Genomic DNA, 57,671 nt, shown 5'->3' with positions numbered 1-57,671 from the left:
TCAATCAGATAGACGTCTTCTTCGTTCCGATAATAAGGGACCATGCTATCATTTTTTAGCTTCTCCCAAAGAAACGCGCAGATTTCCTCAAGTGAATTGTTATCGCTAGAAATACGATCGCTCCATCTCAGCTTAGCATGATTCGTGATCACGATATCCGCCACTTTCTTATCACCTAGCTGTACGAAGAATGGTTCGTAAGTACTCCATCTCCCCATAACCTTATCTTTCATGATCACATCCCCTTTCCTATTTAAATGGGACTTAATACCTACTCCCAGAAGTTCTGTAAGTTATATTTTACTGTATTATAACTTTTTTTCCCATGGAAGAATATATAAAATTATTAATAAGTATTTATGAAGACAACAAACTATGCCTAATTTTCGGAAAATTGAGAAAACTTCTAACAAAGTCATTCAAACAAGAACGACCAAGGTCCATATAATGAGAAAAAAAAGAAAAAAGCTTCTCACGAAGCTTTCATTTTGCACTACAGCCTCAAAGCGTGTAAAATCTAGTTTTGTCAGGAACGTCACTACTATACTCTGTTTTAATTTCATTACGATATGATTTCTCTACCTTCTTGACGTAAGGTAACTTGAGTAGGCTGCGTGTGGTCTCTTCCAATTTGCTGGCATGTATATAAAGAACTGCATAATTCATTTTCTTGGATATGTAATGAAGGGAACCGAACCGCTCCAAATTCCTGGCGGCTTTAATATCGTTTACCCAAATGATTAATCCGCTTCGCTCAATCATCATGATTGCAACCTCTTTTCAATAATCCTAGTATGGAGTGATCTCACAACATGAAGCCATCAGACACTATTGTCCGCGTGTCTCGCGGACATATAACAGAAAGCTTACATCGCATCCACCTTGCTGTTGTCGATAACCAAGGAACGCTCCTGCACGGTGCAGGCGATCCGCACCTGCTCACCTTCGCCCGTTCGACGGCGAAGCTGATTCAAGCCTTGCCGGTCATTGAATCCGGCGCGGCTGATCATTTCGGCCTGACAGAGGCCGAAATTGCCTTATGCTGCGCTTCCCACAATGGGGAAGCCGAGCATGTGAGCACGGCCCGCGGCATCCTAGGCAAGCTAGGGTATCATGCCAAGCATCTGCAATGCGGTGCGCACGAGCCGTACCATGCGCCAACTGCACAGGCGATGCGTGAACGGGGAGAGTCCCCGTCAACTTTGCACAACAATTGCTCGGGCAAACATTCGGGTATGCTATCCTTAAGCAGCCATCTTGGCGCTTCACCAGATACCTACATGAGCCCTGAGCATCCTGTTCAGGTGTTAATGTTAGATGCTGTGAGCGCTATGTCAGATGTGCCTAAAGAGCAGATGGAGCTCGGAATTGATGGCTGTGGCGTCCCTGTGTTTGGGATGCCGATCAACCATCTCGCGCTCGCTTTTGCCCGATTGGGCAGCCCCCAAGGACTATCTGCAGAGCGTGCAAACGCTTGCCAGAGAATTGTCAATGCTGTGCGAAAATATCCTCAATTCCTCGCAGGAAGCGACCGCTTCGATACGCGATTAATCGAGGTTACAAAAGGTCGAGTCATAGGCAAAATGGGCGCTGAAGGAATCTTCGCCCTCTCCATACCTGAGCAAGCCATCGGCTTCGTCTTAAAGGTAGAAGATGGTAACATTCGTGCCTTGTATCCCGCAGTCACTGAGGCGTTAAAGCAGCTAGGGTATCTCTCGGAAACCGAGGTCAGTGAGCTCAAGGAATTCCATACACCTGCCGTTCACAACTGGCAAGGAACCGAGGTCGGACGCATCCGCCCCGATTTCTGCCTGTGAGGCCGCCGCTTTTGAAGTAGTCCTTACATTAACCGCAATTCCCACTGCAGCTTCCACCGGAGCTGCAGCCTTTGCCGGTTGGCAAGGGGTTATTGCTTGGCACTTTAATCGAATCTGATACCGCGTGAGCAATCGTCGTTGAAACGGTGAACAACAAGTCATCCAAGCGATCCTCAGCTTCTTTGTACTTACGAACAGCTTCAACAGCTAACAGCTTCTCTTGCACTTCATTCACAGCTGCTAAGGCATCGTGATAGCTCGGGTGATAATGGCCAAAACGCTCGCACTCCTCAAAAGCATCTTTCTTCCTAGCAAACACCGCTTGCAAATCTTTCACTTCTCTGCTGTTCGCGACCTCGGTCTTCCAATATAAATAATCTGCAACTTCCGCAGAAGAATTAATCATATCACCCATATCGTAGGCTTGCATAAGGATAGCCGACATATCCAGTGTTTCTGTTTCCATTGTTTGTAACATTACGACAACCTCATCCTTCCTCGCGAAAAAGTCTATAACACTTCTATCATATCACAGTTCGCCAAGAGTTTCTTCCTTTTCTCTCACAGATCCATCGTTGATTCCTGGTAATATGAGCTTCATCTCTTTCCAATCCTCGCTGGTCCAAGCGATCTCCTCATATTCTTCCCACCCCTCCAGAATCCAACCTGTTCGATCTTCGCGCAGCATGCGGGGGATAATGAAGCAGTCGCGTCCTTCTTTTCTCAACTGCAGTACACTTTTCCATTCGATAGCTTTACGAATCATATCCTTTCGAGTAGAGGCATGATAGTCGCGTAACTCTTTAATCCAACTCATAGGAATTTGCTGCATATCTGGATATAAGTCCTCCCGCCGCGGCAAATACGGATCAATTTCATATAATTGAATGGTATCTTTAGAGTAACAGAGACCTAATTGAAGCTCATTCCATGATGGAATCTCCAGCTCTTCATCACTCCATAAATTCGGAATTGTACTTTGATTGGGATGGAACCCCATCGCTTCCAAGCATTTCGTCAAATGTTTAATATGCGCGTGTGAAATAATAAAATTAGTTTCTCCCAGGCGCTCACCGAGCAGATTGCGGCACTTCTCATTCCGAAGCAAAGCTTCTGCTACTTCATTTGTTTGACATCGAAGCAGTGTTACATCCGTTAGGTAGAGCTTGTCCTTCTGCTCCTCCCACTGCTGTAAGGTGATGATTACTTGTTCTGGAACATCGTAATAAGCATGATCTCGCAGAACTTGAATCACGTTTGAGGCCCTCAGACCGTGATCTAACGCTCGCCCGAAGCTTTCTTTGGTCAAACGATAGGTACGTACGAGATCAGCGTTCTGCAGGTCAGCAAATGCAGCTACTTCCCACTCTAAGCGCAGAGAAGCATTGGGTGGTAAAAGCACTTCGAAATCGGGCTGAACATAGAGTGAGGGTTCAGTTTGGAGAGTCCGTTCGATATGAAAGTCTGAACCCTCACCTGTAATCAACCGCGGTTTGATCAGCCATCTGAACCAAAGTTCCCCCTCTTGATCTTCTGCCAATTCGACAAAACGAAATGTAAACAATGGCCTGATCCAAACTGCCATCAACTCCTGACGAAGAGCTACCTCGTCTATCGGTTTAAGTCCAATCGAGCAGCAAGAGAGCACGGCTTGCATGAGCTCCGAAAAACTGTACCAGTGTAAGTCAGTCGCCTTATCCATGAATGAGATCCCATGCTCGAGCCAAACCGGCGCTGGAATTAATGCCTGCCGCCAAATACGATACAATTGAGTTTGTTGGTGTTCATAGGAGCTTTGAAGCCAACGCTCGAAATTACGATGATGGAATAGGAACCGATTGCCCACTTCATTTTTATAGAGAAAGCCCATCCGCATGCCCAATTCAAGCATCAATGCAGCCGGCTCATCATACATGTCCATGAATGCGTAAGTAAGTCCTGACTGCGTGAGGATTCTTGGGGGTAAACTCACATGTTCTATAATCTTCTGCAACTGCTTCTTATGTAAAGTTCCTTTATTCGTAAGAGAAAGTTCGGACTGCCGCGAACAGCTGACCATACAATGAAACAATTGCTGCGCGAGTCCCCGTGGATTCGAAGGGACGCCTTCATCCATATCTGCCATACGGTCGCTGAGATCGAGATCACTTAACTCGTCTAACTCATTTTGCCCGGCGGGCCATGCGGTAGGAAATATTAGGCTCTGCCACCCTGAGAATGCATCCTCAGGCAACGTATACAACTGTTCTCCCCATGATTTACGGAAAGCAACAATGACACCATAACGACGAAGTCCCCATAGCCCTAAACTGACTTGAGCACCAGCCATTTGAAGCACCGCTTCTTTTTCCAACCTCTCGCTAGTAAAAGGCAGACAGCCGAACGTCGACATCACTAGGTGCAGCGTACGCTGCTCATCGGATGAAAGCTGACGATAGAGTTCAGCTAGGTGAGTAGGCTGCGTGAGAATCTCTCCTAAAGAGTCCCCTGACGTACGGAGTGCAGAGCACCACGGTTGTCTTAAAATAGACTCCTTTAACGAAACCGGCATTTTCCTTTCCACTTGCTCGTACTTCATTTTCCAAGCCTACCTCCTCATCTTATCGCTTCATTCCAGCTTGTAATTTCATATTGATAGCCTTGCTCTACAAGAAAAAGCTGCCTCTTCATTGCGAAATCCTGTTCTTTCGTGTCTGCGCTAACGAGCGAATAGAAGACGGCTGTGTTCTCACCATTTCGCTTCGGCCGAAGAATACGACCCAATCGTTGTGCTTCTTCTTGCCTCGAGCCATAACTTCCCGAAACCTGAATGGCGATTGCTGCATCTGGGAGGTCGACAGCGAAATTCGCCACTTTGGAAACGATGAGCAGTGGGAGCTGACCCTTTTTGAATTGCTCATATAGCTCTTCTCGACGTTCGTGAGGAATACTGCCGCAGATCATGGGAGCACCTGTATGAACGGCAATTTCTTCAAGCTGATCAATATATTGACCGATAATTAACGTCGGTTCATCCGGATGGAGCTTCAACAAATAATCAATGACCGCAAGCTTCGCTGCATTCTCCCCAGCAATCCGGAACTGGTGTCGAGATTCTGAGGCATGGTAACGATCGCGGTCCATAATTGACAGAGGTACGCGCACTTCTTGGCAGGTCACCTTGGCCAGCCATCCCATCGTTTCAAGCTGCTTCCACGCCATGTCATACTTCTTGGGCCCGACCAGTGAGAAAACGTCACCCTCCAAGCCATCTTCTCTAATCAGCGTAGCCGTTAAACCGAGCCTGCGCGTGGCTTGTATCTCGGCAGTCGCACGAAAAACGGGGGCAGGCAGAAGGTGAACCTCATCATAAATAATGAGGCCCCACTCCCTCTCGCTAAATAACCGTAAGTGCGAGAATTCAGCCTCTTTGCTCCCGCGGTGCGTTAGAATTTGATAAGTGGCAATGGTGATAGGCCTAATCTCCTTCGTGGTGCCATTGTACTCACCTACTTGATCGCTCGTTAGACCTGTCTTACTTAATATTTCGCGCTTCCATTGCTTCACCGACGTTACATTCGAGGTAAGGATCAGTGTTGCACAGCTTGCTTTCGCCATTGCGGCGATCCCCACTACCGTCTTACCTGCTCCACAAGGGAGCACCAGAACACCGCTTCCACCATGGCCAACCTGCTGAAAAGCGTCTACGGCTTGCTTTTGATAATCACGCAGTTGGAACGGCTCATCCATCTGATCTTCCTCACGCCAAGGAATTTCCAGAAATTCGCCGCTGCGGTAGGAAGCTAGATCCTCCACTGGATAACCGAGCTTCATTAATTCTTGCTTCAAAATCCCCCGATAGCTCGGTGATATGGCAATAGCCCGTTCACCACGGGCATCCTTGAGATATTTTTGCAAGGATTCATAGGCACAAATTTCTTTGAATACGACAGTATCGTCGCTTACTAAGAAAAGTTCCTTCCCCACATGCAGCATGCGTAGAATCCCATAGCGCTTCGTATATTTGCGAATCATGCTAAGAACAGCAGAAGGGACACCGAATTTGGCATGCTGCTGCAAGCAAGCTGTCATCTCCTCCAACCCCATGCCTGCTGCAGCTGCATTCCATAAAGACAGCGGAGTAACCCGATAGGTGTGAAGATGTTCTGGACTTTTCACTAGATCTGCAAAGCGAGCCAGCTTACCTTGAAGCTTGTCAAATTCAGGATGATTCGTTTCGAGGAGGATAGATAAATCGCTCTGAACAATCAGAGGCTTTGAAGGATCCATAGTCAATCGCATATTCCCTCCTTTTTCCTTTAGTATGAAGGGAAAGTACTTGATTTAAACATGGACTCCATGCTAACGTATCTCAAAAGAGTTCATATATGGCAATAATCCCGACAATCATGATGGCGAATAAAGACACCCAACTTGCAACTACGCCAGGGCGAACACCAACTTTTTCCTCTTTCGTGTACCAATGCGCTTTCCTCGCGCGGTCTTCAACATCTTTCACATGAGCCTCAAATTTTTTCTCTATATCGTATAAGTTCCACATGGTAATTCCCCCCATCCTTTGGTTGGAATTGATTTTAACATGGCAAGAAGTACCAGAGTTATCTATAATAAATGATCGTTTCGATCGAAAATAGTGATGGTTGAGGAGTGCATACAGATGGATCTTACCTTATATAAAACACTGCTCGAAGTAGCGAAATGGCAAAACTTTACGAAGGCTTCCGAAAAATTGGGATACGCTCAGTCTAGTGTGACCTCCCAAATTCAAAAGCTAGAGATCGAATACGGGGTTGAAATTTTCGAGCGCATCGATAAAAAGATGAGACCGACGCCTGCGGGGGACATTTTACTGCGATATGCAGCGAAAATTTTGAAGTTATATGAGGAATCCAAAATCAATGTAGCTGGTCAGACGACAGGAAGCTTTATGATTGGCACACACGAAACAACGCTCTTCTCCTACATGCTGCCGCCATTCCTCGGCGCTTTCAAAAAGTGCTTTCCAAACATTACAATCACCATCAATGAATTATTGGAAAATGATACGTCCCGTGCGCTGAAGGCAGGCGAATGCGATTTAGGATTCATCGTCGACAAGGAACTCAGCGATCCTGATTTAATCTATAGGACGATACAGGAAGAGGAATTTGTCATTGTGGCAGCACCTGATCACCCTTTAGCCGCGAAATCGGCTATTGTACCGGAGGATCTCAATGGCGCTGAAATTCTGATGTCCATCTCAGGAGGACGCTGCCGGAAATTATTTGAAACGATGCTGCGTAAGCATAATGTGCAGTATACACTCACCTATGAGATCAACAACTATGAAACGATCAAGAAATGCGCCATGCATGGGCTCGGCCTTTGCTTACTGCCAAAAACGACCGTAACGACGGAAACACAAAACGGGCAGTTAGCGATATTACCGCTGAACTACCCGAATTTTAAATTGAATGTGCAATTATGTTATCATGCCAAAAGACAATTATCTGTACCTTTGACAAACTTCATCCAGCTCATGTGTGAAACTACTCCACACGAACGGCTTTCTCTTGGGCAATCAAGCACAATTCAGCCGCTTTGAACGTATGTGCTTGTGTCATCGCATTTTCTGTACCATGAATGCAATCCAAAATCAACTGGCCGAAGAAAGGAAAGCCTACTTGTCCATGCAGACTGTAGTGCTTTTCTCCTTGTTGGTTGACTAGATACAATTGATCCCCTTGCGGATCGCGAGCAATATCAATATATTTACGCAGCTCGATATAACCCTCAGTTCCAAGAATCAATGTGCGCCCGTCTCCCCATGTTCCTAAGCCATTAGGTGTCAGCCAGTCTACACGGAAATAATTCGTTGCTCCATTGTCTCCAATCAGTGTCGCATCGCCGAAATCTTCAAGCTCTGGATAATCCTTCGCATGATAATTCGCAACTTTACTGCTAACGACTGTCGCATCTTTACAGCCCGAATAGAAGAGGAACTGCTCGATTTGATGGCTGCCGATATCACATAGAATACCGCCATATTTATCCTTCTCGAAAAACCAATCCGGACGGCTTGAGGCATTTAAACGGTGAGGTCCTAAGCCAATAACTTGAACCACGCGACCAATCGCACCTTCTTCAATCAACTGACCTGCGAAAACCGCACTTTCCACATGAAGTCGCTCACTATAGTAAACAGCATACTTACGTCCTGTAGCTTCAACTACAGCCTTCGCAGCAGCCAGCTGGTCTAGGGAAGTAAATGGTGTTTTATCTGTGAAATAGTCCTTACCATGCTCCATCACACGAATCCCTAAAGGACCACGCTCTGAAGGTACAGCTGCGGAAGCCACAAGCTTCACTTCTGGATCATTAAGAATCTCCTCTTCAGAAGCAGCAACCTGAGCCTGTGGAAACTTCGCGACAAACGCCGCTACTTTCGCTGGGTCTTGATCGTACACCCATTTAAGCTCAGCCCCAGCTTCAAGAAGTCCGTTACTCATGCCATAAATATGACCATGATCCAACGCAATTACTGCAAAGGTAAACTCCCCTTTTTGAACAACAAGGTTCGGTTTCCCTTTTGGCGCATAATTCATGCCATCATTTTTTTGCATATTGAATTTCCCCCATGATCTTAGACATCAAGTGTTTTAAAGGAACCTGCTTCTTTACTTGATTTGGAATTTTTGATTTTCTCTTGCAAATGCTGTTCAAAAAGATCTTCATCGATCGGCAAATCAACCCAGTTGTCTGTGAATGTTGAGAGCATGATCGCATTGGAAATCATTAAGCCTTTAATACCTTCTGCTCCTGGAGCAATCAAAGGTGTGCCATGTAGAATGGCATCAACAAAGTTCTGTGTGATCCCCATGTGGCCTGTTTCTGTACCTTCAACTGGGATTTCACATTTCCAACATTCCGGTTGACCAAAGCCACCCTTGTACGTTTCATTAAATTCTCTTTCGGAAACGCGCAAACGCCAGAACGTCAATTTGCCATCTTCAACGACAATTTTACCGCGGTCGCCGGACAACTCGAAGCGATTCGTCCCTGGTGCTTCACCAGTTGTCGTCACGAACAATCCTGTTGCGCCATTTTCATACTCAACGAATGCCGTTACATCATCTTCAACTTCGATATTGCGGTGCTTCCCGAAATAACAGAATGCACGAACACGCTTCGGCATCATATCAATCGTCCACTGCCATAGGTCCAGTTGATGCGGATCTTGGTTAATAAGTACACCGCCGCCTTCTCCAGCCCAAGTTGCACGCCAGCCGCCTGAATCGTAATAGCTTTGTGATCTATACCAATTGGTAATAATCCAGTTCGTTCTGCGAATCTCACCTAATTCACCAGAAGAAACCAGATCCTTTAATTTTTTATATAGAGGATTTGTACGTTGATTGTACATCATGCTAAATACTTTACCTGAAGCTTCTGCTGCTTCATTCATTTGACGCACTTGTTTGGTATACACGCCAGCCGGCTTTTCACAAATAACATGCAGGCCTGCTTGGAAAGCGCGTACAGCTGTTTCAGGGTGATCATAGTGAGGCGTTGCGATCAAAACCCCATCAATTAAGCCAGAAGCCAGAAAATCATCAAGATTGTCAAATAGCTTGACACCTTCACCAAGATTTTCCTTTGCCCACTCTAGACGATCTGCTCGCGGTTCACAAATAGCGGTAAGAACGCCGCCCTTGACTTCATTTTTCACTAAATATTTGGCATGTCCAGTTCCCATGTTACCTAGACCAACGATACCAATCCTTACTTTCTCCACTGTACGTCACCTTTTTCTTGTCAGATTCACAATTATTAAGCACGTTTTCACTTTAGCATATTTAAGAGGAGGCATCTTGTCGCAGATTGACTACCTTATTGCGAACTTTGACAGTTACACACGATTGGGACCAAATTTACTGTACAGATGCCGGTAATTGAATACTGACTGTCGTTCCAACACCTAGCTTACTTTGATATCGGATCACACCGTGGTGCTCTTCAATAATTGTGAAACTCACCATCATACCGAGCCCTGTCCCTTTTTCCTTTGTCGTATAAAAGGGTTCACCTATCCGCGGTAGTCTGTCCTCTGAAATGCCTTGGCCTTGATCCACAAACTGCAGGTTGACCCCGTTAGCTTGATTGTGTGCTGTGATGGTCAAAATACCGCCAGATGGCATCGCTTCAATCGCATTTTTGATCACGTTGACAAAAACTTGCTTGATTTGATTCCGCTCACAATTGACAGATGAAAGAATCGTATTGGCAATCAGCATAATTTCAACATTATTCATGATGGCTTCTGTATTTAAGAGCTGTATCACTTCTTCAAGTATCGTTATAGGATCATGCGGCATGTAAGCCACCGCTTGCGGCTTGGCAAGTATGAGCAGCTCACCAAGAATTAATTCAATCCGGTTAAACTCTTCTTGCATAATATTATAATAGCGCAATTTACTTTCTTCATTGGCGTGACACATCAGCTTAACGAAGCCCTTAAGCGCCGTCAACGGGTTGCGAATCTCATGAGCAATACCAGCAGCCAATTGGCCAGCAACATGTAATTTCTCCGTTTTACGAAGCAGCTCCTCTGTTTGTTTCTGAACCGTAATATCCTGGACTGTACCGAATAAACACAACGCTCTTCCCCACTCATCATACGTAGTTTTGGCTAAGGTATGCAGAATGCGCACCTCGTCTCTAACTACGACTCTAAAAATGAGATCCATTGTCCCTTCATGTAAGGCTTTTTTAATGGCCATCTTCATTCTTAAATTATCCTCAGGGTGTATACTTTCATGAAGTACCTCAATAGGCAACGTTTGGACCGCATCTTTGCAACCAAATAACGCGTTCAATTCATCTGATACATAAACCATGTTATTAATTGTATCCCACTCATAATGGCCCAAGCCTGCTATTTCTTGAGCAATTTCCAACTTAGCTTTGCTTTGAGTCAACTCCTGCTCAATTCGTTTGTGAATGGTAATATCATGAACCAATCCACGTACGGCCATTCGGCCCCCATCTAGAACCACTCGCTCAATTTGGGAACGCAAATGACGAATATCGCCATCTTGTCGAATAATTTTGTATTCTATATCTGACATTCCAACCAATATTGCTTGCTTAATCGCGAGCGCTACTTTCTCACGGTCATCTACGACAATAGGCTCAATTGCTTTACATAAATCAATTCTTAAAGCAGGTTCTAGCCCATGTATTCGGAACATTTCGACCGACCATACAATCGAATCTTCATCCAAATCTCGTTCAAAACTGCCGAATTGACCTAAACGTTGTGCCTGTATGAACCGATCTTCAACAATCTTACGTTCTGATATATCACGCCAAATCCCTAAATTCTGAGTACGTTTACCTTGCTCGTCCAATAACCACTTGAAATTATTTTCCAACCAAACATACCAACCCTTTTTGTGAAGGAAACGACAGGTTACAATTCCTTGATCATTCGTAGCACACTCTTTTTCATTGATAAAAATGCTCTTCAGCCCATCCATATCTTCCGGGTGACAAAAAGCTAATACGCTTGCACCGTACATATCCTCCAGCTCAAATCCAAGAAGGTTTTTTACCGAGGGTGAAACATACAGCAGAATGCCATCTTCTGAAGTCAATGTAATAAGATCTTGAATATAGTTTGTGTACTTTTGATAGAGATCGTTTTCCATAGCAAAATGATTGGCAAGCATCTCTGTTTTACGAATAACAATATGTAAATTCTCACCAACGGGAAAGGCACTAACATGTATCCATTGATTGGATGGCTTTACATATTCATTGAATGAAATTTCTTTACCACTTTTGCGGGCTTGATGAAAATAACTGTAAGAAGCATGCCGAATAGCAGCAGGGAACTCAGCCCACGCCATTTTGCCAAGAAGTTCTTCAGGAGATCGGTTTAAAATACTTGCACCATAGTCGTTTGCGTATATAAAATGCCAGTTTGAATCTAGAATGATAAATCCAATGGAAGCGTTCTCTTCAAACGTGCTCATCTATTCTATACGGACCCCCTTCACCATTTCGTTATTATTATCGCTTACTTGGATGCACCTCGTAAAGAGAATATGCAAAAAAAGCAGCCCTCCCTCAATTTCGGGAAAGCTGCTTTCACATGAAAATTGACTTCGTTAATGACTTCCAACCAGCGTTCGTTCTTTCGAAATTTGACTTAAGGCTTCGCCAGCCTCATCTTCATAATTCCCTCTAATCGCCAAATCGCCAATCGCCACTATACCGACAAGCTTCCCATTATCAATGACGGGTAAGCGCCTAATTTGGTGCTGTGCCATGATCTTAGCTGCTTCATCAACAGTCGTATTAGGAGCCACGGTGGTCATCCCCTTCGTCATGACGGTTTCTACAGCCGTTGACCCTGAATGCTTCTCCGCATAACCACGAATAACAAGGTCTCGATCCGTAACGCCGCCTATGAAGGTATCCCCGTCGAGAACCCCAACAAATCCAATGTCGTGCTGTTTCATTTTCAAAGCAATCTCGAACACATTATCCAGTAAGGTAACCGTCACACAGTCTTTACTCATGATGTCCTTCACTAATTTATCTGACAATCTCATCATCCTCCTTGGTGTCCTGTTAGGCAACAAATAATTGCTACATTAGCATTCACCAAAGCACGGATAGCATTCATGCCATATAATCCAAGGCCATGGATAGGAGTAAATTCGCTGCGTTCAGCATAGATCTTTCATCTATATCGAACTTTGGGTGATGATGAGGATAAACGATGCCCGCATCCACATTACCAGCACCTACGAACATAAAGCAACCTGGCTTCTCTTGCAAATAATAGGAAAAGTCTTCTCCGGCCATAATAAGAGGAGATTCATGCACAGCCTCCTCACCAAACAAAGCGGAGCCAACTTGAAAGAAACGAGCCGCTTCGTTAACATCATTGATTACAGTCGGATAGCCTAGCTTATATTCCAACTCGTAGGTAGCTTGCGACATGTCACAAGTAGCTTGTACGATTCTCTCCATGCGCGTTCTCACTTCTTGTCTTAATTCTGGATTGAAGGTACGTACAGTTCCGTTAAGTACACTCGTTTCAGCAATGACATTGAAGCTAGTCCCTCCATGGAACGAACCTACGCTGACCACACAAGGCTCAACAGGGTCAACTTGACGGCTTACAATCGCTTGTAAGTTCACGACTAATTGTGAGGCGACGTACACGCTATCGATCGTTTGGTGAGGCAAGCCGCCATGTCCGCCTTTCCCTTGGACGCGAATCGTGAATTCATCTGGCGCGGCCATAAAAGCCCCAGATCGCGTGTACACATGACCTACGGGGAACGGTGTCCATAAGTGAACACCGAATACAGCATCTACACCATCCAGCGCGCCGTCTTTAATCATCGAGTCGGCTCCACCTGGTGAAATTTCTTCAGCATGCTGGAATAGAAACACCAAATTCCCTTTGAGCTCCGTCCGATGCATGCTTGCAACCTTAGCAATCCCAAGCAAAGTTGATGTATGTGCATCATGTCCACAGGCATGCATAATCCCGTTCTTTGTTGATGTATAGTCACAGTTCTTCTCATCCTGAATGGGGAGAGCATCCATGTCTGCACGCAGAGCTACCGTCGGTCCTTCGCCGTTGCCGCGAAGTAAACCAACAACACCATTCCCGCCTACGCCAGTACGCACTTCAATATCCCAGCTTAGCAAATGCTTCGCTACAAATTCTGCGGTCTGATATTCATGGTAGGAAAGCTCAGGATGCTGATGTAAATAACGTCTCCAGCCCACCATTTCTTCATAAATGGCTTGGAGATCTTCATGAAAATGATTCATAAGTTCATCCACCTCCTAAGGCGTGATCACCTAACTATATATCTAAAATGATCTCTTGAAACCTATTCTATCAAATATCAATCACGGTTTCATCTCTAAAGTGCCATCAAATATTAGAATTTACAGATGGCAATCGACTTGCAGAACCATTAGAAACATACTATCATGAGAAAAGAATGCATACGTACAATATGGAGGCGTTAAAATTGATTATTGAAGCAACTGGCTTAAAAGGCCTAAAAAGCGATTTGGCTCACTTGGACGAAGTAACAACTAAACTTGGTTTCGTGCGCTGGCAATGGGAATACACCCGTGCTACTTACGATTTTAAAATGGAAGATAAAGCAAGCAAAGCTGTTTACTTCTTACGTGTAAATGCACGAGTAGAAACAGGTAAGCTAGAATCTCCTTATGCGGTACTGTATCTAGAGGAAGCTTACATAGGCAAAGAAACGTTCCCACATGGCTTGGACTACAATTCTCCAATCCCAGAGAACGTACTTAAGATCTCCAAACAAAAATTAGACCAACTGCAACAATTATTAGCAGACTAGGCGAGGAATCAGCATGAATCCCCCTCGAAGAGGAACGCCGGATTTTCTGCTGCTCTTATTAACCTTTGTATTGGTCTGTTTTGGTTTAGTTATGGTGTTCAGTGCAAGCTCAATGACAAGTGCCTATCGATGGGACGACCCTTGGTTCTTTACGAGAAAGCAAATATTTGCTGTCGGGGTCGGCACCATTGGCATGTTATTTTGCATGAATATCCACTACACGAAGTTAAAGAAGCTTGTTATCCCTGCTTTCTTCTTCATTGTACTTGGCTTAATCTTCGTCGTCTTTACAAGTAAAGCGAATGGGGCGAGCAGTTGGTATTCACTTGGCAGATACGGGATACAACCGACCGAGTTTGCCAAATTAATTGTCATTCTCTACTTAGCTTCTCTGATCAGTAATAAAGAAGAGAAATTCAGAAGTTTTCGTAAGGGATTACTCCCTGCCATCTTGATCGTAGGCTTCGTGTGCAGTTTGATCCTCTTACAGCCCGATTTCGGTTCCTGTATGATTCTCTTGGCGTGCTCAGCTATTGTCATTATGGTCGGCGGGTCTAACCTCAAGCATATTTTTTATCTTGGAACTATTCTTACGATTTTTCTTGGTATTGCTATTCTCTTATACTTGTTATTAGGCGATACTGACTCTAACTTTAGGCTAAATCGGATAACTTCCTTTATGGATCCATTCGCTGACCCGCAAGGCTCAGGCTTACAAGTTGTGCAATCCTTGTACGCATTCGGTCATGGCGGACTAACTGGCGCCGGATTCGGACAAGGTATTCAGAAGCTTCACTACTTACCGGAAGCACATAACGATTTCATCTTTGCTATTATAGGCGAGGAGCTCGGATTTATTGGCAGCTCTCTCTTCCTTCTCATCTATTTAGTCTTCATTTGGCGAGGAATTCTCATTGCTGTGCGTTGTCCAGATATGTTCGGTATGTTATCCGGTGTAGGAATCATGGTCATGTTCGCTATACAAGCCTTTATTAATATCGGCGGCGTCACCAATACCATTCCACTTACAGGTGTAACGCTTCCCTTCATCTCAGCAGGCGGCTCCTCTATGATGGTCTCTCTCATCAGCATGGGGGTTATTCTCGGGATTTCTCGTGAACAATCCTACAAAGAATTACCAGCTTCACAAAAAACGCAAAAAAACCATAAAAAGAGACCCTTATCGACATAATATAACGTCGATAGGGTCTTTTTTTTGAGTCTTATTTAACTCGAAGTTGATCTTCAATTTCTTCTTCAGTAAATGCGACACCTTCTACTTTCACATTGACTTCCACAACATTTAATCCCGTCATATTTTCAACGGCTTCCCGAACGTTCTCTTGGAGATCTCTGCAAACATCTTGAATTCGGGAACCATATTTAACGATCACTCGTAAATCAATCGCTGCTTCAACTTGTCCTACCTCAACAGAAACGCCACGCTGCACATTTTTACCACTTAAACGCTTAGCTAAGCCTTCTGAAATACCACCTGACATGCCCGCGATGCCTGCTGTTTCCAAGGCGGCAAGCCCTGCAATTGTCGATACTACGTCATCAGAAATTCGAATTAAGCCGGTTTGATTGTCTTCGGACATACGGATCACTCCCTAAACTTGGTATAAATCTATTGTAATAAGAACAAAAGCTTAAAGCAAGAACTCCCTGCTTGTATCCATTTTAATTTACATTGGTACGCAAAGTAGGTATATTAAAAGAAGTGTAAAAATTTCCAATACATTAGAGTCGGAGGGTTCCCATTGAAAGGAAAATTGTTCTACATAGGCTTGTTAGTTTCGTTCATAGCAGCCGGAATCGCACATTATACGCACCAGAATACAACATTGCAATTCGTAATCGCATGTATCGCCATCGTTTTTGTGGCTGGATTCTTAGGAAAAGCAACAGAAAGCGTTGCACATTATGCAGGAGACCGCATGGGTGGGTTCCTCAATGCAACCTTCGGAAATGCAGCTGAGCTCATTATTGCTTTCTTCTTAGTCCGAGATGGGTTGTTCGAAGTCGTCAAAGCCAGTCTAACTGGTGCCATCATCGGGAACTTGTTGCTCGTACTTGGACTCAGCATATTCGCAGGCGGTTTAAAGTTCAAAGAACAATCCTTTAACGTTAAATTGGCTGCTCACAACTCGTCACTGATGATTCTAGGTGTTGTCGCACTCTTCATTCCCGCATTATTTGCCCGCGGTTTGACCACTGACGAAACATCCTCCATGAGTATGATTGTAGCTATTATCCTAATCATAGCTTATCTGCTCTGGCTGTACTTCTCCATGGTAACCCACAAAAGCGTGCTGTCGGATGAAGCCATTGAACATGGTGAGGCTCCATGGTCCAAAGGCACCTCGATTCTATTCCTCATCGTTGCGACTGCTATGGTTGCCTTTACGAGTGAATGGTTAGTAGGAACCATTGATGAAGTTAAAGATAAATTCGGTCTGTCCGACCTATTTGTCGGTGCATTCCTAATTGCTATTATCGGGAATGCTGCAGAACATAGTGCCGCGGTCATGATGGCTATGAAGAATAAAATGGGAGCAGCTGTGGAAATTGCGGTCGGAAGCTCCTTACAAATTGCTCTATTCGTTGCGCCAGTCCTAATCCTTCTCAGCTTCTTCATCAGTGGTACGCCAATGAACATTGTCTTTACCACCTATGAGATTGCAGCGATCGGCGTCGCCGTCTTCATTACCAAATCCATTACACAAGATGGATCTACGAACTGGTATGAAGGACTTCTTCTCTTGTTCGTCTATATCATCCTTGGTGTCGTATTCTTCTTAGTCTAAATACCTGCAAACAAAAAAAGTAACCCCTCGGGGTTACTTTTTATTGTTCAACGCTTCATACAGCTGCGCAAGATTACGTTCAAGCTTATTGAGAATTTGTTTGCCAGGTAATTCGGAGATCAGTCCCGCTCGAATGGCAAAATCAATTTCTCTCGATAGTCCGTACATTTGCGTATCTAATACCTCTTCGTAAAGTGGACATTGACGTGTCGTCAAGTTTTCCATCTGAACTTCGATCAGCTTTTCGATTTTATCTGCATCTTCTTGAAGAAGATTAAGCGCCTTTTGATTCATATCCAGCAATAAATCAGATGAAGACATTCCCAACTTCCCCCTATACGCAAAGTCATCCGTCCTTATATGATCTATATTAAGCGAAATTGCCGTAATATACAAGAGAAGGTACCCTCAGAGATTCTGAGAATACCTTCTCTTTATTCAAAACTACTCTTGAACGACGTTTACGCCTAGATTATGCTTTGCAAATACTTCTGCCATAGCTGTTTTCGCTTCTTCAGCATCCGGTCCGTGAACATGTAAATCATAGTTACTGGAGCTAAGTAGAGTCGTAAACAAGCCAAGGATACTTTTTACATCGATATACTTATTGTCGTATTGAAGAACGATAGATGATCTAAATTTATTAGCTGTTTGGGAAATCTCAACAATTGCTGCATTATTGGCACTTGGCATATTTCATTCCTCCATTATAGTCGCGTAATGAGTTGGTCGTCTTACTTCCTCTATGATAACTTGGAATAGGAAGGGAAAGCAACTACAAAATTTCCTGCATTCTCCATGTAAGCCCTTTATTTTGCCTTTGGAGCTAGAGCCCTCTTCACACTATTTCCTAGGAATACTAACAAGACCAATATCCCAAGCAATAAGAGCAATCTCCCCTTATACCGCTGAAAATGAAATAGATCATGCGCGATCATCGATTCCAGGAATACGATTGGAAGTTTTCCCAGTAGTGTACCCCATAAGAAATGCCGAAATTTCATTCGAGTTAGACCTGCGGAGAAATTAACAGCAGACGATGGCAATATCGGAATCAATCGTCCGATTAGTACATAGAAAAAGCCGTGCCTTTCCATCCGCTTGCTAAATTGCGTAACGATCGGAAAACGCTCCAGTTTCTTTTCCACCCAAGCATGTCCATAGTAACGTGCAAAATAAAAGGAAGCAACGGCTCCTAAGCACGACATCACATAGTTCACAAGAAATCCCATTTTTATTCCAAATATCGCAACGTTAGTACCCGCTACGAGAACAAAAGGAATAAACGGGAAGAAGGTTTGGAAGAAAATCAAACTCATTCCAATTATTTTACCGGGCCAGCCGATGTCCCTTAAATGTCCGGACAATTGCCGCATATTACTGTGTGCAAGTTTAATGCCTACAGGATTAAAGAAGAAGAAATATAGCAAGCCAACGAGCACAATAAAAATACAAATAAGCAGTCCTGTACGTTTACTTTTAAATGCCGACAAAATTCGACCATCCTCCCTTAGACCAAATCATTGTAACATGTTACAACAGGTTCAGGAAGAGCAAACAGGTGATCGTCATCCTGACTTCATGCTCACTGGACTTAGAAATACGTTCAACTGGATAGATACGATTGTATCTCGACATCACATACCTGCTTAACAAAAGAAAAAGTGCCTGTCAGAAGACAAGCACCACTATGCGTCAACCGATTTGAATTTGATTACGGCCATTATGTTTGGCCTGATAAAGAGCCATATCTGCTCGATAGAAGAGCGATTCTACACTTATCTTATCCTCTTCCCAGTTCCAGTCAGATACACCGCAAGACACCGTAACTTGAGGCTGCGTCTCTTCCATTACACGCCTCCGAATTCGCTCTGCAATCCGAACCGCCTGATCCTTAGACACTTGAGGCAGATAGACAGCAAGCTCTTCTCCACCCCATCTAGCCGCGATATCCATCTCTCTAATACTGGACTTGATGATCTGGCTGACATGAATAAGAATCTTATCACCAATTTGGTGACCATAAGTGTCATTCACTTTCTTGAAATTATCAATATCAACGACAATTAGAGACCCACAAAAGTCTTTCTTCTGCATCAAATTCGCTTGTTCATCCAAATAATGCCGAGCATAGAGCCCAGTTAAATTATCTGTAATCACCATTCGTTTCACTTCAGCATGCAAGGAGGCGTTCGTCATGGCTAGTCCAATATGGCTTGAGAGCACTTGCAAGAGCTTATAATTATCATAAGAGAAGAAGTTGGGCAAACGATGCACGATGAGGATTACCCCTTCTACGTTACCGTTTACAAGGATAGGCGAACCAATAAGTGAGCGAGAATTCGTTCGCTGCATCAAGCTTGAAGTCACTTTATCATTACTCCAATAATCGGAAATAATGATCGGTTCTTTAGATGAGTAAATCAGACCTGAGAACCCTTGATCAAGCGTAAATGTTTCATGAAACATGGCAGGTAAGTTCGTAGCTTGAACAATAAGTTGATCACTATCTTTGGAGTTTTGAAGGATACAGCTATAATCAGCACCAAAAATACTTAAAATTTCACTAGACGCTGAATTAAAAATTTCATTTAGACGTAAACTTTGATTAAGCTGTTTGGTAATTTCATTAATGAGTCGCAATTCGTTGATCATTAGATTCGATTGCTCGTACAGTTTCGCATTTTCAAATGCAGTACCTGCAGAGTCCGCTAAGAGTGAAATGAATTGTAAATCCGATGCATCAATTAGTTCATTCGTAAACTCCATGTACAGAACACCATACACGCCTTGTTTCCCTGATAAAGGTGCCGCGATATTGCCCGAGCTTGAAGCGCTCCCTCTTAGGGTTGGCTCAAAAATGACTTGACCTTCCATAAAAGCTCGCGTTCGAATATCGGACTCTGTCCGTTGGAAGTTTAAAGGCTTAACAGACAAATTTGTTGAATCATTATCTTGTGAAAGAAGTAAATCAACACGCGTGTTAGGGTAAACACGCCCCAGACAATCAATAACTTCTGTCAAAACAGAATGTACATCAATCTTCGCAAGTAGTTTCTTGGATGCTTCAAAAAGAATGACGTGCTTTTTGGATTCCATTTCCTTCATATGATGAAGGTTATTTAACCGATCGTACTTTCTACGTTCTTCAACATTTTGGATGGAACTTTGAAAGGAAAGTGCAAGACTATATAGCAACTGTGCTAGATTTTCCATATTTATACGAGATTGGGTAAAAAGACCTAAATAGAATTGAATTTTACCATGATTATCCATAACTGGCGTAACAGCAATCAAATACGATGTCAGTTCTCGCGCGTGCCAGTCATCGCCATTCATTAATTGCAAATAACCTGCACCTTCACAGCGGGCAAGCGGATTATCTCCTTGATCTGCAACTTTCCAAGAACTACCTGGTTGCAGGTAGTTGCCTATCGAAGGCGTGTCGTTCGAACAAGCGTCGATCACACATAGATGCTCGTTTGCGCACAACAGCGCAGTTTGCGAAGGCAGCATGTTCGGACCGAATTGTTGATTCCAGTTTTCAAATACTTGGTGTAAGTTTGGGTTTGCCTGCAAACCCTCGTAAGAAAAGTTGCCAGAAAGTATAAAGCCTTGCCGAAGAAACACGTCAAAGTGTTCTGTGCGACTATGCTTTTGTATACTGCGAAGTTCACTCATAGGCTCTCCTTCACTCACTAACAATAGTCCTGAAGTACCAATTTAAAAACTACTTATTCCTATCATACTATTTTTTCACATCTATTGCACGATATTTTCCTCTCATTCTGGCGATGAGAGACTTGACACTTGCTCTTGTTTTTAATAAAATTAGAAGTCGAGTAACACCATGATTTCGGTGAATGCCATTTGTGATCACCCTCACTGCTTTTGCTCCTGACAAGACAGCGGCTGAACTACTCTTGACAGGGAATCACTTTATGATTCGTAAGCAAAATCGGGCACTTGTCTTCACCCTGACATCTAGATGCTATTTACAAACTAATTGTCATGAGAAGGAGTTTTCCCTATATGTCACGTTATACAGGACCTAAATTCAAATTAAGCCGTCGTGTTGGTATTTCCTTGAGCGGTAACGGTAAAGACTTGAAACGCCCATTCCCTCCAGGTCAGCATGGCCCAGGACAACGCAAAAAAATGAGCGGTTACGGTGTACAATTGAACGAGAAGCAAAAACTTCGTCACATGTACGGTTTGAACGAAAAACAATTCCGCAACTTGTTCGACAAAGCATCCAAGCTTAAAGGTATTGCCGGTGAAAACTTCATGGTATTGCTTGAAAGCCGCCTAGACAACTTGGTTTACCGTCTTGGTCTTTCCAACTCCCGTGCAGGTGCTCGTCAACTAGTTGCTCATGGTCACGTAACTGTGAACGGCAAAAAAGTTGACATCGCTTCTTACATCGTATCCACTGGTGATGTGATTTCACTTCGTGAAAGAAGCAAAGGCCTTTCCACTGTGAAAGAAGCTCTTGCTAACCGTAACTACCTTCCAACTTACCTTGAGTTTAACGACGCAAGCGTAGAAGGTAAATACATCCGTTTACCAGAACGTTCCGAGCTTCCACAAGAAATTGACGAAAAACAAATCGTCGAGTTCTACAGCCGTTAATAAAAGCAACCCCCTTAGGGATTTCCCTAAGGGGGTTATTTTGTTACTTAAGTTTTATTCAAATTTGACGAGGAAGTAATTCTTCTTACCGCGGCGAATAATGAGATAGGAATCACCTAGTCGACCCAATTGTTTCGTCGTCGCTTCCAGGTCTGTCACCTTCACGCCGTTCACTGTTACGGCTCCGCTTTCAATGTCTTGACGCGACTGGCGTTTGGATGGTGCTGCTCCCACAGAAATAAGAAGTTCAATCAACGCGACATCATCTTGCTCTAATGTTGTTGAAGGTACATCCTTGAACGCTTCCTCAATTTCAACACGTGATAGTGACTGGATATCTCCACTGAATAAAGCAGATGTGATATTAAGCGCACTCTCTAGCGCCTCCCCCCCATGAACAAGCTTCGTTACTTCGCGAGCCAGCACTTTCTGAGCTTCTCTCTTCCCTGGCTGTGCGACTACTTCAGCTTCAAGTCGTTCAATTTCTTCCTGAGATTCAAATGTGAAATATTTCAGGAATCGGATAACATCATTGTCCGCAGTCCCTAACCAGAATTGGTAGAACTGATACGGTGAAGTTTTGTTTGCATCCAGCCAAATAGCTCCGCCTTCCGTTTTACCAAACTTCTGCCCATCGCTCTTCGTAACAAGTGGCAATGTCACACCGAAAGCGCGGCGATCTGTTGATTTGCCAATAAGCTCAAGTCCAGCCGTAATATTCCCCCATTGGTCACTTCCACCAATTTGAACGGAACAGTTCTTCATTTCATTTAGCTTCAGGAAATCATAGGATTGAAGAATCATGTAACTGAACTCTGTAAACGAAATCCCTTTCGTAATACGAGAATCCACTGAATCCTTAGCCAGCATGTAGTTCACTGTAAAGTTTTTGCCTACATCGCGTAGGAATTCAATCACGTTCAGGGAGCCTAACCAATCGTAATTGTTCACTAACTCAGCACTGTTTTCAATTTCAGTTGAGAAATCAAGGAAACGTGAGAGCTGATTTTTAATACTTTGAGACCATGCTTCAACGACTTCAGGTCCGTTCAATGTTCGTTCATTCGCCTTACCACTCGGATCACCAATAAGCCCCGTCCCACCGCCTACCAAAGCTAAAGGAACATGTCCAGCAAGCTGGAATCTTCTCAATGTTAAAATGGGAAGCAAACTGCCTATATGCAAGCTATCAGCTGTCGGATCAAAGCCGCAGTACAGGACAACGCGCTCTTCACTCAGCTTCTTGTCTAAACCTTCTCTATCCGTAATTTGATGCAGCAAACCGCGAAACTCTAAATCCTTCAGAATACTCATGTACAACCATCCTTTATTATGAAATGAAAAAACAAAAAAGCCTTCTTATCCCAAAGGGACGAGAAGACTTGACTCGCGGTACCACCCTAATTAAAACAGCAGTTACGTACATCTAGGCACGGCGTGCTATTTTCACTCAAGAACCGATAACGAGGTTTAATCGGTAAATACTACTTGTGCAGGCACATTCCTGCAGGTTCCCATTTACTGCTCAAGACCGTAATTCACTAACCTGCAGGTACCGGTTCGCACCCTCCACCGGCTCTCTGAAAGCATCCACAAGCTACCTACTGCTGATCCATCAACGCATTTGTACTTGTTATAACATAGGAATCTGATGGTTGTCAAACCTAGAACTGAACCTTTCTCCCATCAGCATTACCGCAAAAGGTGCAATTATGGTATACTATTAGGGGTCATGTAAGGAGGATATTGGAACTTATGCGTAATTTTTTCGCGAAATGGAATCGTCCCTGGGTTAGAACGACATTTAAAGTAATTGGAATTTCATTAAAATGGGCCATTATTTGTGTGTTTTTGGCTGGCCTGCTAGGTGGATCCGCCGCTTTCGGATATGTAAGTGCACTAGTTAAAAAAGATCCTATCCGCAGCGAAGATGCGATTCGACAACAAATGCAAGAGAATGCGATCACAGGGTTCGCCTACTTCAATGATGATGCTGTGATTGGACAATTACGGACCGAAGAAGATCGACGTCTTGCACAACTCGAAGACATCCCTCAGAACTTGCTAGACGCCGTCCTCGCCATTGAGGATAAAGATTTCTACAATCATCGCGGCATCGATTTCCGTGGTCTCTACCGTGCAGTCACACAGAAGCTTCTGAATGAAGATGTGCAAACCGGTGGAAGTACAATTACGCAACAGCTAGCTAGACGTGTTTTCCTCACACTTGATCGCGATGACGGCCGTAAAGCAAGAGAGTTGCTGCTTGCACTTCGGATGGAACGCATCATGTCGAAGGATGAAATTTTACTTGCTTACCTAAATAAAATCCCATATGGCAATGGGGCAACGGGTTATAATCTTTACGGCATTAAAGCCGCTGCCAAAGGTCTGTTCAATATCGATGATTTAGCCAAATTGAATATTGCACAAGCCGCTTATTTAGCCGGATTACCTCAATCCCCATCGCAATATTCGGCTTTTACAAGTAAGCCAGCTTTCGATGAGGATGGCTTCAAAAAAGCGGTAACGCGTCAGCAATTAGTATTAAAGCGGATGATGGAAGAAAACAAAATCACCAATGATCAATATCAAGATGCCTTGAAATTCGATCTCAAAGCTTCCATGCCGGCAGCAGCTCAAAAAGCGTATACGACCTACCCTTATCTAATGATTGAAACCGAGCAGGAAGCATCCGAGATTTTATTGAAGCTTCAACATCCTGAGCTTGACCCGAAAACGAACCAAGCCGCTTATAACGAAGCACTCAAAAGCATACATACACAGCTATTACGCGGCGGTTATCAAATCTACACCACGATTGATAAAACAATTTATGATTCGATGCATGAGATATCAAGCAATGAGAAGAATTTCGCACCTACGGATGAGAAAAAAGGCGGCATAGAGCAAGTTGGTGCCATCATGATTGATTCCAAAACGGGTGCCATCACAGGAATGATTGAAGGTCGTGACTTCTTCGATGAGCAGCTGAATCATGCTACGCAAGCCTACAGGCAGCCTGGGTCTACAATGAAACCAATTGCTGCTTATATCCCTGCACTTGAAAAAGGGGTCATTCAGCCTGCCACCATCGTAGATGATATCCCAATCATTCTCAAAGATGGCGTTAAAGGCTTCCATCTACCAGAGAACTGGGACCATAAATTCCATGGCCTGATGACGGCGCGAAGAGCTTTAAATCAATCCTATAATATCCCAGCTATCGATATATTCCTCAATAAAGTAGGCATTACGCAAGCATGGGACTTCGCTAAGAAACTAGGTATTACGTCTCTTACCAAAGAGGATAATGTCGCACAAACCGGTGTTATAGGTGGTTTAAGTCGTGGAACCTCAGTCAAGGAACTAGCAGGTGCATATGCATCTATTCCGAATAAAGGCGTGTTTAATGCACCGTACTTAATTCGTGAAATTAAAGATTCGAATGGCAAGACCATTTATGCTCATGAGCAGAAGCCCCAAACCGTGTACTCACCGCAAACGGCTTACCTAATAACGGATATGATGAAAACCGTTATTAGCAATGCTAGCCAAGGGACAGCTACGGATCTCATGAAAAAATTCAAATCATACGGTAAAATCGAGATCTCTGGAAAAACAGGCTCCACACAGGATGATGCTGATGCTTGGTTCATGGGCTTCACCCCTGATGTAACTGTCGGTGTGTGGATCGGTTATGATCAGCCGATTAATAAGCTGTCTTCCAAAACGGGCCAAACCAATCATGCAAAAGATATTTGGGCGCTCATCTTGAACAAAACAATTGAGCAAAAACCTAATCTGTTCCCGAACAAAACATTCGCGAAGCCAGATGGTATCGTTTCATCAACAGTCTCCAGCTTATCCGGCATGCTTCCAAGTGAGCTGACGACAAGCTCCGAGCATTTGGTGACCGATATTTTCAACAAAAAGTATTTGCCTACAGCAACCGATAATGTCATGGTTAAAATGAAAATCAGTTCGCTAAATGGGCTCAATTATGTAGCTCAAGAAACGACACCTGCTGATTTCGTATCAGAGAAAGTCGTGATTAAACGACAAAAATCGATCACCCAATTATTAAAAGAAATCGATGAAGCGATGCAAAAGCTTCCTGAGAAAAGCAGAAAGCCTATCGATTTCTATAAGCCAACTGACTATGACGTAGATGCTCCTTCCGAAGTTGATCCAAGGGTTGACGATGGGAAAGTACCTCCAGCACCTCTGAACGTCGTGACAGTCAAATCAGGTGATACGGCGACAATTACTTTCCAACCGAACACGGATGCAGATATCGTAGGCTATCGCATTTATCGTTCGGATAATCAAGGCAAGTTCCAGCTCATGGGAGGTAAAGTCGTGCTGGCGGGTGCAGAAGCGAAGTTTGTTGATCAACTTCAAACCGCAGCTATAACAGGCTACTATGTCACTGCTGTTGATGTAGCAGGTAAAGAATCCATACCAAGCCGGTCCTCTTATACGGATGGTAGCTCTCTAGATTCATTAATCATCCCTGGTGTGGATAGCAATGGCAACCCTTTGACAGATCTTACTATCCCATCACCAGGAACAACGAATGGTGGAACGGGAGCTGGCACTCCTACGGGCAAGCCGGTATCCAAGGATGCTCCTTCTGCACCAACGGGCATCAAGGCAAAAGCTGAAGAAGCTTCACTTGTCCTAACATGGAAAGCGAATGATGCCAAAGACAAAGTCAAACAGTATATCGTTTACTTTAGTGATAAAGAAAAGGGCACTTACACGAAGCTAGGCACTGTTGAGAATGGAACTGAATTCCATTATTACGCGGCAGCTTTCAATGGCTATTATAAAATCACAGCCATTAATGAAGCTGGAGAGTCTAAATTCTCTGCCACCATCGCTTATAATAAATAAGCGTAATTGAAGAAGAACCTGGTGCTGCCAGGTTCTTCTTTTTTTGATGCACAAAAAAGCTTTCTCTGCACCACTAAGGGTACGGAGAAAGCTAGAGATGAACCTAAATTAATCTTCAATTGTCGATAAGTCACCTGTCGGAAGGTTAAGCTCCCATGCTTTAAGCACACGGCGCATGATCTTCCCGCTGCGTGTTTTTGGCAGCTTGTCCTTGAATTCAATCTCACGCGGTGCCGCATGCGCGGATAGACCTTCCTTAACGAACTTAGAAATTTCAGCTTTAAGTTCATCAGAAGCAACAAAGCCTTCGCGCAACGCGATAAATGCTTTGATAATTTCTCCCCGCATAGGGTCTGGTTTCCCAATAACCCCAGCTTCAGCAACAGCTGGATGCTCAACAAGCTTGCTTTCAACTTCAAATGGACCTACGCGCTCACCTGCCGTGTTAATCACATCATCCACTCGACCTTGGAACCAGAAATAACCATCCTCATCTTGATAAGCGGAATCTCCGGAAACGTACCAGCCTGTCAAACGGAAGTACTCTTCATACTTGGACGGGTTATTCCAAATTTTACGCATCATCGATGGCCAAGGTGTTTTGATCGCGAGGTTCCCCATCCGATTCGGAGGCAGAACATTACCAGCATCATCGATAATGGCAGCATCAACACCTGGAATTGGACGACCCATAGAGCCTGGTTTAATCGTCATGGAAGGATAGTTACAAATCAACTGTCCGCCTGTCTCTGTCATCCACCACGTATCGTGAATACGTTGATTATAGACCTTCATACCCCATCTGACGACTTCCGGATTCAAAGGTTCACCAACACTCAATACATGACGAAGTGCCGACAAATCATAGCTTGCAGAAACATCATCGCCTGCCCCCATCAACATACGGAAAGCTGTTGGCGCACTGTACCAAACGGTTACTTTATATTTCTGAAGTGTATTGTACCAATCCTGCGGACTGAAACGTCCTCCGCGAATTACATTCGTCGCACCATTCAACCATGGAGCGAAAATCCCGTAGGAAGTACCTGTTACCCAACCTGGGTCTGCCGTACACCAGTAGATGTCATCTTCTTTTAAATCAAGAACAATTTGTCCCGTATAATAGTGCTGCAACATCGCATTTTGAACGTGGAATACACCTTTCGGTTTCCCAGTTGACCCGGATGTATAATGAATAATTAATCCATCTTCACGGTCCAACCATTCAATCTCAAGCTCTGTAGAAGCATTTGCCATTTCTTTATGATAATCAACTTGTCCTTCACCAAGCTCAATGTTCTCCCCTACAAGGATCACATGCTTAAGGTGTGGAAGTTCACTATAAGGCACACGTGATAATTGGCTAGGCGTCGTGATAATCGCAACCGCTTCACTATCTTCCAATCGATCTCGAACTGCTGTTTCCATGAATGCTTCAAAAAGTGGTCCAACAACCGCGCCTACTTTGAGTGATCCCAGTAAAGAATAATACAGTTCAGGTGTCCGCGGCATGAAAATGAAAACTCTCTCACCCTTGCCAATGCCTAGATTTCTAAGCACATTACCAAACTGATTGGATCTTTCCTTCATTTGTCCAAAAGTAATCGCTTCATCACGTGTGCTGTCGCTGTAATATAAAGCAATTTTGTCCCTCTTCCCGCCTTCCGCATGACGGTCAATAGCTTCATAGGCCATATTCACTTTACCTGTTTCGTACCAGGAGAAGTTTTTCTCGATGTCTGCCCAATCAAATGTCGCATGTGTTTGTTCGTAATTAGCCATGTTTGGATTAAGGGATACTGATTTAATGAGTTCATCTTTAATTTGATCCATAAACGTAAAACCCTCCTCACGAAATAAACCGCTTTCACTTTACTGATGAATTCGAGCAAAATGTGATCGATTTTTGACATGTTCTATTATAACATACTCAGAATATTTCGCCTATGTTTAAGTTTTGCTATGATTTCAAACAAAAGTTTGGTATAAAATTACTATGAATCTTCGTAAAGGAAACGCCCATCATGCTGTTTTTTAGAAGGAGAGCAAAAGTTATGCAGCATATCAAAATCTACCACTCACAAAGCTTGCGCACTGCTCCCGATCAACCTGAAATTATAATTGAGGGTCCCGTTTCACCAGAGAAATTGCAGGAACTTACCATGCACACGAAGCTTGACGCCTTCCGGAGACCGAAAGAACAACTCGAAGCACTCATCGAGATTGCGGGGTTACCTGAAGGAAGAATCATACTTGCGAAAGATGGATCCACGATTGTCGGTTACGTCACCTTCCATTACGCAGATGAAATTGAGCGATGGTCACAAGGCAATATGAAGGATTTAATTGAACTCGGTGCGATTGAAGTCGCTGATGATTACAGATCGATAGGTTTAGGCAAAAAAATGATTCAGCTTGCATTTGAAGATGATCAAATGGAAAATGTCATTTGCTTCACAACCGAATATTATTGGCATTGGGATTTGGAAACGAGTAAATTAACCGTTTGGGAATATCGTCAAATGATGGAAAAACTCATGAAAAGCGTCGATATGATCTGGTTTGCAACCGATGATCCAGAAATTTGCTCACATCCTGCCAACTGTCTGATGGTGAGAATTGGGAAGCAAGTACCCATCTCGTCAGTCGAGCAGTTTGATCGCGTGCGTTTTCAGCAGCGCTTTATGTATTAGCTCCATGAGATGTAGTTAGCAGCAGATCTTCAAACGAAATTGTTAGCCAATTCGGGGGAATTTGGAAATGGACATGAAGTTTACGGAACCTGTGTTTATCTATGATGATCAAGAGATTCAATATAAATTTAATGATACACATCCTTTTAATCAGGATCGTCTCATTATGACCGTTGATTTGCTACGTAAATCTGGTGCACTTCCAGACAAGGCGGTACTAACGTCTCGCTCAGCGACTGATGCAGAACTCTTGCGGGTGCATTCAGCTACTTATATCGAGGCAGTAAAAGCGCTGAGTGTTCCTGCTCCTGAGGAACGCTGGGTGCGTGAAGCAGCCCGTTTCGGGCTCGATACAGACGACACGCCCTACTTCCCAGGGATGCATGACATCACTGCGAAGGTCGTAGGCGGCTCTATCCTTGCCGTAGACCTCGTTATGACCGGCCAAGCGCCTCATGCCTTACATTTAGGCGGTGGCCTCCACCATGCCCTGCAGAGCAAAGGTGCGGGCTTCTGCGTCTATAATGACGCATCTGCGGCGATCGCTTATGCCAAAGAGAAGTATGGCGCTAAGGTGCTCTACATCGATACAGACGTACACCACGGCGATGGCGTGCAGTGGAGTTTCTACGCCGACCCGCAGGTCGGCACGTTGTCTATTCACGAGACGGGGAAATATTTATTCCCCGGCACGGGGGCTGTGAACGAACGCGGAGAAGGCGACGCGTTCGGAACGAGTGTAAACATCCCGGTGGAGCCTTACACCGAGGATGATTCTTGGCTGGAATGTTTCAGCGAGGTGCTTACCGAGCTGATCGCCCGCTTCCAGCCGGACGTCATTATCTCGCAGCATGGATGCGACGCCCATGCTTTCGACCCGCTCGCGCATGTGCATTGCTCCATGCGCGTGTACAAGGCCATGCCCGAGCTCATCCATCGACTTGCGCACCAATGGTGCGAAGGTCGGTGGGTCGCGCTCGGGGGCGGCGGGTACGACATCTGGCGTGTCGTACCACGGGCTTGGAGCCTGCTCTGGCTCGTGATGAGCGAGCAGGCGATTATGAGTCAGCTGGAGGCGGAGCCCCAGCTGAGGCTGCCCCAGGCGTGGCTAGACGCCTGGCAGGGCAAGAGCCCCGTCCCACTCGTGGAGACGTGGCTCGACCCGGTTGAAGCTTGGGCACCGATTCCAAGGCGCCAGGTGATCACCGAGAAGAATCGACAGACCAAGGAACTGGCGATGATGTATTTGAAATAAATCGTTCCGGAATTAAGAAAAGCTCAGATTACCGCCAACTAGGCGATGCTCTGAGCTTTATTCATGGGTAGCCGTTTTACAGCTGCTTCACCATATCTTCAACCATTTTATACGAATTCTCCGATGCAATCACCGTAAACTCCGCGAAATTCACATGCGCAGAACCATCTGCTTTGTCAGACATGGAGCGCAAGACAACATAAGGTATACCATTCATCGCACATACTTGTGCAACAGATGATCCTTCCATCTCCACACAGACACCATTCAGCTCTTGATACAGACTAGCTACTACTTCTCGGCTTGCAATGAATTGGTCCCCTGAAAGTACTCTACCCTGCTTCACTTTACCTGCAAACAATTTCTCTCCCGAAGCTACGGCTAGCTCTACGAGTTTGCGATCAGCTGCGTACACCGAGTTCTCAGCGTACGGAATAACGCCGCGCGGAAATCCTAATGCTGTCACGTCCATATCATGCTGTACACATTCTGTGGAAATAACTAGATCGCCAATTTGTAATTCAGGATCTAAGGCGCCAGCTACACCTGTGAAGATAACAGCTTCTACACCGAACTGATCAATTAGAATTTGTGTGGTAACTGCAGCATTCACTTTCCCAACGCCTGTGCGACAGACAACGACATCTTTACCGAAATAAGTACCTTCTCGAAATGTAATGCCCGCTTTTACCGTTTCGCTTATATCTGTCATATGAGCAACGAGCAGCTCAATTTCTTCATTCATTGCTCCGATTAATGCGATTTTGTTCCAAGTCATATTGATTTCCCTCTCTCTATTCCTACATGAGAAAACCTCTATCGCGTCTCTTCCAGAATGGAAGGACACGATTAGAGGTTTATTTTTCACTTAAGCTCGAGCTTTAACCGAATGACGATTAATGATTTCATGCGGTAAAATAACTTGCATATTTTCTGTTGATTCTTTATTCATCAGCTTCGTCAGTAGTCGCATCGACACAGCTCCGATATCATACATGGGTTGAGCTACCGTCGTTAATGTAGGTCTTACCATGGATGCCATGCGGATATTGTCCACACTGATTACAGCGATATCTTCGGGAACGCGAAGCCCATTGTCTTGAATCGTATGAATAGCGCCAATTGCCATTTCATCCGTTGCCGAGAAAATGGCGGACGGTCTAGGAGAAAGCTCCAAGAAATAGTTGACTGCATCCACGCTTGACTCATAACGGTAATTACCAATCCGTACATACTCATCACGTACTGGAATACCAGCGGTTTCAAGTGCACGTTTGTAACCTTGATATCTAGCGAAGCCATTCGCTGGATCCTGTAGAGTTCCAGAAATCATGGCAATATCGCGATGCCCTGCTTCAATAAGTACGTTCACTGCATCAAATGCAGCTGCCTCATGATCAATATCAACGGATGCCATCGCTTGGTTCTCATCCTTCGTGCCACATAGGACAACGGGAACGGATGACGTACGGAAAGCTTGAATATGTTCTTCCGTAACAACACCACCCATGAAAAGCAACCCGTCAACTTGTTTCTCAAGCAACGTGTTGATGACACGAATTTCTTTCTCTTTCTTCTTGTCCGCATTACACAAAATAATATTGTAATGGTACATATTCGCAATATCCTCAATTCCACGCGCTACTTCAGCAAAAATAGAATTGGATATATCGGGAATAACAACGCCAACTGTTGTCGTTTTTTTACTTGCTAATCCTCTAGCTACCGCATTTGGACGGTAACCCAATCGTTCAATGGCTTCAAAAACTTTCTTACGTGTTTGCGGCTTCACGTTCGGGTTATTATTAACGACCCGAGATACGGTTGCCATGGAAACGCCTGCTTCTCTCGCTACATCATAAATGGTTACGGTCACGGTTACTCTCTCCATTTTCACAAGTATTCTGCGAACCTAGTATATTATCGTTATGATACGACAAATTAATCCATCTTGCAATGCAAAATGAAAATGCTTTGAAAATAATTTTCATTTTATTTTCAAAAGGGTCACAAATAGAATAAAAGCCAACCTCTTCTCGAGATTGGCAGCCCATTTTTAGGTTGAAATTGCGCTTTGAGTGATTTGAGATAACCGTTTACGAATTTCCTCCGCCCATGGCTCATCGCCTAGCGATTGCGCTAGCAACAAGATGTCCAACAGCTCATTGATTCGTTCCTCCACAATTTTCTCCATCGAATCATTCATACGCTCTTTTTCTGTTACTTTTAACAGCAGAAAGGCAACCTCCGAAACTTCATGGAAGAAGAATTGCTGCTTCTCTGGTTTACTACCCAGCCTACCGATCAGACCGGTAAGTTCAGGCTTTACATGAGGTACGACCTCACTTCGTCCACAGGCCTCACAGGAATAGATAGGAACATTCTCAATATCTACTTTACTTTGATAAATAACCGTGCGCAGACGAAGGTTCATCGTGCGTCCGCACTTACAATACTTTTGCATTCTAACACTCCTTCACTGACAGGCGGCATGTACATTAGTTGCTTGTACTATGTTATTCTACGATGTCATCAGATTTCCTTCTGATCGATACATAGTAGTTTTTGCCACCTTTGGAAGCGAGATGTTACTTTGCCTGTTGTTTGCTAAACGAGATAACTTCATCCACAAAACGTTTGGAAAATGCCGGAAGGTCTGGCGGTCTACGCCCTGAAATAATATTGCGATCCACGACCACTTCTTCATCAAGCCAAATTGCTCCAGCATTTTCGATATCATCGCGAATGCCTGGCGTGGATGTCATCGTGTAGCCTTGAACGATTTTGGCAGAAATCAAAACCCAGCCAGCATGACAAATCTGCGCGATAGGCTTTACATCCGCATGAAACTCCTGCGTTAGTCTAAGTACATCGGCATAACGACGAAGCTTGTCAGGTGCCCAACCACCAGGAACATAAAGACCAACATAATCCGAAGATTTCACTTCATCGAACGCATAATCCGTCGTGATGGGAACGCCATATTTGCCATGATATACGGTCTTCGCTTTAGGTCCAACAATATCTACAATTGCTCCTGCTTCGCGCAACCGGTAGACAGGATACCACATTTCCAAATCTTCAAATTCTTCATCTACAAAGGCTAGCACCTTCAAACCTGCTAATTCCATACTAATTACCTCCTACAATGGATTCCGTTTGTTCCGTTTGAGCAAGAAGCTCCAAGATTTCATCACTTGTTTTGCAAATTAGAATACGATCTACTAATGCCTTGCATGTCGCGGCATCACTGCTAAGCAGTCTGTGCTTGACTTGCAAGAGCGTCTGAACCGATATGCTCAGCTCCTCAATGCCCAATCCAAGCCAAATCGGCAGTGCCCGAATATCTCCAGCCATTTCCCCGCATACGCCTACAGGAATGCCAACACGCTTGCCTGCGTCGATCACGAGTTTGAGTAATCGAATAACGGCCGGATGATAAGGATTATATAAGTGCGCGATATTCTCGTTCATTCGATCAACAGCCAGAACATATTGAACTAGATCATTCGTACCGATACTCATGAAATTCACTTCGCTGGCAAGCACATCGGCAATGATGGCAGCAGCTGGTACTTCAATGGTAAGTCCTACCTCAATATTAGCATTAAAAGGGACACCAAGACTACTTAGCTCCAGCTTCGCTCTTTCCAAGTGCGCTTTCGCTTGACGCACCTCTTCTATGGAGGTCACCATTGGATACATGATCTTCACATTACCATAATGACTAGCTCTTAAGATCGCTCTTAGCTGCGTCATAAAGAGATCCGTTCGATCCAGAGAGATTCGAATGGCCCGGTAGCCTAGGAAGGGATTATCTTCTTTGGCAAGCGGCATGTAGTCAAGTTTCTTGTCACCGCCAATATCCAGGGTTCGGATCACGATTGGACGTCCTTTGAGTTGCATGGCCGCGTGGCGATAGACCTCAAATTGCTCCTCTTCACTAGGCAATGAATCGCGATCCATATACAAATATTCTGTACGAAACAGGCCTACACCTGATGCGCCATTGCGCAATACTTGGTCAATTTCCATAACCGAATTAATATTCGCATGTAGATTGACCAAGCTTCTATCTAATGTCAGTGGAGCCACATCGGCAATTTCTTGCAAGCTTTCCTTGAACTCCAGCCAGTTTTTCTTACGTGCTTGATAACGTTCTATGGTGATCTTGTCCGGGTTAATATACAAGGTGCCTTCTTGACCATCAATAATCAAGAAATCACCATTTTGAATAGGACGCAGCAGCTTTCCTTCTAATCCAAGTACATAAGGAACAGACATCGCTCTGGCCATAATCGACACGTGCGAGTGTGTGCCTCCCAGAATAGTCAACAGTCCTAACACATTCGTTGGATCCAAATGAGCAAGCTGTGAAGGGGTAAGCTCCTTCGCAACTAAAATATAAGGATGATCAATCGGCGGGACAGTTGTGCTTGTATCCCCCAATAAATGCTTCAAGAGTCGATTACCGACATCTTTAATATCTAAGGCACGTTCTTTCATGTATTCATCATCGATTAAATTGAACATTCCTACAAATTTGTCAATGACCTCTTTCACCGCGACTTCTGCGGCTTTATATTGCAGCTCAATAATACCTTGAATCTCATTCATGAAAATAGGGTCTTCCAAAATAGCCAAATGCGCATCAAAAATATAGGCTTGTTCTTGCCCAACCACTTCTTTGATCTCTTGTTTGATTAGCTCCAGCTCATCCTTGGAATGCCGAATGCCATCATACAATCGCTCGAATTCATACGCTAAATCTGTCACATCTATCATTTTCTCTGGAAAATCCCATTCCCAAGTGGGAATAACAAACGCTTGACCCATTGCAATTCCCGATGACGCGCCTACACCTCTAATCATCCGTTCGTCCCCCCCTCGGATTTAGTCGGCTTAAGGACAACGGACATAACAGAGCCTTGGCCTTTCTTAACTGGCTTAAACGGAGCAAAGCTCCATGATTTCACAATATCTGGATTCGTAATTATCATAGGTGTCGCTAAGGATGAAGCGAATTTCTTAACTTTGTTATAGTTGAACTTCACTAGCAGCTGTCCTGCTTCCACACGATCGCCTTCCTTCACCACCGCATTAAAGCACTTACCTGGTAAGCTGGACGTGTCAATTCCGATATGCAGCAGAACTTCAAGCCCTTCATCCGTTAGAATCCCAAGCGCATGCATCGTCGGGTAAATGTGCATAATGGTACCTGCTACAGGGGAAACCAATTCACCTTTTTCAGGAATAAAAGCAACACCATTCCCGACAAGTCGGGAGGCAAAGATACGATCAGGCACTTCTTCAATGGGGATCATACGTCCCTGCATCGGAGATGTAAATAAGACGACATGAATATCTTTGCGCAATACCTTCATAATTTCTTCACGTATAAGCTCTGAAAATGTTCCAAACACGACTTGAACATTGCCTCCTCCAAGACGTATGACGCCTGCTGCTCCTAAGTGTCGTAATGCCGTGATGTCCATCAGACGATCATTGACAAGCGTAAGTCGCAATCGGGTAATACAGGCTTCAATCTTCTTAATATTGTCTTTCCCACCAAGTGCCTGCAAAATTAACGGAGAACGATACGGTATGTCCCCAGCCCACTCTTCTAGCGATGAGCCTTCTTCCCTACCCGGTGTAGGAATTCGGAACTTCTGAATCGCCCATCGGAATAAGAAATAATACAGTAAACCATAGACCAACCCAATCGGAATCAATAATAAGCCATTGTGTGATAAGTGCAGATTTATGATGTAGTCAATAGCCCCAGCTGAATAAGAGAATCCATGGTGGATATTTAACTCATAAGCGATCCACATAGCTACACCCGAAAGGATCGCATGAATTACGAACAAATAAGGTGCTACAAAAAGGAAAGCAAATTCAATCGGCTCTGTCACACCAGTTAAAAAGGAAGCCAATGCAGCCGTTAAGAATGTAGCTTTGATCTTCGGCTTTAAATCTTCCCTCGCTTCTCCGATAATTGCAAAAGCAATAGCTGGTAATGCAAACATCATGATCGGGTACAACCCAGCCATATACATCCCTGCAGATGGATCGCCAGCGAAAAATCGCGGCAAATCACCATAGGCGTATTGACCAGATGGCGTCTCGTACGCCCCCACTTGAAACCAAAAAAAGTTATTCAAAATATGATGTAAGCCCGAAGGTACGAGCAAGCGATGAGCAATCCCATAGATGAATGCACCGAATCCGCCCAATCCAAGTAATCCGCTAGATATTTTGCCCATCAGCGTCTCTAGAAAAGGACCAATCCCGATCATAATATAAGAGACAATGAGCGTTGCGAGGCCCATGACGAGCGGCACCATCCGAGGTCCACCGAAAAACTGTATGTACTCCGGAAGCTTAATTTCCTTGCAGCGGTGATAGATGATTGCAGCCAGCAGCCCAATCAAGATCCCGCCAGAAACGCCTAATTGAAATTGTGTGCCCAGCCCATGCTCGATGAGTCGGGTAAACATGAAATACCCTAGCATGGCCGATAAACCAGCTATTCCGGCACTTTCTGTTAATCCCAATGCCACCCCAACAGCGAAGATAATGGGAATATAATCAAAGATTGTATTTCCAGCCAATGACAGCATTTCCCCAAAGCTTGAAGCATGTATGACATCCCAAGGTAAATCCCCTAGACAAAGCAGCACAGCAGCAATAGGAAGCGCAATGGTAGGCAGCATTAAGGAGCGGCCAAGCTGTTGTAAGTTCCCCATCCAGTTCAAACGAATGCTAACCTCCTAAAAGTTTTCGTCAGAAAACTGACTTCGTAAGCATCTTACCTTAGCAATTTCGAAGCGTATCTTCCATAATCATAAGATTCTCTTATCAAATCGTAAAGCTTGTTCGTGCTTTTGTCAAAAAAAAATAAGCAGATCGCGTGTACCATCAAGGTTATTCTACATAGTAAACGCAAAAGTTGACTAAGTCCCCTAAAAGCTGTCATACTTTACTTGTACCCCAAATTCATGATTCAAGGAGGAAATACGCTTATGTCTTATGATGTTATTATTATTGGTGCAGGTCCTACCGGCGCAAGCGCTGCGCTTTTCACTTCAAAAGCAGGCAAGAAAACGCTCGTCATCGACAATGAGCAAAGTGTTACGAAGCGTGCATGGATCGAGAATCACTATGGTGTTGAAGCGATTGGCGGGCCCGATTTAGTTGAAATCGGCAAGAAACAAGCCGCTAAATTCGGAACTGAATTCGTACATGGCAAAGCGACTCAGCTTGTAAAGAATGAAGATGGTTTTGAGATCACCACAGAAAATGATACATATATAGGTAAGCACGTTATTCTAGCAACTGGTTTATCCGTTGAACTTGCTGAAGCTGCTGGAATCGCGACAAAAGAAGGTACTGAGCCAAGAATTAAATCTATTGTTGACTGTGATGCACAAGGAAATACAAGTCTCAAAGGTGTATGGGCAGCAGGTACGACGGCTGGTGTCAGCATGCATACGATTATCACTGCTGGTGATGGAGCCAAAGTCGCTATCAATGTGATTAGTGAACTTAACGGTGCTCGTTACGTTGATCACGATGTGTTGAAAGCCTAGTTCCTACGTATGAGAAAACCGCTAAGCGCTCCCCTGTAAAGGAGATCGACTAGCGGTTTTTGGGTTTGAAACTTACTTCTTACGCGAACATGAATTAATTGTTACGCGGGTTCAGTATCGCATCTTCCACTTTAATGCAGCGATCCATGATAACTTCTAAGCCAGCTTCACTAGCAATACGTCCTGCTTCTTCATTCACGATATCTAGCTGCAACCAGAAAACTTTCGCCCCAATCTTAACTGACTCTTCAGCCACTGGAACAACCTGATCAGCACGACGAAATACATTCACGATATCAACAGGCTCAGGAATGTCCGATAACGATGGGTAGCATTTCTCACCTAGAATTTGATCCGCATTTGGATTAACAGGAATAATCCGGTATCCTCTGCTTTGCATAGCGGCTGATACCATATAAGATGTGCGATCTGGTTTATCGGATAAACCTACTACAGCGATATTTCCTGCATTGGCAAGCAATTCTTTGATATGTTCCCTAGACGGATTCTCAAATGTCATGTGGATCTCTCTCCTATTTATTCAAGTAGGTTAGACCTTGTTTCCCCATTGCTTCCCAAGTTTCAACGAACTGTGCTTTACTCACTTTCACTTGCTTTTTGCCACTCAATGGGTCATTTAAGTAAACATTCGTTTCGTCAAATCCTACAAGGACAACAGCATGTTCCGAATACGTTGTCTTTAGAGGACCGATTGGCGTATCCCACGTTACCCATTTGTACGGTAGATTGTAGTCGATTGTCGTCCAGACGATAACTGGGATCCCATGCGCCACTTGCTGCTCATACAATTCAAAAGCTTCCCCTGTTATATTAATCGCTTGAGGGATATAGTCTTTCATAAGCGGAAACAATCCTGCGGAATAGATGCCAAAGCCTCTTTTCTTACGTGTTACGTCCCCAACGAAACCGGAGTTCGGATTGCCCCAGTAAGCGATGTTGCCGCCCGCATCCAATGTTGCTGGTGTCATGTCTGTAGGCATTTCGGCGACTAATTCCAGCTTTGTTTTGTTTACACCATAGTATTTCAGCAGCATCGTGAGGCTTGTGATCTCACAGCCAGCAGGCAGCTCGGGCAGTTGTTGTACGATGGGGACATCCAACATCGCTGATTTGACTTGTGCAGGCGCAGGCGACGGTGTCGGCTTCACGGTGGCCTTCAACGCAGCGGCGGGTTTATCAACTGCTAAGACTACTGGACCAGAAGCGAATAAAGCTGGTTCTTTCCCTGTGGCCTTCGCATAAAGCAATACAGCAAATACGCTGCTCGCAAATGTAAGGCCTGCTACGAGAAACAATCCAAACGTCACTTTCAATCCTTGCCAAATAATCCTCATGCTGACTCACCCATTCAATGTAATTGAGATTCTAGGACTCGCTCACTAGCTCAACCTGTGCGCCAATGGAGCGCAAGTGGTCGAAATATTGTGGATACGACTTCGCCACGTGGTGGGCATCCCGAATCGTTAAACCCTTCTCAGAGCGTAGACCAACTACAGTTAATGCCATGATGACCCGATGATCGAAATGCGCGTTGATTTCTACGCCACCTTCAACCCCTTGTGGTTTACCATGAACAATAATTTCACTCTGACGCTCTTCTACATCAGCTCCAGCCTTGCGAAGCTCATTCAAATAATCTGTGATACGATCACACTCTTTATACCGTAGGTTCTCAACATTGTAGAAGCGCGAAGTCCCTTCAGCAAATACAGCAGCAGCAACCATCGCAAGAACAGCATCCGTAAAATGGTCACCATCGAATTCTCCAGCAACTAGATGCTGATTGCCACGAACATGTACAACACCATTGTCGTGCGTAAGATCTACGCCCATTGCCTTCAGAACATCCACACATGCCTTCTCACCTTGCTTGCTGTTCTCTTCCAGACGAAGTACACGCACATCCGAATTCGTAACCGCAGCGGCAGCTAGAATAGCTGCTGAACCCGGATAGTCGCCTTGGATGACATATTCTTTAGCTTCATAGGATTGTCCACCTGGAATACGGTAGTGCATTAAATCTTCACTTGCATGAACGACGATGCCAGCCTGCGCTAATACTTCAAGCGTTTGCCCTACAATAATTTTGGACTTCAAATCATGCAGAACTTCAATTTCACTGTCTTCTTCCAATAATGGCGTCATAAACAATAAAGAACTCAGGAACTGGGAACTCACATTACCCGAAACGGTAATTTTGCCGCCGCGGGGTTGTCCCCCTTTAATTGTTATCGGCAGACGACCGTTATTATGTTGTACTTCTACGCCCATTTGTTGCAAAGTATCGATTAAATCATCATGAGGACGTTTACCCAATGATTCCGGATACGTATTAACAAATGTCACTTCCGGACAGAAAGCAGCCGTAGACATCAAAAAGCGGAGAACAGCGCCAGCGTTACCCACATTCAATTCAGACACATGTTTAGGGTTCTTGCCGAAGCCTGTGATTACAATTTTCTCATCATCTTCTTCTATAATAGCGCCAAGATCACGTACACATCGTCTCATAGCATCACTATCTTCACTATGAGCTGGGTAATAGATTGTGCTTGTCCCATTAGCTAGCGCACCGATTAGCAAGTAGCGTGTAGTGTAGTTTTTGGAGGATAAAGCATTAATTTCCCCTTCAAGATGGGAGGTTGGTTTAACGATGGCTTTCATGTCGTTTGTTAACTCCTTCGCAAATAGTTTATATGTATATCCAGCAGAATGAATGCCAAGAAACCAATCATCAGCAGGATGATAGAGATCCTAAGATTTATTGACAGTGTACCATACGAAATCTAACTTGGGAACCTTCTCCCCTAGCAGCTGTATCAAGGAAAAGCTAGACGAAATAAACGGCTCCGCCGTCCTTCTTGGACGGGAGCGTTTATCTAGAAATATAGCCAGTTTATCGTGTGCAACATATAAATTCTATATTTTAAAGAAACACTTCGTTTGACATCACGTCGTTATATTTCTATCATACTAAGTAAGAAGCTTTCTTCTGAAAATACAAACATGGAGGCGTATCATGGACACGATTCTACCATCCGAGATCAAAGCAAGACTCGCACAAGGAGAGCAGTTAACACTTATTGACGTTCGCGAAGATGAGGAAGTAGCTGAAGGCATGATTCAAGGCGCAATACATATTCCATTAGGCCAATTGCCAGAGCGGCTTAGCGAGATCCCACAAGTCGACGAAGTCATTTTAGTATGTCGCAGTGGAAATCGAAGCGGACGCGCACTAGGCTATCTAGAAGCCAACGGTTATAAAGGTCTTAAGAACATGACCGGCGGCATGCTGGAGTGGGAAGATTAAGCTGAAGAGCTTATCTTCTCCTTAATGGCGCACCGCTTGCTGAATGATGCGATCTGCAATTTCATCCTCGCTTAAGTCCGTCGTATCAATAGACGTATGAGCGAAATCATAGGCATGTTTTCTTTGTTCCATTAACGTATGAACACGTTCTTCCAAATTACCTTGCAGCAAAGGCCGATTCGTATCCGCACTCACTCTTTGGATAATCGTTTCTGCCGTTGCGTTCAACGCAACAACAAAGCCATGCTGCAACATGCAAATTCGATTAGATTCTGCAAGTACCGCACCGCCGCCCGTCGCAACAACTTGTCCCTCGCTATCTAATATACGTGCCAACGTCTCGGTTTCCAGAGCGCGAAAGTGTGCTTCTCCATGATCCCGAAATAATTCAGGAATGCTTGTCTGTTGAACTTCTTCTAACACGGCGTCAGAATCACAAAAACTCCATCCTAAACGCTCGGCAAGCTTCTTGCCTACGGTTGATTTCCCTGTTCCCATAAATCCAACAAGTACAATATTTCTGACTGTCACACAAATCCCCTTTTCCCATATGCTAGTCATACAAACTTTCCCAACATCATACCATAGCCCTTACAGCATGAATACAATCCATTAAAAAATCATATAGTAGTGTGAATAAATTCTAGCACAAACAGTTAAGATTTTAGAGAGACCACGCCGATAAGGAGAGATGGAGCTTTGAACCCAACTGTGATGCAGCAAAACCAAACTACCGCCTTGACGAACCGCACACAACGCAAACTGGAGCAAATTTTGCACCCAAGCTATACACTATGCAAAGAGGATGTCGTCTGGATATTAGAGTTTATTAAGAAAAAAGTGGCTGAAGAAGACCCGATGATGCAAGGTCTAACTCAACCACGATTATTAAGAAATTTCCGTTATTTTGCTGAGATATCTCTCATGCTCATCCACAAACGCAACGGCTTCGATCAAGAAGCTGATCGACTGAAGATGTGGCTGCGAGAAGCGGCGTACGGCTTACAAGATGAGAAATAACTACTCGTTACCCATCCAGTTGAAGTGGAAGGATCCTTCTTTGTCTACACGTTGGAACGTATGAGCACCGAAGTAATCACGTTGTGCTTGTAACAAGTTAGCTGGCAATCTTTCTGTACGGTAGCTGTCATAGTAAGCAAGTGCGGATGCGAAAGAAGGAACTGCGATACCACGAGCAACCGCTTCTGCAACCACTTGTCTCCATGAACCTTGGTAGTTATGAACTACGTCTGTGAAGTAAGAATCAAGCAACAAGTTTTTCAATTCAGGATTGCGATCATACGCATCCTTGATATTTTGAAGGAAACGAGCGCGGATAATACAACCGCCACGGAAGATCATTGCGATGCTGCCGTATTTCAAATCCCATTTGTATTCTTCGGAAGCTGCTCTCATTTGAGCGAAACCTTGCGCATAAGAACAAATTTTGCTTGCGTAAAGAGCTTGACGAACAGCCTCAATAAACGCTTTGCGATCCCCTGTGAATGCTGGAGCATCAGGTCCTTTGAGTACTTTGCTTGCTGCTACGCGTTCTTCCTTCATGGCAGAAATGAATCGGGAGAATACGGATTCCGTGATGATAGAAAGCGGCACGCCAAGGTCCAGAGCACTTTGACTGGTCCATTTTCCTGTTCCCTTTTGTCCTGCGGAATCCAAAATCACGTCAACCATTGGTTTGCCTGTTTCAGCGTCATATTTCGTGAAAATATCACGCGTGATTTCGATCAAGTAGCTGTCCAGCTCCCCGTTGTTCCACTCCGTGAAGATCTCATGAAGCTCTTCTGTGCTTACGTTAAGGACATCTTTCAGCAACTGGTAGGCTTCACAAATCAATTGCATATCTCCGTACTCAATACCGTTGTGCACCATTTTTACATAGTGACCCGCGCCGTCTGGCCCGATATACGTACAACAAGCATCTTCGCCAACTTTTGCAGAGATTGCTGTTAGGATAGGCTCTACCAATTTATACGCGTCTTCTTGGCCTCCTGGCATGATCGAAGGTCCTTTAAGCGCGCCTTCTTCACCGCCGGAAACACCTGTTCCAACGAAACGAATTCCGTGGGCTTCGAGCTCTTTGTTACGACGTTGAGTATCTGGGAAGAAAGCATTTCCGCCATCGATCAAAATATCGCCTTTATCCAAATGCGGAAGCAATTGGTTGATTGTATCATCTGTAGGTCCGCCTGCTTTGACCATGATTAAAATTTTGCGCGGCACTTCAAGGGATTGAACGAATTCTTCAACTGAATATGTACCTACAAGTTGTTTGCCCGGTGCTTCATTAAGAAGCTCCTTCGTTTTCTCAGCAGAACGGTTGAATACAGATACCGTAAAGCCTCTGCTTTCAATGTTTAATGCTAAGTTTTTCCCCATTACCGCTAAACCTACAACACCTATTTGTTGCTTAGACATGTCTCTCATACACCCTTCCGATATATAAATAGTTTAAATCGTCATCGCGCCAAAACCGCCGTCTACTCTCAAAACTGTTCCTGTTACAAAGCTTGAAGCTTTCTCTGAAGCCAGGTACACCGCAGCACCTTGAAGCTCTGCAGCTTCGCCAAATCGATTCATTGGCGTATGACGCATAATGGATTCGATCCGCTCAGGTGACAAAATCTTACGATTCTGCTCTGCTGGGAAAAAGCCTGGAATAATCGCGTTCACACGTACACGGCTCGGAGCGAACTCACGGGCTAGGTTTTGTGTGATATTATTCACAGCTGCTTTAGAAGCGGAGTAAGTGAACACACGAGAAAGTGGTGGATCCGAGGAAACGGATGAAATATTAATAATGCTTCCGCCTTCGCCTCGTTCAACCATGTATTTCCCGAACACTTGGCAAGCTAGCACGACGCTTTTCAAATTTACCTCCATAATAGAATCCCATTCTTCCATGGAAATGTCAAAGAAAGGAGTCGCACTATTTTTACCTGGACAATTCATAAGAATATCCGCGCTGCCTGACCAAGCGATAACATCTTGAAGTACTTGCTCTAAATCTTCACGTTTGGTTGCATCCGCTTGGAAAGTCTTCGCTTCGCCGCCAATCGCAGCAATACTCTCTTGAACCTGCTCGCTTTTCTCTTGATTACGCCCCACGATAGCTACTTTTGCACCATGTCCAGCAAGGGCTAAAGCCATTGAGCCACCAAGTGTACTATTACCGCCAATAATTACTGCTGTTTTCCCAGAAAGATCGAATAAGTTCATTGTCGTCATCCTCTCGAATAATAGTGCTTTGTCTAAATTGAATTATGATTGAGGACTCCGTAGGTGCTGACTTTGAAAAGCGGTGATTGCGTCGAATTGATCTTTTAACTGATGATATACGCTCGTATAAATAGATGTCAATTGTTGATATACGCGATAATCGTTTTCATTCACCTCGTGAGCCTTTCCTACCCCGATCCATTTATGTGCATGCGATAAGTCTTCAATCTCACCCATTGCGAGTAAACCAAGCAAAGCTGCGCCAATTCCTGAGCTCTCAATGGAGTCTGGAACGGTAACGGCCGTACCGAGCATATCGGTCATCATCTGACGCCAGAACTCTGAGCGAGCGAAGCCTCCTGATGCTCGAATGACGGTTGCAGGTCCCATCATCCGTTCCAACGAGGTGGCAACGGCTTGAATGGAGAACATGACACCTTCCAAAGCGGCACGGATCATGTGCTTCTTCTGATGACTAAGCGATAAACCGAAATAAACACCACGTGCGTTAGCATTCCAATAAGGTGCACGTTCGCCGGATAACAGCGGCAAGAAAAGCAAACCTTCGGAGCCTGCTCCCACTTCAGCAGCAAGAGCCGTCAAGTGATCGTAAGGATCCATGCCCAAGCGGCGTGCTTCCTCAGCTTCTGCTGTCGCGATCTGGTCCCTTACCCATCGGAAAACAATACCTCCGTTGTTAATCGGCCCACCAACGACCCAGAACCCTTCTGCCAATGCATAACAGAACAATTTCCCTTCGGGGTCGGTTTGCGGTTTGTTCACGACGCTGCGAACTGCGCCGCTCGTACCAATCGTAACCGCGACAACGCCGGGCTCGAAGGCGCCTACGCCAAGGTTGGCAAGTACACCATCGGAAGCGCCGACAATAAATGGCGTTTCCGTGGACAAGCCCATCGCAGCAGCATAAGCAGAGCTCATACCCTCTACACGATGCGTCGTAGGTACAAGTGCTGAAAGCTGCTGAGGTGTTACCCCTGCATAATCAAGCGCACCTGCATCCCAATCCAATTGCTCAAGATTGAATAATCCTGTCGCACTCGCCAAGGAATGATCGATCAGATACTGATTAAACAGTTTGGCGAACACATACTCTTTAATCCCTATAAATTTATGGGTATTTCGAACAAGCGCTGGTTCATGCTCCCCGAACCACTTCAATTTCAAAAGTGGTGACATGGGATGAATCGGTGTGCCTGTTCTCGCATAAATCTGTTGACCAAGTCCATTCTGCTTCAAATCCTCCGCATATTTCGCGGCACGATTGTCTGCCCATGTAATACATTGTGTTAATGGCTTATTGTACTCATCTACGGCGATTATGCTGTGCATCGCTGAGCTGAAGGACACGCAAAGCACCTGTTCAGGCGAAATGCCTTGCTTGCGAACAACGGCGCCAATCCCCTGCACCACAGCATCAAAGATTTGATCTGGATCCTGCTCGGCACGATCAGCTGCAGGCGTGAATAGCGGATATTCGATGGAATGGGAGGCAAGTACCTGTCCATCCCGATCAATGACCAGTGTTTTGGTACTCGTTGTTCCAATATCAGCAGCTATGATATAGGGCTTCTGACTTTGCGTCATTTGCAAATATTCCCCTCTGCATCGAATGTTAGTTCAAATGGCTCCGATAAAATTTCAATGTCCGGATGCTGACGAGCAGCTTCAAGGAGGTTCACCGAAATTTCAATTTCACCTAAGTGAAGTGTATCTTGGATACGAACAAGCTTACAGGTCGTGTAATCTAAAATATTACAAGTCTTCACTGCTGCTTTGATCGCATAGAAATCATTTTCTAAAGTTGTCGCGATTTTCGTAGGTGCACAAACCGTAGAAGTTAACCCATTAGCATACGTGAATTCTAAATTTGTCTTATCAACTAGACGTTGGGTAGTGAAATCCGCTGTACCTACGCCATTCGCATTCCCTTTGGTTTCGTGAGTCAAATCAAGAACAACCATCTTCGACACTTCGGGTCCGCCATGTGCATACGGGGTAGGATAACGCCCTGTTACGTTAGGATCCATGCCGTCACCGCTAATATTTTTACCGATGTAATCAATCACAAGGACGTCGATTTCATCGAATAAAATTTTTGGTAAACGTGATTTCGCTTCTACCAATAGAACTTCCTCACGCGCTTCAATCTCAGCGGCTGGAAGAACCTCAACCTGACAAGTCTCATCGTATGCATTCTCTACGAGGGCTACGCCAAAGACGATTGGCAGCTTCTCAATCATCAAATTCGCCATAGCAGGAACATTCTCTGCCATATATTTAAAGCCAAGCTGATGACACGCTTCAGCCCCTTTTTGCTTACCTAGACCAATCGCAATCATCTTCATGATGCCGCTCTCAATGCGTCCGCGGAAAGCAGTGTGCGGCTTTACACGGTTAATAACGACAATGGCATCTGCTTCTGAGGCAATACGATCTACATAGACCGGCAAACCATTCGGCAGTTGATCGATTTTGACCACGTCCATGGAAGAACGAATCGGTGCTCCCATCGTTTCTTCTGTAATGCCAAAGTGCTGGAGCACCTCAGTCTGACCATCCGCAGTCGCCCCGCCATGGCTTCCCATACACGGTACGATAAAAGGATGTGCACCTCGTGCCTTGATGGCATCCAAGGTTGTTTTCGTGAAGCCCGCAATATTGGCAATCCCTCTGCTTCCTACAGCCACTGCAACTTGCTGGCCAGGAAGGATACTCGGCATTACGCCACTGCTTTCGAGCTTATCGGCAAGTTCCTGCAAAGGATTTTCCAGAATCGAACGATCAAACTTCTGACGAATTTTGACCATTTGCGGAATCGGAATGTCATTTAACAATTCTCTTAGAATACTCATCGACTTTCCCCACTTTCTTATACTTGTAATAATTGCACAGATTCACGAACAATTAATTCGGTTCGCAATAAAACTTGCTCTGTTGTATGCAATTTATTCTCTATATTACCTAAGAGACGCAGTGCGCCTTCTTTGCTAATTTGTTCGATCGGTCTGCGCACGGTCGTTAAGGCAGGTGTCACATATGCCGCGAATACCGTATCATCAAAACCAACCACGGAGATATCTTTAGGAACATGTAAACCTGCTTCAAAAACAGCTTTAATGGCTCCCAGTGCCATCTCATCATTGCAGCAAAAAACCGCTGTCGGTCTCTCTTCGAGGCTCAAAAATTGCTGCATCGCTTGATGACCGCTTTCCAAATCGTACAATCCCGGCATGCGGAACGCAGCAGGAATGGAAATCCCATAATGCTCCATAGCTCGTTCGAAGCCAGCCTTGCGATTCTGCGCAGATTTAAAACCCTTGCGCCCCTCGATTAAGGCGATTTTCTTATGACCCTGATTCACAAGGTAAGCTCCTGCGTGAAAAGCACCTTGCTCCTCATCAGAGAGGACATTCAGAACACCGGCGGTGTCCACTGGCCGATTCAATACGACGAGCGGAATCCCTTTGTTCGCAATATGCTCAATGATCGGCCCATCATCGTCACTTTGGCTAACAATAATAATGCCGTCAAAGCTCTTCTTGGTGATGGAATGAAAGCTAGTGTAATCATCAATACCTTTGACAATCAATTGGTAGCGATCTCGAATCACGGAGTTAACCCCTCGTATGGCTTCGTAGAAGAAACCAGCGGAAGTTCCATTGCTTAGTGTGGTAAAGAATAGCCCCAAGTTATACGAACGATCCAGCACTAAACTTTTCGCATTATAATTCGGCGTGTAATCCAGCTGTTCAGCGATGATGCGAATGCGCTCCTTCGTCTCCTCTTGGATGAGCGGACTGTTGTTCAACGCTCTGGAAACTGTCGTGTGGGAAACACCCGCGAGCTTCGCAATATCCTTAATAGTTGCGCTCATACATTCACCTCTAACAGAAGCATATCACATCTATGCACACGTTAACAATAGTCTTTTCGGGAGACCAAAAAACTCCCTTCTCAGGGAGTCCAAAACCATTTATTTATGAAATCTCTTTGCAGTCGATTGTCTCACCACTAGCTCAGGCAGCAACTTTATCGTGTGATATGTGTCTGCGTCTGCCACACCATTGATCTTTCGTATTAATTCATCGACAGCGCAACGCCCTAGCTCGCCTGCAGGTTGACGCACAGTTGTTAAATGCGGACGAAATTCAGAAGCGAATACTTGATCGTCGAATCCTACGATCGAAATATCTTTGGGAATCTGGTAACCTACGGTTTTAAATGCATCCATCAAGCCGATTGCAATGAAATCATCTGCTGCTAATACAGCAGTGGGTACCTTCACGTTACGTATCCAACCGTCTGCAATATCGTAGCCAGAAGATACGCTAAATTCGCCTTGTTCAATCCACAGTTCAGTCAAACCTGCCTCCAGCATCGCATGAATATATCCACGCTCACGTTCAGCACTGCTCAAGAAAGGCTCTGGCCCACGAATATGAGCAATTGTTTGATGCCCGAGATCAATTAGATGTTTGGTAGCTTCATAGCCACCGATGAAATTATCCACAATGACGGACGAAACCGATTCATGACAATACTGGTTATCAATCAGCACAAAAGGGATTTTCTTCTTTTCCAATTCCGTTACATAAGCAAATTCATTTGTGGGAGACAAGACGACTAACCCATCTACGCGATCTTCTTGAAATAAAGAATTCTCAAAGGATTTGAACACGTCGGTCGAGACTGATAAAGCAAGAAAATAGCCCCGTTCTGCTAGACGATCATCCATTTCTTTCACAACGGCATCGAAGAATGAATCATTGAGTGTCGAAATCGCAACACCAATGATGCCTGTCTTACCTCTAGCTAAACTGCGAGCAGCTGCGTTCGGCTGATAGTCCAGCTCCTTCATGGCTTGCAGCACCTTTTGCCGATTTCCCTCCCGCACCGTACCTGCTTGATTGATTACGCGGGAGACGGTGACCACAGAAAGTCCACTTTTCTTCGCAACATCAAAAATACTGACTTTCATGGCTTCAACTCCTGTAATTCACCCTAAAAAGTATAAGCGCTTTAATTTTATTGAAGCAATTATAATCGAAAGCTTCATTCCTGTATATGTTTCATTCTTCTCGCCCTATAAACACACAAAAGAGAGTCCCGTATACGTTCATACAGGCTCTCTTTCATCCCAGCACACTATTCATTCTCACATCTCCAATAGAAGCATTTCTTGTCTCAATTCGATTAATTTAACTTTACTTTCCATCGCAGCTTTGGTATCCCCGGATGAGAGTGCATCTTGCAGCGTAGCTAATTCATAATCAAGCTCCATGCGCAAAATAGGGATGCGTTCATCTGTCCTCTTCGATCTTAGTGCTTGCATGACTTCTTCTACGGTCACAGCAGGCTCCTTCTGATACAGCACCTTATGTTCAATTCCGCTAATCTCCACCATGCGGATGATTTCCCCGAACATAATATTCTCAATGAGAATTTGCCGATCCTTAAATCTTTTTACAACGGCATGACCGCGAGTATCTCCGATCAGCTTCTCCATCATTTCAGCAAGCTTCTCATCTTTGAATGAATAATTGCCAACAATCTTATACTTCTCGCCAATCCGTTCGAATTTCAGCTTAATCAGCTTTCGTCCAGTGCGAATAGAAATGATAAACTGAAGTTCACTTTCGTTCCAGTAGAGCGAATATCCTTCTTGGATGAGGGCTTTAATGAAGTTCCGGATTAGCCGGCGATCAAATCGTAACTCTAGGTTGCAATACTCCACTTCATGACTCTTACTCACGGCAATCCCCTCCATAATTGGCGCAAACCATTTATTTAAATATTCAGACAACTTGTGTTCTTACAGTTATCTTATTATGAATTCTATGTTTTAGCAACTTGGATTATGGATATTTTTTTAAAAGAAAGCGCACAAAAAAGCCGATGCCTGTTTGCCATCAGCTACAGCCCATGTTCACGCCAACCTATGATTAATGCCAGCCCCAGAAAAATCCATCACGTTCCCATGCAGCTCTACCGCCATGCAATTTCTTGAAGATTTTCTTAACCTCTTTGGAAATGGCTTGATTCCCATTGTCATTCACATAAATATAAGATTCCCCAAAATTCTTAACAATATAGTCAACGGCATCCTTTTGATACAAAATCCCTGCCGATTTCAGTTCATTCAGCATCCACTCTGCAATTTCATTCGCTGTCATTCTCCAATCATTCTCCCTTCCTTGTCCATTCGATCATTATACCATAAATTTAAACAAAATCCGCATATGACTAGGGACACCAGCACAATCATAACAGAAGTCTGGTATAGCCCATTCCATCTCCCCCATTGCTCCATATGCTATGTCGAAAGTCAATGAACAAGACTTAAACAGAGAGGGTGAATGAAATGGGTTATGGCGTAGCAGGTGTTGGTGGAGTTGGCTGTGGCGGTGGTTATGGATCTTCTGCAGCAATTTTGGTTCTTTTCATCTTGTTGGTTATTATCACTAGCGCTTTTGTAATCTAATACTTCACAATTGATAAAGGGCAGCCCCGTAATTCAGGTGCTGCCCTTTGAGTTTATTTAACCCGCTTCAGTCTCCGCCGGATTGAGGATTGCTGAGCCAATACTCAGTAGGATAAGACCGAATAAAGCCAATACCCCCATATTCATCCAAAGCTGAGACAATGGTTCACCTGCAGACATACGCTCGATAGCATCGAGCGCCCACTTTTGCGGGACAAAGTTTGCGAGCTTTTGCATCCATTCCGGCATGAGACTAATCGGCCAGAAACATCCGCCTAACATGCAGGTTGGCGTAACAACAAGAGCGTTTATCACGTTCATATTGGTCGCATTTTTCACTATACTCGCTACAGCACTGGCAATTCCCATGCTTGCTAACAAGAAAAATTCTAAAATGACAAAATGAGATGCGAATGGGAGACCGTACTCATATCCAGCCACGTATCTAGTAATGAAAAGGATAACCAGCACTTGAAGTGTACCTACAACAAAACTGCCCAAGAAATTTCCTGCTACAATTTCAAAAGCGCGTACTGGCGCCGTGTACGTTCTTGCTAATGTACGAAGTCTTCGATCTTCCATAACGAGAGACACTGTATTGTTCATTAAGCCCATCATAAAAATCAACATTAATCCAATCACGATATGCATGTTAGGATTCGTATAAAGATGTAAATCCGTTATTTCAGGACTAACTTGGTACTTTTGAATTTGAGAAATGGTTTGCAAGGTGATCTCTCTCAAATCAGTCTCTGTTAGACTTTGTTTCCTGTATAAGGCAATCGTATCTTGATATCTAGAAAGAATTCCTTCCAGACTTATTTTGAAAGTAATCGTGGATTCATTCGAATTGAGTTGATACATGTCAAGATGCGGCAAAGTTCCTCCTGCTATTAACTTTTCACTTAAATCTGCAGGAAGGATGAAGGCACCCGTTATCTTCTGTTTAATAACATCGTTTTTCAATTCGGCTTCAGATGCAGCCAGTGTCAATCGATAATCAGGTAATGCACTTAACTCTTGTACGACCTGTGTGCCTAATGCACCTTGATCCAAATTAAGATAAGCGATGTCTGCTCGATTCTCACTTTGTTTACCAAGAACAGTAATAATGAGTGAAACCGCGGCAGCCGGAATAACCAAATACATGAGAAATCCTTTTCGTTGAAAAAGGGAACGGCGCAGCATATTTAGAGCGATCGCCAGACTATTCATGATATCCCCCTTTACGGTAAACAAGAAATGCGATTAGTGACAAGCCAATGGCCATGCAACCTAAAATCAATAAGTGATGCGCTACGATTGTCGTTTCTCTCCCCAGCATGAGTTGAAACATACTTTGCATCCCCCAATAGTTTAACGTGTATGAACCTACTTGCTTAAGGAATCCATCAGGAAGTGGTGTAAAGCCCCCACTTAAGAATGTCATGATCATAATGCCCGTTTGAAAAGTCACCGCGATCGTACTATCTGATTGGAAGAGGAGCATGACGACGATGGCCAAACTCATCGAAGCTAGAATCATACATAAACAAATAAGAAAGAGTGTTAGATACTGAGAACCCCAATCCACACCATAGAATAACTTGGTGGCACCGATGATAACTGCAACCTGACCAATAGAAAGGAACATATTCCCAATAATTTTGCCGAGTAAAATTTGATACTCATGAATAGGCATGCCATTCAAACGAGATAACGTGTGATTCACCTTTTCATTCTGTAAGCTAAAAGCAGTGATCATGCCCGAATATAATAAAAACATAACGAGAATCGACGCCGCATAATATTGCATGGCCGTGTAGTTGCTATTTGAAGCAGCTAATTGGCCTACATGTACCATCGTAGGGTTTGCATCAGCACGTTGTGAAGATACGTCTTCGACCTGCTTTAGAGGCTCCAAAGACGACGTACGAGATGTAATCTGGATAGCTTGTATCTGATTAACTTTATCGAAATAGGTACGAAACACCATTTGAGCTGTGAGATTTTTTAAATAATCATGTCCCACTATCATCTCCCACTGGGCTGCTTTTCCCGCCTGTACTTGAGCGCTGAAATTGACCGGGATGATGACTGCAAATTCAGATTCTCCATCCTTCAACCGTTGTATCGCTTCCTCGCGTGTTGATATCACATGTGTTTGCAGGTGCTTTAGGGTCTCTTGAGACGCCAAGAAACTTTGAAAACCTTCCCGCAAAGCTCCAGAATCCGATTGAAGAATATCAACCTTCACTGAATTTAATACTTTATCCTCGACCTTAAACACGCCTGAAAGAGCTGATCCCAAAATAAAAATGAGCAGTAGGGGCATCAGAAATTGAATCAACAGCACATAGCGGGTCCGCAGTTTCCTTATGATCTCATATTTAGCAATCGTCCAAATTGGCATGTGAATCTCCCCCTAATCTCTCAAGGTTCTTCCGGTCAAAGACAGGAACAAAGCTTCTAGATCAGGCTCCACCTGCGTGAGCGATTGTATTTTAACCTGATGTTTAGACAAAATGAAGAGGATATCTTGCAAATAACTTTGCGACGCACTTACGATCAGTTCCAGTGTTTGGTCATTAGCATTTAACTGTTTTATCAACGGATACTCCCTCAACTCTTTAACCGCTTGATCCGTGAGGTTCGTAATTTGAAGCACAATTTTATTGTCTTGGGAAACTTGATTACGGAGCTCTTCCTGTGTTCCGCAAGCGATAAGATGACCATGATCCATGATACCGACTCTCGTCGAAATGGCCGACACTTCTTCCATATAGTGCGATGTGTATAGAATCGTCGATCCCATTCGATTTAATTCTCTTACAGAATCTAAAATATGATTACGTGATTGAGGGTCGATCCCAACCGTTGGTTCATCCATAATAATGAGCTTCGGTTGATGCATGATGGCACATGCAATATTAAGTCTTCGTTTCATGCCACCTGAAAATGAACTAGGTTTATCACTCGCACGATCTAGAAGTCCCACAAAGGCTAAAGATTCCTCCACTCGCTCCTTAAGCAACTTTCCTCTCAACCCATATAATTTAGCGAAAAAAGTGACGTTCTCCTGAGCTGTTAAGTTTTCATATATCGCTAAATCTTGGGGCACGAGCCCCAAATTACGTTTGACTTCCATTGGGTATTTAGCAACAGATTTGCCACCTACCAGAATGTCACCTTGGTCGATTTTCAGTAATCCGCTTAGCATTTTAATCGTTGTGCTTTTGCCCGCTCCATTAGGGCCTAACAAGCCAAACACTTCACCTTCTCGAATCGTCAGATTCAAATGATCGACAGAAATACGATTGTCATATTTCTTAACTACATCCTTCAATTGAACAAAGCTCATAGATCTCTTCCTTTCTTCACTGCACTTATTACCGTAATTGTACGCTTTTGTGAGCAAGTCGACAGGTAGAAGAAGTCATTTTACAAAGTGACAAAAGTCACTTTATTTTTGCAAAGAAAAGTGTTATCCAACGAAAAGTCGTATGCTATACTTTCTTTACTAAGATAAAGGATGCGAATCTGGATTGATAAACCAACTCTTACTTATACGCTATCTTCTCCTACTTGTACCTGCGATCGCTTCCATGTATTTGGTAACCTACATATCCAATGACACCTATGCCCTATTCGTACTCTTATTTATTGGCCTGACCGAAATCAGGCGAACACGCTTCCCGAACACGAACTGGATGCTCCTCCTTGAAATCGGCTGTACAGGCTGGATGAGTTATCACTTCGAAGGAGTTTGGTTTCTTTCGTTCTTCTCAACCCTTCTGACATACGTACCCAAGCTGAATCGGCAGCAGCAAGTTGGTGCAATCCTGTTACAGCTTCTGGTTCTTAATTTTTCCTTGCAAAATCAATCATCTATGTATTTCATCGTTGCGAATGTCATGTTTTGCACAATCGCCATCCTCTTTTTCCAGCTTCAGCGCATGAAAAAAAATAAAGATGATGTTGAGCTGCTCTATGATCAACTCCGAAAGCAGCATTATGCCTTGGACGAGGCCCGTCTTCAATTAATGGATTATGCCCGAAAAGTCGAGAACATTGCCCAAACGGAAGAACGTAACCGCATCTCACATGATTTGCATGACGATTTAGGACATAAGCTTATCCGAATCAAAATGATGATGGAGGCCTCACTTACCATCCTTCCCTCACAACCAAGTAAAGGTACCGAGATGTTACGTTCTGTTCGCGATCAACTCGGTGAGAGTATGGAACTCCTTCGTTCGACTGTACGTCGATTGAAGCCGAACAAGTATTCGCTGCAAAGTTATTCCTTGGCTAAGTTAATTGATGAGCTAACTCGAGAGAACGCTATCGACATTGAACTCGATATTCAGGGAATGCCTTATGAATTGTATCCTAGCCTTGAATACATTCTTTACCGAAATGCGCAAGAAGCGATCTCTAATGCGATTCGGCATGGCGCTGCTACATACGTTCAGATCACGCTGCAATACGCAGCCAATCAAGTGACCATGCAAGTCTCCAATAATGGCACACGTCAGATGGAGCCTACGGTTAAAGGACTTGGTTTATCTGGTATGGAAGAACGAATTAAAGTAATTGGCGGGCAACTTCTTATTTCGAATGAGCAACATTTTACCGTAACCACCATACTGCCAGCTTTTCGACATAATGAAGCTAATTAAAGGGGGGATTGTTGATGATTCATGTACTCATAACCGACGACGATCCGTTTATTCGTGAAAGCTTACAATTAATTATTGGACTTGATCCTGAAATCACTGTTGTTGGAACTTGTACGAATGGGAACGAAGCTCTCGCTTTTATTCAAAATGGCACACAAGTAGATGTAGTCCTCATGGATATCCGTATGCCTCTCTGTGATGGTGTTCAAGGAACTAAACAAATCAAGGAAGCCTACCCGGAAATCGCGATACTGATTCTGACTACCTTTGATGATGATGCGTACATCATTCAAGCACTACGAAACGGCGCTAGCGGTTATTTATTAAAAAATATTTCCCCAGATCATATTATTCAAGGCGTTAAGACAGTGAAGCAAGGGAATTTGCTTATTCATCCTGATATTGCTAAGAAACTAACCAGTTTCATTCAAGTTAGTCCCTCCAAAACTGATGCACCCGCCCATCCATTTGATGGATATGGCTTGACAGCTAATGAGCAAACTATCATTGCTAAAATCTCCGATGGCCTTTCAAATAAAGAAATCGCCCAGGAGCTATTCCTGAGCGAAGGTACGGTGAAGAACTATGTAACTGAAATTTTAAGTAAATTGAATCTTCGAGATCGTACGCAAATTGCCATATTCTATCTGAAGAAGCAACGAGGATGAGAAACTAATTCACGACTTTACCCGCCTCGATGTCTTCTACCGAAGTACTAGCCACTAAGTAATCAGAAATTTCATTGCTATAATTGGTAAAAGGCGTTAACTTGATCGTTGTTTTGAAGAAATGTCCGTTATTATTCAGCAAGTAATAATAAGTGTTTTCTTCCGGCAGTTTATCAATAATGACTGGATTCCAGGAGTAACTTACCTTATCTACAACAAAATAACGGTAAGACTCAACATAAGTCTTCAATGCCTTTAATTTAAGCGAATCTGTCTCACCTGACACGACAAATGACTCATACCTGGAATATGACATTTGCGGGGGCTGGTTCCCCCAGACATTTTTCAATTCAGTTTCACTGACGTACACTTGACCCGTAAATTTCTCTTTTGCTTTGCGTAAACCATCCGTTCGGATTCCCATTCGTTCAATATCACTTAGCCGATAATACGTTTGATCTGTGTTATTTAATAAGACTGGGTAAGTTGCTCCCTGGTAATCCATATATTGCGCGAAGGGATATTGCAGGATAATCTCCGTATAATTCGATTCATTCCCCTCAGCTGGCTGATTCGGATTCACACGCGGGACTACATAAATCGTTTTCGTACTTTCCTGCCAATTCACTACAGCGCCTAAATGACTAGCCAACTCTTTAACGGGCAAATAACTAGAATTATTATAAATTAATGGCGGATTCGCTAATTGAACAGCTTGGCCATTTACGACAACCTTATAATCACTCCTGAGATACGCATCGACACGTTGAAGTACATCTTGTGCATATACGCCTGCCCCAAAGCATGTTCCCATCAGCGTTCCGACGATTGCAACTTTCGACCATTTTGGCAACTTCTTCATTCCAATTCCTCCTGTACTTTCCTCGCTTGTTAACTTAACTCATTCGACAACTACCTTAATTTACCTCCTTATTTCGACAATATCCGTCTATTGACCTATACTAGCTACCCAAACAATGCGCTAGATTCATTGCGAGTTGCGCGAAATTGCTTTAGAATAGTTGAAAAACATGCATGTGAAATGAGGACCTTCCATAATGAGTTTTACAGGATTTACACAACACGATTTCGATACCTTCGCCATTGAGGGATTAGACGGACGTATGGCCGCCATTCGCGAGCGAATTCAACCTAAATTTAAAGCCCTTGGCGACGTATTGG

The 57,671-nt window shown here is 44.1% G+C and carries 57 protein-coding genes and 1 other annotated feature (2 of these 58 running past the window's edge); of the genes, 17 read left to right on the top strand and 40 right to left on the bottom strand.

Annotated features, from left to right (window positions below):
- Window positions 1–233, bottom strand: the 5' portion of a protein-coding gene (locus L6I86_RS13275) for a hypothetical protein (RefSeq protein WP_056612399.1). It extends 205 nt beyond the left edge of the window; the window shows 233 of its 438 coding nt (coding positions 1–233); its start codon is at window positions 231–233; the stop codon falls past the left edge of the window.
- 268 nt (window positions 234–501) lie between these two features.
- Window positions 502–765 carry a YlbG family protein gene (locus L6I86_RS13270; protein WP_056612401.1) on the bottom strand — a complete coding sequence of 88 codons (264 nt, stop codon included), beginning with the start codon at window positions 763–765 and terminating at the stop codon, window positions 502–504.
- Window positions 766–812: 47 nt separating this feature from the next.
- On the opposite strand from L6I86_RS13270, the gene L6I86_RS13265 reads away from it, so the two are divergent.
- Window positions 813–1,817 (top strand): asparaginase, encoded by a 1,005-nt coding sequence (locus L6I86_RS13265; RefSeq protein WP_236287714.1) that lies wholly within the window; start codon window positions 813–815, stop codon window positions 1,815–1,817.
- A 28-nt stretch (window positions 1,818–1,845) separates the two neighbouring features.
- Here L6I86_RS13265 and L6I86_RS13260 read toward each other — a convergent pair whose 3' ends face one another.
- The 4 genes from L6I86_RS13260 to L6I86_RS13245 all read right to left on the bottom strand — a co-directional run bounded on the left by L6I86_RS13260 (window position 1,846) and on the right by L6I86_RS13245 (window position 6,357).
- Complete coding sequence (locus tag L6I86_RS13260) at window positions 1,846–2,295, bottom strand: YlbF/YmcA family competence regulator (protein ID WP_236287712.1); 450 nt, start codon at window positions 2,293–2,295, stop codon at window positions 1,846–1,848.
- 51 nt (window positions 2,296–2,346) lie between these two features.
- Window positions 2,347–4,395 (bottom strand): helicase-associated domain-containing protein, encoded by a 2,049-nt coding sequence (locus L6I86_RS13255; protein WP_236287711.1) that lies wholly within the window; start codon window positions 4,393–4,395, stop codon window positions 2,347–2,349.
- A gap of 17 nt (window positions 4,396–4,412) precedes the next feature.
- On the bottom strand, window positions 4,413–6,098 hold the full coding sequence (locus L6I86_RS13250; RefSeq protein WP_236287709.1) for a DNA repair helicase XPB: 1,686 nt from the start codon (window positions 6,096–6,098) through the stop codon (window positions 4,413–4,415).
- Window positions 6,099–6,168: 70 nt separating this feature from the next.
- Window positions 6,169–6,357, bottom strand: a complete 189-nt coding sequence (locus tag L6I86_RS13245; protein WP_236287707.1) for a hypothetical protein — start codon at window positions 6,355–6,357, stop codon at window positions 6,169–6,171.
- A gap of 117 nt (window positions 6,358–6,474) precedes the next feature.
- Here L6I86_RS13245 and L6I86_RS13240 point away from each other — a divergent pair, with 117 nt between their 5' ends.
- Window positions 6,475–7,401 carry a LysR family transcriptional regulator gene (locus tag L6I86_RS13240; RefSeq protein ID WP_236287705.1) on the top strand — a complete coding sequence of 309 codons (927 nt, stop codon included), beginning with the start codon at window positions 6,475–6,477 and terminating at the stop codon, window positions 7,399–7,401.
- On the opposite strand, the gene L6I86_RS13235 is transcribed toward L6I86_RS13240, so the two are convergent.
- The 5 genes from L6I86_RS13235 to L6I86_RS13215 form a co-directional block, all read right to left on the bottom strand.
- Window positions 7,346–8,419, bottom strand: a complete 1,074-nt coding sequence (locus tag L6I86_RS13235) for a Gfo/Idh/MocA family protein (protein WP_236287703.1) — start codon at window positions 8,417–8,419, stop codon at window positions 7,346–7,348. The genes L6I86_RS13240 and L6I86_RS13235 overlap by 56 nt on opposite strands.
- Before the next feature lie 20 nt (window positions 8,420–8,439).
- Window positions 8,440–9,591 carry a Gfo/Idh/MocA family protein gene (locus L6I86_RS13230; protein WP_056612422.1) on the bottom strand — a complete coding sequence of 384 codons (1,152 nt, stop codon included), beginning with the start codon at window positions 9,589–9,591 and terminating at the stop codon, window positions 8,440–8,442.
- A 136-nt stretch (window positions 9,592–9,727) separates the two neighbouring features.
- A complete protein-coding gene (locus tag L6I86_RS13225) occupies window positions 9,728–11,833 on the bottom strand; it encodes a PAS domain-containing sensor histidine kinase (RefSeq protein ID WP_236287701.1) in 2,106 nt (701 codons plus the stop codon).
- Between the two features lie 135 nt (window positions 11,834–11,968).
- Entirely contained in the window at window positions 11,969–12,382 is a 414-nt protein-coding gene (locus tag L6I86_RS13220) for a CBS domain-containing protein (protein WP_236287817.1), read from the bottom strand.
- A gap of 103 nt (window positions 12,383–12,485) precedes the next feature.
- Complete coding sequence (locus L6I86_RS13215; protein ID WP_236287699.1) at window positions 12,486–13,655, bottom strand: M20 family metallopeptidase; 1,170 nt, start codon at window positions 13,653–13,655, stop codon at window positions 12,486–12,488.
- A gap of 206 nt (window positions 13,656–13,861) precedes the next feature.
- Between L6I86_RS13215 and L6I86_RS13210 the strand changes: the two genes are divergently transcribed.
- Together L6I86_RS13210 and ftsW are read left to right on the top strand one after the other, a co-directional pair.
- On the top strand, window positions 13,862–14,209 hold the full coding sequence (locus L6I86_RS13210) for a YugN family protein (protein ID WP_056612435.1): 348 nt from the start codon (window positions 13,862–13,864) through the stop codon (window positions 14,207–14,209).
- 13 nt (window positions 14,210–14,222) lie between these two features.
- Entirely contained in the window at window positions 14,223–15,401 is a 1,179-nt protein-coding gene (ftsW, locus tag L6I86_RS13205) for a putative lipid II flippase FtsW (RefSeq protein WP_236287697.1), read from the top strand.
- Window positions 15,402–15,432: 31 nt separating this feature from the next.
- On the opposite strand, the gene L6I86_RS13200 is transcribed toward ftsW, so the two are convergent.
- Window positions 15,433–15,810, bottom strand: a complete 378-nt coding sequence (locus L6I86_RS13200) for an Asp23/Gls24 family envelope stress response protein (RefSeq protein WP_056612440.1) — start codon at window positions 15,808–15,810, stop codon at window positions 15,433–15,435.
- 162 nt (window positions 15,811–15,972) lie between these two features.
- On the opposite strand from L6I86_RS13200, the gene cax reads away from it, so the two are divergent.
- The gene (gene cax, locus L6I86_RS13195) at window positions 15,973–17,019 is read left to right on the top strand and encodes a calcium/proton exchanger (RefSeq protein ID WP_236287695.1); all 1,047 of its coding nucleotides are present in this window, start codon (window positions 15,973–15,975) and stop codon (window positions 17,017–17,019) included.
- A 33-nt stretch (window positions 17,020–17,052) separates the two neighbouring features.
- Here the strand turns inward: cax and L6I86_RS13190 are convergent, their stop codons facing one another.
- From L6I86_RS13190 to L6I86_RS13180, 3 genes are all read right to left on the bottom strand, one after another.
- The gene (locus L6I86_RS13190) at window positions 17,053–17,340 is read right to left on the bottom strand and encodes an Fpa/YlaN family protein (protein ID WP_056612445.1); all 288 of its coding nucleotides are present in this window, start codon (window positions 17,338–17,340) and stop codon (window positions 17,053–17,055) included.
- A 123-nt stretch (window positions 17,341–17,463) separates the two neighbouring features.
- Window positions 17,464–17,712, bottom strand: a complete 249-nt coding sequence (locus L6I86_RS13185; protein ID WP_056612449.1) for an HPr family phosphocarrier protein — start codon at window positions 17,710–17,712, stop codon at window positions 17,464–17,466.
- A 116-nt stretch (window positions 17,713–17,828) separates the two neighbouring features.
- Window positions 17,829–18,512, bottom strand: coding sequence for a TVP38/TMEM64 family protein (locus tag L6I86_RS13180; protein WP_235550425.1), 684 nt, complete (start codon window positions 18,510–18,512; stop codon window positions 17,829–17,831).
- A 37-nt stretch (window positions 18,513–18,549) separates the two neighbouring features.
- On the opposite strand from L6I86_RS13180, the gene L6I86_RS35655 reads away from it, so the two are divergent.
- Window positions 18,550–18,672, top strand: coding sequence for a hypothetical protein (locus L6I86_RS35655; RefSeq protein WP_276574851.1), 123 nt, complete (start codon window positions 18,550–18,552; stop codon window positions 18,670–18,672).
- Window positions 18,673–18,714: 42 nt separating this feature from the next.
- Here the strand turns inward: L6I86_RS35655 and L6I86_RS13175 are convergent, their stop codons facing one another.
- Complete coding sequence (locus L6I86_RS13175) at window positions 18,715–20,700, bottom strand: sensor domain-containing diguanylate cyclase (protein WP_236287693.1); 1,986 nt, start codon at window positions 20,698–20,700, stop codon at window positions 18,715–18,717.
- A 351-nt stretch (window positions 20,701–21,051) separates the two neighbouring features.
- Between L6I86_RS13175 and rpsD the strand changes: the two genes are divergently transcribed.
- Window positions 21,052–21,651, top strand: coding sequence for a 30S ribosomal protein S4 (rpsD, locus tag L6I86_RS13170; RefSeq protein WP_056612460.1), 600 nt, complete (start codon window positions 21,052–21,054; stop codon window positions 21,649–21,651).
- 54 nt (window positions 21,652–21,705) lie between these two features.
- Here rpsD and tyrS read toward each other — a convergent pair whose 3' ends face one another.
- A complete protein-coding gene (gene tyrS, locus L6I86_RS13165) occupies window positions 21,706–22,965 on the bottom strand; it encodes a tyrosine--tRNA ligase (protein ID WP_236287690.1) in 1,260 nt (419 codons plus the stop codon).
- A gap of 51 nt (window positions 22,966–23,016) precedes the next feature.
- Window positions 23,017–23,279 (bottom strand) — a binding site (T-box leader).
- Between the two features lie 127 nt (window positions 23,280–23,406).
- Between tyrS and L6I86_RS13160 the strand changes: the two genes are divergently transcribed.
- Complete coding sequence (locus L6I86_RS13160) at window positions 23,407–26,550, top strand: transglycosylase domain-containing protein (protein ID WP_236287689.1); 3,144 nt, start codon at window positions 23,407–23,409, stop codon at window positions 26,548–26,550.
- Between the two features lie 108 nt (window positions 26,551–26,658).
- Here L6I86_RS13160 and acsA read toward each other — a convergent pair whose 3' ends face one another.
- Complete coding sequence (gene acsA / locus L6I86_RS13155; protein WP_236287687.1) at window positions 26,659–28,383, bottom strand: acetate--CoA ligase; 1,725 nt, start codon at window positions 28,381–28,383, stop codon at window positions 26,659–26,661.
- A 221-nt stretch (window positions 28,384–28,604) separates the two neighbouring features.
- Here acsA and L6I86_RS13150 point away from each other — a divergent pair, with 221 nt between their 5' ends.
- Together L6I86_RS13150 and L6I86_RS13145 are read left to right on the top strand one after the other, a co-directional pair.
- Window positions 28,605–29,243, top strand: a complete 639-nt coding sequence (locus tag L6I86_RS13150) for a GNAT family N-acetyltransferase (RefSeq protein WP_236287685.1) — start codon at window positions 28,605–28,607, stop codon at window positions 29,241–29,243.
- Window positions 29,244–29,316: 73 nt separating this feature from the next.
- Window positions 29,317–30,498: an acetoin utilization protein AcuC gene (locus tag L6I86_RS13145; RefSeq protein ID WP_236287815.1), complete on the top strand. Its 1,182-nt coding sequence runs from the start codon at window positions 29,317–29,319 to the stop codon at window positions 30,496–30,498.
- A 76-nt stretch (window positions 30,499–30,574) separates the two neighbouring features.
- On the opposite strand, the gene L6I86_RS13140 is transcribed toward L6I86_RS13145, so the two are convergent.
- The 6 genes from L6I86_RS13140 to L6I86_RS13115 form a co-directional block, all read right to left on the bottom strand.
- Entirely contained in the window at window positions 30,575–31,276 is a 702-nt protein-coding gene (locus tag L6I86_RS13140; RefSeq protein ID WP_056612476.1) for a 5'-methylthioadenosine/adenosylhomocysteine nucleosidase, read from the bottom strand.
- A gap of 90 nt (window positions 31,277–31,366) precedes the next feature.
- On the bottom strand, window positions 31,367–32,374 hold the full coding sequence (ccpA, locus tag L6I86_RS13135) for a catabolite control protein A (RefSeq protein ID WP_056612480.1): 1,008 nt from the start codon (window positions 32,372–32,374) through the stop codon (window positions 31,367–31,369).
- A 180-nt stretch (window positions 32,375–32,554) separates the two neighbouring features.
- Window positions 32,555–32,962: a hypothetical protein gene (locus L6I86_RS13130; RefSeq protein ID WP_056612481.1), complete on the bottom strand. Its 408-nt coding sequence runs from the start codon at window positions 32,960–32,962 to the stop codon at window positions 32,555–32,557.
- A 124-nt stretch (window positions 32,963–33,086) separates the two neighbouring features.
- Entirely contained in the window at window positions 33,087–33,629 is a 543-nt protein-coding gene (locus L6I86_RS13125) for a type 1 glutamine amidotransferase domain-containing protein (RefSeq protein ID WP_056612483.1), read from the bottom strand.
- Between the two features lies 1 nt (window position 33,630).
- The gene (ptsP, locus tag L6I86_RS13120) at window positions 33,631–35,370 is read right to left on the bottom strand and encodes a phosphoenolpyruvate--protein phosphotransferase (RefSeq protein WP_056612485.1); all 1,740 of its coding nucleotides are present in this window, start codon (window positions 35,368–35,370) and stop codon (window positions 33,631–33,633) included.
- Complete coding sequence (locus L6I86_RS13115) at window positions 35,367–37,256, bottom strand: glucose PTS transporter subunit IIA (RefSeq protein ID WP_236287682.1); 1,890 nt, start codon at window positions 37,254–37,256, stop codon at window positions 35,367–35,369. The genes ptsP and L6I86_RS13115 overlap by 4 nt, the downstream gene beginning before the upstream one ends.
- 267 nt (window positions 37,257–37,523) lie before the next feature.
- Here L6I86_RS13115 and L6I86_RS13110 point away from each other — a divergent pair, with 267 nt between their 5' ends.
- Complete coding sequence (locus tag L6I86_RS13110) at window positions 37,524–38,090, top strand: NAD(P)/FAD-dependent oxidoreductase (protein WP_236287680.1); 567 nt, start codon at window positions 37,524–37,526, stop codon at window positions 38,088–38,090.
- A 94-nt stretch (window positions 38,091–38,184) separates the two neighbouring features.
- On the opposite strand, the gene L6I86_RS13105 is transcribed toward L6I86_RS13110, so the two are convergent.
- Genes L6I86_RS13105 through aroA form a run of 3 tightly spaced genes read right to left on the bottom strand, consistent with a single transcriptional unit; the run spans window position 38,185 to window position 40,775 of the window.
- Window positions 38,185–38,610 carry a CoA-binding protein gene (locus tag L6I86_RS13105; protein ID WP_236287677.1) on the bottom strand — a complete coding sequence of 142 codons (426 nt, stop codon included), beginning with the start codon at window positions 38,608–38,610 and terminating at the stop codon, window positions 38,185–38,187.
- A 13-nt stretch (window positions 38,611–38,623) separates the two neighbouring features.
- Window positions 38,624–39,445 carry a C39 family peptidase gene (locus L6I86_RS13100; protein ID WP_236287676.1) on the bottom strand — a complete coding sequence of 274 codons (822 nt, stop codon included), beginning with the start codon at window positions 39,443–39,445 and terminating at the stop codon, window positions 38,624–38,626.
- Between the two features lie 31 nt (window positions 39,446–39,476).
- Window positions 39,477–40,775, bottom strand: a complete 1,299-nt coding sequence (gene aroA / locus L6I86_RS13095; RefSeq protein ID WP_236287674.1) for a 3-phosphoshikimate 1-carboxyvinyltransferase — start codon at window positions 40,773–40,775, stop codon at window positions 39,477–39,479.
- Between the two features lie 355 nt (window positions 40,776–41,130).
- On the opposite strand from aroA, the gene L6I86_RS13090 reads away from it, so the two are divergent.
- Entirely contained in the window at window positions 41,131–41,421 is a 291-nt protein-coding gene (locus tag L6I86_RS13090; protein ID WP_056612497.1) for a rhodanese-like domain-containing protein, read from the top strand.
- A 21-nt stretch (window positions 41,422–41,442) separates the two neighbouring features.
- Here L6I86_RS13090 and L6I86_RS13085 read toward each other — a convergent pair whose 3' ends face one another.
- Complete coding sequence (locus L6I86_RS13085; protein WP_236287672.1) at window positions 41,443–41,952, bottom strand: shikimate kinase; 510 nt, start codon at window positions 41,950–41,952, stop codon at window positions 41,443–41,445.
- 168 nt (window positions 41,953–42,120) lie between these two features.
- On the opposite strand from L6I86_RS13085, the gene L6I86_RS13080 reads away from it, so the two are divergent.
- A complete protein-coding gene (locus tag L6I86_RS13080; protein WP_420851883.1) occupies window positions 42,121–42,441 on the top strand; it encodes a hypothetical protein in 321 nt (106 codons plus the stop codon).
- Here the strand turns inward: L6I86_RS13080 and gndA are convergent, their stop codons facing one another.
- The 8 genes from gndA to L6I86_RS13040 all read right to left on the bottom strand — a co-directional run bounded on the left by gndA (window position 42,442) and on the right by L6I86_RS13040 (window position 50,852).
- Complete coding sequence (gndA, locus tag L6I86_RS13075) at window positions 42,442–43,857, bottom strand: NADP-dependent phosphogluconate dehydrogenase (protein ID WP_236287670.1); 1,416 nt, start codon at window positions 43,855–43,857, stop codon at window positions 42,442–42,444.
- A gap of 33 nt (window positions 43,858–43,890) precedes the next feature.
- The gene (locus L6I86_RS13070) at window positions 43,891–44,658 is read right to left on the bottom strand and encodes an SDR family oxidoreductase (RefSeq protein ID WP_236287811.1); all 768 of its coding nucleotides are present in this window, start codon (window positions 44,656–44,658) and stop codon (window positions 43,891–43,893) included.
- Window positions 44,659–44,700: 42 nt separating this feature from the next.
- Complete coding sequence (gene gntK, locus L6I86_RS13065) at window positions 44,701–46,263, bottom strand: gluconokinase (protein WP_236287668.1); 1,563 nt, start codon at window positions 46,261–46,263, stop codon at window positions 44,701–44,703.
- Window positions 46,260–47,531, bottom strand: coding sequence for a nickel pincer cofactor-dependent isomerase, group 22 (locus L6I86_RS13060; RefSeq protein WP_236287666.1), 1,272 nt, complete (start codon window positions 47,529–47,531; stop codon window positions 46,260–46,262). The genes gntK and L6I86_RS13060 overlap by 4 nt, the downstream gene beginning before the upstream one ends.
- Window positions 47,532–47,548: 17 nt before the next feature.
- Complete coding sequence (locus L6I86_RS13055; RefSeq protein ID WP_236287664.1) at window positions 47,549–48,553, bottom strand: LacI family DNA-binding transcriptional regulator; 1,005 nt, start codon at window positions 48,551–48,553, stop codon at window positions 47,549–47,551.
- A gap of 99 nt (window positions 48,554–48,652) precedes the next feature.
- Window positions 48,653–49,657: a LacI family DNA-binding transcriptional regulator gene (locus tag L6I86_RS13050; protein ID WP_236287662.1), complete on the bottom strand. Its 1,005-nt coding sequence runs from the start codon at window positions 49,655–49,657 to the stop codon at window positions 48,653–48,655.
- A 177-nt stretch (window positions 49,658–49,834) separates the two neighbouring features.
- The gene (locus tag L6I86_RS13045) at window positions 49,835–50,431 is read right to left on the bottom strand and encodes a hypothetical protein (RefSeq protein ID WP_056612513.1); all 597 of its coding nucleotides are present in this window, start codon (window positions 50,429–50,431) and stop codon (window positions 49,835–49,837) included.
- A 190-nt stretch (window positions 50,432–50,621) separates the two neighbouring features.
- Window positions 50,622–50,852 carry a DUF6953 family protein gene (locus tag L6I86_RS13040; RefSeq protein ID WP_056612515.1) on the bottom strand — a complete coding sequence of 77 codons (231 nt, stop codon included), beginning with the start codon at window positions 50,850–50,852 and terminating at the stop codon, window positions 50,622–50,624.
- 188 nt (window positions 50,853–51,040) lie between these two features.
- Between L6I86_RS13040 and L6I86_RS13035 the strand changes: the two genes are divergently transcribed.
- Window positions 51,041–51,160 carry a YjcZ family sporulation protein gene (locus L6I86_RS13035; protein WP_082595333.1) on the top strand — a complete coding sequence of 40 codons (120 nt, stop codon included), beginning with the start codon at window positions 51,041–51,043 and terminating at the stop codon, window positions 51,158–51,160.
- Between the two features lie 57 nt (window positions 51,161–51,217).
- On the opposite strand, the gene L6I86_RS13030 is transcribed toward L6I86_RS13035, so the two are convergent.
- Genes L6I86_RS13030 through L6I86_RS13020 form a run of 3 tightly spaced genes read right to left on the bottom strand, consistent with a single transcriptional unit; the run spans window position 51,218 to window position 54,500 of the window.
- A complete protein-coding gene (locus L6I86_RS13030; RefSeq protein ID WP_236287660.1) occupies window positions 51,218–52,375 on the bottom strand; it encodes an ABC transporter permease in 1,158 nt (385 codons plus the stop codon).
- Complete coding sequence (locus L6I86_RS13025; RefSeq protein ID WP_236287658.1) at window positions 52,368–53,552, bottom strand: ABC transporter permease; 1,185 nt, start codon at window positions 53,550–53,552, stop codon at window positions 52,368–52,370. The genes L6I86_RS13030 and L6I86_RS13025 overlap by 8 nt, the downstream gene beginning before the upstream one ends.
- Before the next feature lie 12 nt (window positions 53,553–53,564).
- The gene (locus L6I86_RS13020; protein ID WP_236287656.1) at window positions 53,565–54,500 is read right to left on the bottom strand and encodes an ABC transporter ATP-binding protein; all 936 of its coding nucleotides are present in this window, start codon (window positions 54,498–54,500) and stop codon (window positions 53,565–53,567) included.
- 184 nt (window positions 54,501–54,684) lie between these two features.
- Between L6I86_RS13020 and L6I86_RS13015 the strand changes: the two genes are divergently transcribed.
- Together L6I86_RS13015 and L6I86_RS13010 are read left to right on the top strand one after the other, a co-directional pair.
- Entirely contained in the window at window positions 54,685–55,821 is a 1,137-nt protein-coding gene (locus tag L6I86_RS13015) for a sensor histidine kinase (protein ID WP_236287654.1), read from the top strand.
- A gap of 14 nt (window positions 55,822–55,835) precedes the next feature.
- Window positions 55,836–56,489, top strand: coding sequence for a response regulator transcription factor (locus L6I86_RS13010; RefSeq protein ID WP_236287652.1), 654 nt, complete (start codon window positions 55,836–55,838; stop codon window positions 56,487–56,489).
- A 4-nt stretch (window positions 56,490–56,493) separates the two neighbouring features.
- Here L6I86_RS13010 and L6I86_RS13005 read toward each other — a convergent pair whose 3' ends face one another.
- Window positions 56,494–57,351: a stalk domain-containing protein gene (locus L6I86_RS13005; protein ID WP_236287650.1), complete on the bottom strand. Its 858-nt coding sequence runs from the start codon at window positions 57,349–57,351 to the stop codon at window positions 56,494–56,496.
- A gap of 196 nt (window positions 57,352–57,547) precedes the next feature.
- On the opposite strand from L6I86_RS13005, the gene L6I86_RS13000 reads away from it, so the two are divergent.
- Window positions 57,548–57,671 carry the 5' portion of a DUF1054 domain-containing protein gene (locus L6I86_RS13000; protein WP_236287648.1) on the top strand. 515 nt of this gene lie beyond the right edge of the window, so the window shows 124 of its 639 coding nt (coding positions 1–124); it begins with the start codon at window positions 57,548–57,550; its stop codon lies off the right edge, out of view.

This window comes from Paenibacillus allorhizoplanae, from assembly GCF_927798215.1.
Classification (GTDB): domain Bacteria; phylum Bacillota; class Bacilli; order Paenibacillales; family NBRC-103111; genus Paenibacillus_E; species Paenibacillus_E allorhizoplanae.
The sequence above is the reverse complement of the archived record's forward strand: the minus strand, read 5'-3'. Positions and strand labels throughout refer to the sequence as shown.

What these genes read in the sequence shown, in the direction of transcription:
- L6I86_RS13070 (WP_236287811.1), bottom strand. Translation starts at nt 44,658, where the DNA reads ATGAACTTATTCGATCTTTCTGGGAAAACAGCAGTAATTATTGGCGGT.
- L6I86_RS13185 (WP_056612449.1), bottom strand. Translation starts at nt 17,712, where the DNA reads ATGCCAAGTGCCAATAATGCAGCAATTGTTGAGATTTCCCAAACAGCT.
- L6I86_RS13110 (WP_236287680.1), top strand. Translation starts at nt 37,524, where the DNA reads ATGTCTTATGATGTTATTATTATTGGTGCAGGTCCTACCGGCGCAAGC.
- L6I86_RS13250 (WP_236287709.1), bottom strand. Translation starts at nt 6,098, where the DNA reads ATGCGATTGACTATGGATCCTTCAAAGCCTCTGATTGTTCAGAGCGAT.
- L6I86_RS13235 (WP_236287703.1), bottom strand. Translation starts at nt 8,419, where the DNA reads ATGCAAAAAAATGATGGCATGAATTATGCGCCAAAAGGGAAACCGAAC.
- L6I86_RS13220 (WP_236287817.1), bottom strand. Translation starts at nt 12,382, where the DNA reads ATGAGTAAAGACTGTGTGACGGTTACCTTACTGGATAATGTGTTCGAG.
- L6I86_RS13140 (WP_056612476.1), bottom strand. Translation starts at nt 31,276, where the DNA reads ATGACTTGGAACAAAATCGCATTAATCGGAGCAATGAATGAAGAAATT.
- L6I86_RS13265 (WP_236287714.1), top strand. Translation starts at nt 813, where the DNA reads ATGAAGCCATCAGACACTATTGTCCGCGTGTCTCGCGGACATATAACA.
- acsA (WP_236287687.1), bottom strand. Translation starts at nt 28,383, where the DNA reads ATGGATCAAATTAAAGATGAACTCATTAAATCAGTATCCCTTAATCCA.
- L6I86_RS13190 (WP_056612445.1), bottom strand. Translation starts at nt 17,340, where the DNA reads ATGTCTTCATCTGATTTATTGCTGGATATGAATCAAAAGGCGCTTAAT.
- L6I86_RS13215 (WP_236287699.1), bottom strand. Translation starts at nt 13,655, where the DNA reads ATGAATCATTTTCATGAAGATCTCCAAGCCATTTATGAAGAAATGGTG.
- gntK (WP_236287668.1), bottom strand. Translation starts at nt 46,263, where the DNA reads ATGACGCAAAGTCAGAAGCCCTATATCATAGCTGCTGATATTGGAACA.
- L6I86_RS13175 (WP_236287693.1), bottom strand. Translation starts at nt 20,700, where the DNA reads ATGAGTGAACTTCGCAGTATACAAAAGCATAGTCGCACAGAACACTTT.
- ptsP (WP_056612485.1), bottom strand. Translation starts at nt 35,370, where the DNA reads ATGATTAGAGGTGTAGGCGCGTCATCGGGAATTGCAATGGGTCAAGCG.
- L6I86_RS13055 (WP_236287664.1), bottom strand. Translation starts at nt 48,553, where the DNA reads ATGAGCGCAACTATTAAGGATATTGCGAAGCTCGCGGGTGTTTCCCAC.
- L6I86_RS13145 (WP_236287815.1), top strand. Translation starts at nt 29,317, where the DNA reads ATGAAGTTTACGGAACCTGTGTTTATCTATGATGATCAAGAGATTCAA.
- L6I86_RS13020 (WP_236287656.1), bottom strand. Translation starts at nt 54,500, where the DNA reads ATGAGCTTTGTTCAATTGAAGGATGTAGTTAAGAAATATGACAATCGT.
- L6I86_RS13040 (WP_056612515.1), bottom strand. Translation starts at nt 50,852, where the DNA reads ATGACAGCGAATGAAATTGCAGAGTGGATGCTGAATGAACTGAAATCG.
- L6I86_RS13010 (WP_236287652.1), top strand. Translation starts at nt 55,836, where the DNA reads ATGATTCATGTACTCATAACCGACGACGATCCGTTTATTCGTGAAAGC.
- L6I86_RS13225 (WP_236287701.1), bottom strand. Translation starts at nt 11,833, where the DNA reads ATGAGCACGTTTGAAGAGAACGCTTCCATTGGATTTATCATTCTAGAT.
- rpsD (WP_056612460.1), top strand. Translation starts at nt 21,052, where the DNA reads ATGTCACGTTATACAGGACCTAAATTCAAATTAAGCCGTCGTGTTGGT.
- L6I86_RS13270 (WP_056612401.1), bottom strand. Translation starts at nt 765, where the DNA reads ATGATGATTGAGCGAAGCGGATTAATCATTTGGGTAAACGATATTAAA.
- L6I86_RS13245 (WP_236287707.1), bottom strand. Translation starts at nt 6,357, where the DNA reads ATGTGGAACTTATACGATATAGAGAAAAAATTTGAGGCTCATGTGAAA.
- aroA (WP_236287674.1), bottom strand. Translation starts at nt 40,775, where the DNA reads ATGAAAGCCATCGTTAAACCAACCTCCCATCTTGAAGGGGAAATTAAT.
- L6I86_RS13240 (WP_236287705.1), top strand. Translation starts at nt 6,475, where the DNA reads ATGGATCTTACCTTATATAAAACACTGCTCGAAGTAGCGAAATGGCAA.
- L6I86_RS13050 (WP_236287662.1), bottom strand. Translation starts at nt 49,657, where the DNA reads ATGAAAGTCAGTATTTTTGATGTTGCGAAGAAAAGTGGACTTTCTGTG.
- ftsW (WP_236287697.1), top strand. Translation starts at nt 14,223, where the DNA reads ATGAATCCCCCTCGAAGAGGAACGCCGGATTTTCTGCTGCTCTTATTA.
- gndA (WP_236287670.1), bottom strand. Translation starts at nt 43,857, where the DNA reads ATGTCTAAGCAACAAATAGGTGTTGTAGGTTTAGCGGTAATGGGGAAA.
- L6I86_RS13035 (WP_082595333.1), top strand. Translation starts at nt 51,041, where the DNA reads ATGGGTTATGGCGTAGCAGGTGTTGGTGGAGTTGGCTGTGGCGGTGGT.
- L6I86_RS13090 (WP_056612497.1), top strand. Translation starts at nt 41,131, where the DNA reads ATGGACACGATTCTACCATCCGAGATCAAAGCAAGACTCGCACAAGGA.
- L6I86_RS13260 (WP_236287712.1), bottom strand. Translation starts at nt 2,295, where the DNA reads ATGTTACAAACAATGGAAACAGAAACACTGGATATGTCGGCTATCCTT.
- L6I86_RS13025 (WP_236287658.1), bottom strand. Translation starts at nt 53,552, where the DNA reads ATGCCAATTTGGACGATTGCTAAATATGAGATCATAAGGAAACTGCGG.
- L6I86_RS13255 (WP_236287711.1), bottom strand. Translation starts at nt 4,395, where the DNA reads ATGAAGTACGAGCAAGTGGAAAGGAAAATGCCGGTTTCGTTAAAGGAG.
- L6I86_RS13100 (WP_236287676.1), bottom strand. Translation starts at nt 39,445, where the DNA reads ATGAGGATTATTTGGCAAGGATTGAAAGTGACGTTTGGATTGTTTCTC.
- tyrS (WP_236287690.1), bottom strand. Translation starts at nt 22,965, where the DNA reads ATGAGTATTCTGAAGGATTTAGAGTTTCGCGGTTTGCTGCATCAAATT.
- L6I86_RS13160 (WP_236287689.1), top strand. Translation starts at nt 23,407, where the DNA reads ATGCGTAATTTTTTCGCGAAATGGAATCGTCCCTGGGTTAGAACGACA.
- L6I86_RS13105 (WP_236287677.1), bottom strand. Translation starts at nt 38,610, where the DNA reads ATGACATTTGAGAATCCGTCTAGGGAACATATCAAAGAATTGCTTGCC.
- L6I86_RS13200 (WP_056612440.1), bottom strand. Translation starts at nt 15,810, where the DNA reads ATGTCCGAAGACAATCAAACCGGCTTAATTCGAATTTCTGATGACGTA.
- L6I86_RS13130 (WP_056612481.1), bottom strand. Translation starts at nt 32,962, where the DNA reads ATGCAAAAGTATTGTAAGTGCGGACGCACGATGAACCTTCGTCTGCGC.
- L6I86_RS13150 (WP_236287685.1), top strand. Translation starts at nt 28,605, where the DNA reads ATGCAGCATATCAAAATCTACCACTCACAAAGCTTGCGCACTGCTCCC.
- L6I86_RS13125 (WP_056612483.1), bottom strand. Translation starts at nt 33,629, where the DNA reads ATGGAATTAGCAGGTTTGAAGGTGCTAGCCTTTGTAGATGAAGAATTT.
- L6I86_RS13030 (WP_236287660.1), bottom strand. Translation starts at nt 52,375, where the DNA reads ATGAATAGTCTGGCGATCGCTCTAAATATGCTGCGCCGTTCCCTTTTT.
- L6I86_RS13060 (WP_236287666.1), bottom strand. Translation starts at nt 47,531, where the DNA reads ATGAGTATTCTAAGAGAATTGTTAAATGACATTCCGATTCCGCAAATG.
- L6I86_RS13005 (WP_236287650.1), bottom strand. Translation starts at nt 57,351, where the DNA reads ATGAAGAAGTTGCCAAAATGGTCGAAAGTTGCAATCGTCGGAACGCTG.
- L6I86_RS35655 (WP_276574851.1), top strand. Translation starts at nt 18,550, where the DNA reads ATGTTACAACAGGTTCAGGAAGAGCAAACAGGTGATCGTCATCCTGAC.